We start from the raw sequence: 57,671 nt of genomic DNA on the forward strand, positions 1-57,671 counted from the left end.
CTCGGTCGGTGGGGGAGGAGGCGGCATGGCGCGGATCGGAGAGAGCGGCGACCTGCTCAAGTGCTCGTTCTGTGGCAAGAGCCAGAAGCAGGTGAAGAAGCTCATCGCGGGTCCGGGCGTGTACATCTGCGACGAGTGCATCGATCTGTGCAACGAGATCCTCGAGGAGGAGTTCTCCGAGAGCAGCGATGCCCGTACGTTGGACGAGTTGCCCAAGCCGGTGCAGATCCGCCAATTCCTCGATCAGTACGTGATCGGCCAGGACAGCGCCAAACGCGCCCTGGCCGTTGCCGTCTACAACCACTACAAGCGGGTCCAGGCCGCACAGGCCGGCCCGACCGCTCGTCGCGCCGAGGACGACGGCGTCGAGCTGGGCAAGTCGAACATCCTGCTGATCGGCCCGACCGGCAGCGGCAAGACCTACCTGGCGCAGACGCTGGCCAAGATGCTGAACGTTCCGTTCGCGATCGCCGACGCCACCGCGCTGACCGAGGCCGGCTACGTCGGCGAGGATGTCGAGAACATCCTGCTCAAGCTGATCCAGGCTGCCGACTTCGACGTCAAGAAGGCCGAGACCGGGATCATCTACATCGACGAGATCGACAAGATCGCCCGCAAGGGGGAGAACCCGTCGATCACCCGCGACGTCTCCGGCGAGGGCGTACAGCAGGCGCTGTTGAAGATCTTGGAGGGTACGACGGCCAGCGTGCCGCCGCAGGGCGGACGCAAGCATCCGCATCAGGACTTCATCCAGATCGACACCGCCAACGTGCTGTTCATCGTCGGCGGCGCGTTCGCCGGACTCGATCACATCATCGATGCCCGCGTCGGCAAGCGGCCGCTCGGGTTCAACAACGACGTCGAGTCCCGCAAGCCGGCCTCCGACGACCCGTTCGCCGACGTCCGTCCGGAGGATCTGGTCAAGTTCGGCCTGATCCCCGAATTCATCGGCCGGCTGCCGATGATCTCCAGCGTCAGCCCGCTCGATCGGGACGCGCTGATCCGGATCCTGGTCGAGCCGAAGAATGCGCTGACCCGGCAGTTCAAGAAGCTGTTCGAGATCGACGGTGTGGAGCTGGAGTTCACCGACGAGGCGATCGAGGCGATCGCGGATCTGGCGCTGCTGCGCGGCACCGGCGCGCGCGGCCTCCGGGCGATCCTCGAAGAGGTCCTGCTCAACGTGATGTACGACGTGCCGAGCCGCGACGACGTCGCCCAGGTGATCATCAACGCCGAGGTCGTCAACGACTCGGTGCTGCCGACCCTGGTCCCGCGGGACAAACTGCCCAAGCGCGAGCGGCGCGAAAAGAGCGCGTAGCCGTTCTTTCTTGCGCGGTCGGGTAAGTGCCGCTGCCGCGATTCTGGTTGGCGGCGAGACTTCCGGGGGGCGCCCCCCGGACCCCCGCCGTGGTCGCCTTGAGCGGATAGCTATCGCCGACTCCTCCGCTTCGCTGCGGAGTCGGTCTCGCGCTGGGGCGCTCGACTGGCGTTCAATTTGATCTTCAAGCTTTCGTGGCGCGGCAATCGTGCCCAAGCGGACGACGGGCAGGGATCGCGCAAGGGTCCTGAGCAAGGTGTGCGGACCGCAAACGCAACCAGCTCTCCAGGGACCTGACCCCAAGGGTCCTGAGCAAGGTGCGCGGACCAAGAACGTAACCATCGTTCCGGAGCCTGGCCAAAGGGTCCTCAGGAAGGTGCGTGGCCCGTCGACCTTTCGACGGTGAAGATCCGTCGTACGGCGGAGGTGGCGATGGGCGATCGCCCGATAGCTTGATCGAATGAGCGAGACGAACGATCCGGACGAGCCGCAGCCGGCTGAGGGCGGCACGGACGGCAATCCTTCGGGACCCAATTGGGCCCTCGGGTTGCCGATCGGGATCGCCATCGGCATTGCCCTCGGGTCGGCGATGCACAACGTCGCGTTCGGGATCGCCATCGGCGTCGCCATTGGCATCGCGTTCGCGTGTGCATTCGGAGCGCGGCAGCCCACGAAGCCCGAGTAGCCGAGGTTCGGTGCCGTTCGACCGATCGCCGAGCAGCCCGATCCCCCTCCTCGTTTCGCTTCCCGCGCACCCACGGCGCTCCCGCGGAAGTACGAACTTGCGCGGGAGCGCCGCCGGTGCGCGCGAAGCGGGCCGCGCTCGAGGGGCTGCAGGAGATTGCGAAAGTGCGCACTTGCCGGGTGGCGCCCGGGCGAGTCGGTGTTCGGAGCGCCGTCGATCGGGCGAATCATGATGGAGCGCTGGATCGGTTTCCAGCTTGCCTCCGCCGGCGCTTGGCCACTCCTTTGGTGCAACAGAAATCGGCGTATGAACCGGTTTCTCGATCAACGGCCACGACGCGAAGGCGCACGATGTCGAGTGGGTCTGGAGTTCCTCGCCGAGGGCGAGACAAAGGTCGTGAGGTTACCTCAAATAACGGTATCGCATCAACTTGGAAATTCTGGGCAAACCCTTGCCAAACTGCTCCGAGCCAGCAATCGTAGGTTCGGCACAGGGGGTGAACTTGGCAGTTTCGCGTTCCCTGGTAGAGAATGCGAGGACTGTTCGCACCTTCGAAGGAGCAGGTATCTCAGTGGGTCAGACAAGTGTTACCCGCCCAGTGCGGGAAGCGATTTCCACCGGGGACGTGGAAGACGCGGCGCTGCAGCGCGGCCGGTTCAGCCGGACGATGCGGCGGTTGTCGCGGGACAAGTTGTTGGTCGGCATCGGGTTGCCCGGTGCGATCGTGATCATCTTGTTCCACTACTTGCCGTTGTTGGGCAACGTGATCGCGTTTCAGGATTATCAGCCGTACCTGGGGATCACCGAGGCGCCGTTCGTCGGGTTGACGAATTTCTCGTTCTTGTGGGACGGGAATCCGGCGTTCCTGAACGCGTTGGTGAACACGTTGATCTTGACGGTGATCCAGACGGTGTTGGTGTTCCCGGTGCCGTTGTTCCTGGCGCTGTTGTTGAACAGTCTGGCCGGGGAGAAGTTGAAGCGGCTGTTGCAGTCGATCCTCTACCTGCCGCACTTCCTGAGCTGGGTGATCGTGGTGGCGTTGTTCCAGCAGATGCTGGGCAACGCGGGCATGTTGAACACGTTCTTGATCAACCACGGTCTGCCGCAGATCCACATCATCGGTGTGCCGGATCTGTTCAAGGGTTTGCTGACCACGCAGGCGATCTGGAAGGACGCCGGCTGGGGGACGATCATCTTCCTGGCTGCGTTGTCGCAGGTCGATCAGCAGTTGTACGAGGCTGCGGCGGTCGACGGTGCGGGTCCGTGGCGGCGGTTGTGGCACATCACGTTGCCGAGCCTGAAGGGCTTGTTCATCCTGTTGTTGATCTTGCGGTTGGGCAACAGCCTGTCGGTCGGTTTCGAGCAGATCATTCTGCAGCAGGGGCCGGTCGGGTTGGAGGCCAGTGAGGTGCTGGACACCTGGGTCTACAACAACGGCATCATCGGCGGGAACTGGGGAATGTCGGCGGCGGCCGGTCTGGTGAAGAGTGTGATCGGGATCTTGCTGGTGATCGGGGCGAACAAGTTGGCTCACGTGTTCGGTGAGCGGGGGGTGTACGAGAAGTGACGACGTTGGAAGCTGCCGAGCACGAGGCCGAGGCCAAGGGCACCCCGCAGTCGACGGTGAAGACGCGCAAGCGGCCGGTGTGGATGGAGCGGCCGAATCCGCTGGTCCAGGTGGTGAAGGCGATCGCGCTGTTCATCTCGGTGATCTTGGTGATCATCCCGTTCTGGTCGGTGTTGGCGACGTCGCTGGCCGATCAGAAGACGATCAACAAGTCGGCCGGTGGCATGGTGATGTGGACCAGTTCTCCGTCGCTGAACGCCTACAAGGCGATCTTGTCGGGTGGCGTGGTCACCCGCGCGATGATCATCTCGATCGGGATCACGGTGGTCGGCACCCTGTTGTCGCTGGCGACCACGGCCGGGTTGGCGTACTGGTTGTCGCGTAAGTCGTTCGGCTCCAAGCCGATGTTGTTGCTGTTGCTGGGTGCGGTGTTGTTCACGCCGGGTCTGATTCCCAGTTATCTGGTGGTCAAGGAGTTCAACCTGTTGGACTCGTGGTGGTCGTTGATCCTGCCGGTGATGGTGAACGCGTTCAACGTGATCGTGATGCGGGCGTTCTTCCAGGAGCTGCCGCAGGAGTTGTTCGAGTCCGCCGAGATCGACGGTGCGTCGAGCTTCACGATCTTGACCCGGATCGTGTTGCCGTTGTCGAAGGCGGTGCTGGCGGTGATCGGCCTGTTCTACGCGGTCGCCTACTGGAACGCGTTCTTCAACGCCCTGCTGTACATCCAGACCACCGACAAGTGGCCGATGGCGCTGGTGCTGCGGACGTTCGTGGTCAACCAGACCACCATCGGTGGCGACCAGGTCGGGATGTCGGAAGTGATGCCGCCGCAGTTACCGCTGCAGATGGCCATCCTGGTGGTCGCGATCGTACCGATCCTGATCGTCTACCCGTTCCTGCAACGCCACTTCGCCAAGGGCGTCATGATCGGCGCCGTCAAGGGCTGAGGTCGTCACCACCGAAGTCAGCCGGATCGAAGTCCCACCTGCGTCGGCGGTCGGGTTGCCGTACGCATCTCTTTCACACCGTCAATCAACCGACGGAACAGATTCAAGGAGGAATTTGTGTCCATCTTCACCAAGCCCAGGGTCAGCCGCCGGGCCCTGCTTGCCGGTGCCGGTGGCGCGGCCCTGTTGGCGGGCAGTACGACGCTGTCCGGCTGCAGCAAGGGCGGCACCGCCGACACCAACACGGCGTCGAAGAACGAGTCGGTAAAACTGCCGACCTACGTCGCCTACACCGGCCTGAAGCCGGATCTTCCGGGCACCGAGCAAGGTGTCGATCCCGCGTTCCGTCGGTTCCCGTCCGACAACCCGAAGTCTGTCCCGGACAAGCCGGGCACCGGCAAGGAGACGGTCACCGGGATGGCGAACATCTACTACGCCGTCCCGCCGGGCCCGCCGAAGAACACCTACTGGGCCGGACTGAACGAGCGCATGGGCATCGACCTGAAGTTGCAGATGGTCGGCAACGCGGACTACACGCAGAAGTTCGCCACCACCATCGCCGGCTCGGACCTGCCCGATGCGCTACAGATGCAGGTTGTGGCCAACTTCCCGTCGCTGCTGGACAAGCAGTTCACCCCGCTGGACGAATACCTGGCCGGCGACGCGGTGAAGGATTACCCCAACCTGGCCAACATCCCGACCTTCACCTGGAAGTCGGCGATCTACAACGGGAAGATCTACGGCATCCCGATTCCGCGCGGCAAGATCGGCAGCTACAACTTCATCCGCCAGGACCTCTTCGAGGCCAAGGGGCTCTCACCCGAACCCAAGGGCTACGACGAGCTGATTGCGACCACCAAGGCGCTCACCGATCCGAAGAAGCGGCGTTGGGCGTTCAGCCTGATCGGCCAGCCGTTCGGCATCTTCGGCCGGATGAACGGCGAACCGAACGGGTGGCGCGAGGAGGGCGGCAAGCTCACCAACCGGTACGAGACCGACGAGTACAAGCAGTCGCTCACCGACATGATCGCGATGTGGAAGAGCGGCGTGATCCATCCCGACGCGTTCGACACCTCGCAGCCGTTCAAGCAGCTCTTCAACGCGGGCACTTGTGCGATCAACGCTCACGACGGTTATCCGGGCTGGACCCAGTACATCCTGGACAACGAATCGACGCCGGGCTTCAAGCTCGGCCTGATGCCGGACTACAAACGCGACGGATCCGGTCTGGCTCATTGGGCGTACGGCGGGGGCGTCTACTCGATCACCTCGCTGAAGAAGCAGGACAGTCCCGACAAGATCAAGTTGATCCTCCGCATGCTGAACTATCTCGCGGCACCGTTCGGCACCGAGGAGTACCTCTACCGGCTGTACGGCCAAGAGGGTGTTGATCACAAGAAGACGGCCGCCGGAGATCCGGTGCTGACGGCGACAGGCACCGCCAACACCGTGATCCCGATCCGGTACCTGGCCGATGCCCCCTACACCGTGTACCAGCCCGGCCGGCCGCAGGATGCCGACACTCAGCACAAGTACCAGTCGCTGGAGATCCCGACCGGGATCGCCAACCCGACGGTCGGTCTGTTCTCCAACGCGTACGCGTCGAAGAACGCGACCATCGACAAGAACTTCAACGACGGCGTCAACCAGATCATCCAGGGCCACAAGCCGATCAGCGAGCTGGACAGCCTGCTGAGCGCCTGGCGCTCCGGCGGCGGTGACCAGATGCGTAAGGAGTACGAAGAACAGTTGCAGAAGAACGGCGGTGCCAAATGATCATGGTCGGTGCAAACCGACAGCACTGATCGGGCCTGTCCGTTCAACGTAGATCATCAGGCGACCGGTGAGCCATCGCTCACCGGTCGCCTGTGCGTTCCAGCAATGCCCTTGGGGTCAAGTAAGGAGTTGTTCCATGTCCGCTTTCACTCATCCTCGGCTCAACCGCCGAACGCTGCTCGCAGGAGCCGGCGGCGTCGCGCTGTTGGCCGGTACGTCAAGCCTGACCGCCTGTGGTGGCGGCAGCACCGCCGACAACAACACCGCCGCGAAAAACGAGTCGGCCAAGCTGCCCGCCTACGTCGAGTACACCGGGATCAAGCCCGACCTGCCGACCACCTCCGACGGTGTGATGGCGGGCTTTCGGCGGTGGCCCAAGGAAAACCCGAAGTCGGTCCCGGACAAGCCGGGCACCGGCAAGGAAACCGTGACCGGGATGGCCAACATCTACTACGCCGTCCCGCCGGGGCCGCCGAAGAACACCTACTGGGCCGGCCTCAACGAGCGCCTCGGTGTCGACCTGAAGTTGCAGATGGTCGGCAACGCCGACTACACGCAGAAGTTCGCGACCACCATCGCCGGCTCGGACCTGCCGGACACGTTACAAATGCAGGTTGTGGCGAACTTCCCGTCGCTGCTGGACAAGCAGTTCACCCCGCTGGACGAGTATCTGGCCGGTGACGCGGTCAAGGAGTACCCGAACCTGGCGAACCTGCCGACCGCGTCCTGGAAGCCGACCATCTACAACGGGAAGATCTACGGCATCCCGATTACCCGCGGCATCATCGGCAACTACAACTTCATCCGTCAGGATCTGTTCGAGGCCAAGGGCCTGCCGACCGACCCGAAGGGTTACGACGAGTTGGTCAAGGTCACCAAGGAGCTGACCGACCCGAAGAAGCGTCGCTGGGCCTTCAGCCTGATCAACCAGCCGCGGCGCCTGCTGGCGATGATGAACGCCGAGCCCAACGTCTGGCGCGAGGAGGGCGGCAAGCTCACCAACGCGTACGAGAGTGAGGAGTACAAGCAGACGATCACCGACCTGATCGCCATGTGGAAGAGCGGCGTGATCCACCCGGACGCGTTCGACACCTCGCAGCCGTTCAAGCAGCTCTTCAACGCCGGCACCTGCGCGATCAACGCGTGGGACGGCTATCCGGGATGGACCCAGTACATCTCCGACAACGAGTCGACTCCGGGATTCAAGCTCGGTCTGATGAAGACCTACAAGCGGGACGGGTCCGAGCTGGCCCGCTGGATGCTCGGCAGCGGCATCTACGGCAACGGCTTCACCGGCCTGAAGAAGCAGGACAGCCCCGACAAGATCAAGTTGATCTTGCGGGTGCTGAACTGGCTCGCCGCACCGTTCGGCACCGAGGAGTACCTCTACCGCCTCTACGGCGAGAACGGCGTCGACCACAAGATGAGCTCGACCGGCGACCCGGTGCTGACCCAGACCGGCACCACCAACACGGTGATCCCGATCCGCTACATGGCCGATTCACCGGGCGTGCTCTACCAGCCAGGACGGCCGCAGGATGCCGACACCCAGCACGAGTACCAGGCAGCCGTGCTGCCGAACGGACTGGAGAACCCGACCGTGGGCCTGTTCTCCAACGCGTACGCGTCGAAGAATGCGACCATCGACAAGAACTTCAACGATGGCGTGAACCAGATCATCCAGGGGCGTAAGCCGCTCAGCGAGCTGGACAGCCTGCTGAGCGCCTGGCGTTCGGGTGGTGGCGACAAGATGCGCAAGGAATACCAAGATCAACTGCAGAAGAACGGTGGTACCAAGTAACCATGCATGATCAACTTCCGCACCCGGACCCGGCTGCTCCCTACACCGGATGGGGGCGGAAGGACCTGGAGTCGCTGGCCGACCGCACACTGCTCGCGTTGCGTCCGTGGGCGACTCCGGGTCATGCACGATTCGACCTGCCCGGCCCGGCATCCGGGGCCGGGCCGGTCAGCGACGGGCTCGAGGCCTTCGCCCGGTCCTTCCTGGCAGCCGGTTTCCGGCTGTCCGGAGCGAGCGACGACCCGCAGGATCATGCCGGTTGGTACGCGGCCGGGCTGCGGGCCGGGACCGATCCGGCGTCAGCGGAGCGTTGGCCGCTGCTGGCCGACATTCCCCAGACCAGGGTGGAGGCCGCGGCGATTTCGATCGCCCTGCACGAGAGCCGATCCTGGATCTGGGACCGGCTCGATGCCGCGACCCAGCAGCACATCATCGACTGGCTCGTACCGAGCGCGGAGTTGCGCTACCCGGACAACAACTGGCGCTGGTTCTGCAACGTCACTCAGGCCTTTCTGCGGTCCGTCGGCGCGTCCCATGATCAACAACTGGTCGACCGCAACATCGCCACGATGGACGAGTGGTACCTCGGCAAGATCGACGGCCGCGGAGGATGGTACCGCGACGGCGCTGCGGGCAGCATTGACTGGTACAACGGCTGGGTCATGCAGCTGTTCTCCTTGTGGTATTGCCGAATGTCCGCCGGTGTCCCGGGCGTCGAGGAGCTTCAAGATCGTTTTCGGGCGCGGTTGTCGGACTACCTTTCCACCGCGGTGAATCTATGGGGCGGCGACGGCGCGTCGCTGTTCCAGGGACGATCGCTGACCTACCGGTACGCGACGCTCGGCGCGCCCTGGGCCGGCGCGATCTTCGACGCGTCGCCGTTGCCGCCCGGTCAGTTGCGGCGACTGGGTCTGGGCGGTGTTCGCTACTTCGTCGATCGCGGCGCGTTCGACGACAGCGGGCTGCTCGGCATCGGCTGGCTGGATCAGTTCGAGCCGATGCGGCAGAGCTACTCCGGTCCCGGCTCGCCCTACTGGTCGAGTCTCGGACTCGCAGGCCTGGTCATGCCGGCCGATGATCCTTTCTGGTCGGTACCGGAGGAACCCCTGCCGGTCGAGGTTTCCGACGTCCGGGGCGCGATTCCGCAGGCAGGCTGGCTGGTGTCGGGCACTCTTTCGGACGGCATCGTCCGGGTGATCAATCACGGTGTTGATCATGGGGACCACGAGGATCCGCTCTACGGTCGGCTGGCCTACTCGACCGTCACCGCGCCGCTCGCCGATGCTGCCGAGGTGGCGGACAATCAGGTCGTGTTGATCAACTCCGACGGATCTGTCACTGATCGGTCCGGGTTCGACCTGCTGTCCGCGGAGGACCAGGACGATCTGCTGATCGCCTCGAGCCGATGGGACCGAATCCGTTGCTGGTCGGCGATCCGCGGCTGCGTCGAAGTCCGCGCGGTGCGCCTGCAACGCGCCGATGAAGATCAAGCCGGGCGGATGCTGATCTCAGGTTTCGCGATTCCGCAGCAGCCGCGGCCAGGTGCTCGCAGCGGGCTGGTGAGCGAGGTGCGATCGCTGGTCGGCGACGGCTCGATTGTCGCGGTGAGGCATCCGACCGCGAATCCGTTCGGCTCGCAGTTGTTGATCAACCAGGTCGAGTACCCGAAGCCGGCGGCCGACACCTGGCACGTCGTCGGCATCTCGCTCTACGACGCCGACGAGCAGCCGGAGATCTCGTGGCCCTCGGTGACCGTCGAGTCGACCGAGGCCCTGAAGATCAACTGGCCGGACGGGACCGAGCAGCGGATCGGGAACTGATCAACTCCCGATCCGCCGAACGCCAAGCCGGGAAGGTCAAAGCCGGAAGGTCAGCGTCAGGCTGCCTTCGCTGACTGGTTCAGCGGGAGTGATCAACAGCCGCCAGATTCGCTCGCCCCAGAGCTCCCGCAGGTTCGGATCGTCCTGCGGCTTCTCCTCAACGGCGATCTCGGCTGCCCGGTCGATCGCGAGCTCGACGCGCCGACCGCCCGGGTCGAACGAAATCCGATCGCTGTCGAGGATCGGCGGCACGGCAAGGGTCAGCGGCAGCACGAGCGAGGTCACGCCCTCGCCCTGCCAGCGGTCGCTGACGACGATCCGGTGGTTGTCCCGGTCCAGGGTCGCGCTGCGGCGATAGGAGTGGATGCCGGCCTCCGGCGGCCACGCCGCGGCCAGCTCGGCGGTCATCGTGACCGAGTTGCCGTCATGATCAACTTCGGCGGAACTGGCGGCGAACTGCTCGCCTGCCGACTGCACCACGCCGTTGATGATCGGCAGACAGTGCCAGTCGCTGTTCATCTCCCACAGCTCGTACCGTTGCGGGCTGAAGGTCTTCTTGGAGTAGACGCCGACGCCGGGGTCGATCACCAGATGATGACCGTCGACGGCCACCGACACTCCGCCGACGTCGTTGTGGTTGTGGTGCTCGGCGTTGTTGCCGGCCTTCATGCAGAGCAGGAATCCGTCGGTGCTGCCTTCCTGCTCCCGGGCGACGAGGACCTGCAGGTCACCGAACCAGCGTTCCTTGATCAACGGCGCGGCGGTCGGCGGTGCGTCGACGAAGCCCGGTTCGAACAACTCCGACAGGCCACGCCACAGGTTCGTCTTCGCGCGTTCGTGGCGCCCGCCCGGCGCGTCGCGAAGCTGAACGGCAAGATCACGGGCCTGTTGATCATCGAGCAGGCGACCGGCCCGATGCAGCACCGAACCTTCCAGCAACCAGACGCCGTGACCGTCCGCGTGCTGGATCATCCGCCGTCCGCCGACGTGCATCGCCACCGGGTAGCGACTGGTCGCCGCCACCTTGGGCACGTCGAAACCGTTCAACTCGCCGTTGCTGGCCCCGTACAGCGCGTCCAGGCAGTCGATCAGCTTCGCCGGACCGACCGCCCAGTAGGACTGGCCCTCCGAACAGCCGCCGTCGAGCAGAAGCTGATCAACGTAGACGTCCAGGGACGCGATGATCTTGCTCACGATCACCGCCCGGCGGTCGGTGTCGGATTCGGTGTGCAGGGTCGCCACCAGCAGGTTGGAGCACACCCAGGGCGTCCAGTTGTTGGCGCCGGTGCGTTCCTTGGCCAGCCAGTGCCAGTCGTCCCGCTCCAGGAACGGCGTCAGCAGCCGGCGATCGATCTCGGCCACCACGCGTTCGTCGAAGGCGACCCCACCGGCGTCGGCGAGTCGTTCACCGAGCAGGTATCTGGTCCAGGCGAGCTGGGCGCCGGTCTCGGCGGCGAACAGGTCGATCACCGGCTCGTCGGTCGCCGGCAGCGGAAGTTGATCATGGCGCCGAGAGAAGGAGTGCGCGGCGACGCCCCAGAACGACTCCTCGCAGATCGACCAGACCGCGTCCATGATCGGATCGATGAAGCGCTGATCATCGGTCAGACACGCGCCGAGGACAAGATCACGCAGCAGCTTGCGGCGTTCGAAGTGCGGCAGTTCGAACCGGGACCGGTCGCCGTTGCGGTAGAAGTCGGCGAAGACCGATGCCCGCAGCTCGGGCCACGGAGCCTGCAGGGCTTCTTCGGCACGCGCCAGTGTCTGGTTGCGTACCCTGGCCGGCACCGCCTGCCAGCCGGCTCGATCGGTGATCTTGGGAAACGGCTCCCAGCCGGCGAGCCGGGCCCGTACCCGCGAGGGCGGGAAGATCCCGGTCAACTCGCCACGACCGTACGGAAGTGACGTGTCGTCGGGCAGAGCGTACGGAGGTGCTTCGGTCGCAGTGTCAGACATGATCATTTGCTGCCGTTGGCCTTCTTGTATTGATCTTGGTATTCGGTCCGCATCTCGTTGCCGACCGCGTTCTGCCAGGTCGAGATCGCGTTCTTCAGTTCCGAGTACGGCTTCCTGCCCTGGATGATGTCGTTGACCGTGTCGTTGAACGCCTTGTCCGCGGTGGCGTTCTTGGTCGCCTGAGCGTTGGAGAACAGCCCGAGGGCCGCGTTCTGCACGCCGTGGGGAACCTCCAGCGACTGGTAGTCGTGCTGGGTTTTGGCGTCCTGCGGTCGGCCGGGGGAGTAGCTGACCTTGGTCGAGTCACCGAGGTAGCGCATCGGCAGGGTGAGGTTGGTCTTGCCGGTGTCGGTCAGTGTCGGGTTGCCGTTCTTGTCGACGGTGTGATCAACACCTTCCTTGCCGTAAGAGAGGTAGTAGTACTCCTCGCTGCCGAACGGTGCTGCGAAGTAGTCGGCCATCCGCAGGCAGAGCTTGATCCGATCGGCGTCCATCTTCTTGATCGACGCCATCCCGAAACTGCCGGACCCGAGCGCCCACGGCGCCAGTCCGCCGCCGTCGCGTTTGTAGGCCGGCATCAAGCCGAGCTCGAAGTTCGGATCGCCCTCCAGCCCGTTCGTCCAATATCCGTTGAAGCCGGTGTAACCGTCGGAGGCGTTGATCGCGACCGTGCCCGCAGCGAACAGGTCCTTGAACGGTTGTTGGGGATTGAACGCGTCCGGGTGCAGGACGCCGGCCTTCCACATCTGGATCACGTCGCTGACGCTGCGCTGATAGGCGTCGGTCTCGTACCGGTGGGTGAACTTGCCGTTCGAGTCGACGGCCCAGCTGTTGGGCTCCTCGTTCATTCGCCCGATCAGTGCCTGGACGTGGCCGATCATGTCGTAGCCCCAGCGACGCTTCTTCGGGTTGGTGAGCGCCTTGCTCGCATCCATCAACTCGTCGAACGACTTGGGCGCGGTGGACACCCCGGCCTTCTTGAACAGGTCGGCGCGGATGAAGTTGTAGCTACCGACGAGTCCGCGCGGCAACGGCAGGCCGTAGATCTTGCCGTTGTAGATCACCGACTTCCAGATGTCGGTGGGGATGTTGGCCAGATTGGGATAGTCCTTGACCGCGTCGCCGCCCAGATACTCGTCCAGCGGACTGAAGCGTTTGTCCAACAGGGACGGGAAATTCGCCACCACCTGGGTCAGCATCATGTCCGGCAGGTCGTTGCCGGCGATGGTGGTGGAGAACTTCTGCACGTAGTCCGCGCTCGGTGTCATCTGCAGTTTGAGGTCGATGCCGAGCCGTTCGTTCAGGCCCTGCCAGTACGGGTTACGTCCGACGCCGGGCGGCAACGCCGCGTAGGTGATCACCATGCCGGTGACGGTGTCCTTGCCGGTGCCCGGTTTGTCGGCCACCGATTTGTTGTGGTCGCTCGGGAACAGCTTGTACGCCGGCTCGACGCCCTGCTCGGTGCCCGGGAAGTCCGGCTTGGCGATCGTGGCCGGCGTGTAGGTCGGCAGCTTGACCGTCTCGTTCGCCGTGGCGGTGTTCTTCTTGTCGGTGGAATCGCTGCAGCCGGTGAGGGCGCCGCCGAGTAGGGCGGTGGCTCCGACTCCGGCCAGGACGGTACGCCGGCTGAGTCGGGGTGTGGCATGGAACGCTGACACGAGTTCTCCTTTGAACTGAAACCGGAGGAGCCCGGGAACCGCGGAAAAGCCTTTCTCCGCGACCGAGCGAGCTCCGCGGGGAATGTTGTCACCATCCACCGCGGAACTGGAACGTTTTGCCACCGGTTTGCCAACGTTGTGTCGTGATGGTTATGAAGCCCGCGGAAAGTGCTCGCCGGCGCCGGGCTCGCCGATGACCAGCGGTGCGTGGCTGCCGCGTACGCGATAGCGTCTCTTGATCATCACTCGCATAGGAGCGCTGCATGTCCTCGTCCTGGAAATTCGTCCTGACCGATGCGCTGGAGACCGTGCTGCCGACGGTCGAACCGCGGCCGATCGATCGAGCACTGTCGCGGTCGGTTTTTCTGGGCGAAGACCACTCCTTCCAGCTGGCCGTCCAACCGCCGGCCAAAGCCCGGGCCAGCTCGGATCCGATCAAGATCAACATCGCCGGCTCCGCGGCCCCGTACACCAAGGTGTACGCGGTCGACCTGGTGCCGGCCACCCTGCCGGCCTTCCCCGATCACGACGAGAACTATCTGGTCGACAGCCCCGGCTTGTATCCCGATCCGCTGCGCCGGTTGCCGGACGGCCGGGTGGAGCCGCTGGTCGGACATTGGAAGAGCACGTGGTTCGACATCCGGGTGGACCCGTCGGCGCGGCTCGACGGGACGACCACCGAACTCGAACTGCAGATCACTGTTGATCATGGACGTACCGGTGAGCGGTTGTACGCCGATCGAGTCGCGGTGACGGTGGTCAACCAGGAGCTGCCGCCGCTGGACATCGTCAACACCCAGTGGCTGCACACCGACTGCCTGCTGGACTACTACGGCGGCACCGCGTACGACGAAGATCATTGGCGGGCGTTGGACGCCTTCGTCGCGAGTGCTGCGCGGATGGGGATCAACGGACTGCTGACCCCGATCTGGACGCCGCCGCTGGACACCGCGGTCGGCACCCGGCGGACGCCGGTGCAGTTGGTCGGCATCCGCCGAACCGGTGATCACTACGACTTCGACTTCTCCCGGCTCGAACGCTGGCTGAAGTTGTTCGCCGCGTACGGAATCCAGTACGTGGAGTTGGCGCACCTCTTCACCCAGTGGGGAGCCCGGGCGACCCCGGCCATCGACGCCGAGGTGGACGGCAAACTGCAGCAGATCTTCGGATGGGATGTGCCGGCCACGGATCCGGCCTATCGCTCTTTCCTGCAACAGTTCCTGCCGGCACTGCAACAGGTGCTGCGTGATCACTGGGATCCGTCGAAGGTGATCTTCCACATCTCCGACGAGCCGTCCCGTGATCATCTGGAGAGCTATCGGGCCGCCCGGGCCGTGGTCGAGGACCTGCTTCAGGGGTGGCTGGTGGCCGATGCCCTCAGCGACTACGACTTCTACACCCAAGGCGTGGTCCGGCAGCCGGTGGTCGCGACCAACCATGCCGAGCCGTTCCTTGCCGGCGGGGTGGACCCGTTGTGGCTCTACTACTGCGTCAGCCAGAACAAGATCGTCGCCAACCGCTTCATCGCGATGCCGCCGGCCCGGCACCGGGTGATCGGTCAGCAGCTCTTCGCCCTCGGTGCCCGCGGCTTCCTGCACTGGGGCTTCAACTTCTACAACGCCGTCCACTCACGCAGCCACCTCGATCCGTGGAAGGACACCTGCGCGGACGGGTCCTTCCCGGCCGGCGACCCGTTCATCGTCTATCCCGGCCCGGATCGTACGGTGGTCGAGTCGACCCGGCATCGCGTCGCGGCCCAGGCGATCAATGATCATCGTGCCCTGCAACTGGTCCGCGACCGGTTCGGCCCGGACGCGGCGATCAAGATCATCAACCCGGACGGCGACCTGTCGCTGACCAACTACCCGACCGATCCGGCGCACCTCCTGCGCGTACGCGAGGAGCTCAATTCCCTGCTCCGCAAGGCCTAATCACCCGCTCGTCCACACAGCCGCACCACTTACCGCCAGCCGCACCGGTTGCAACCGGTGCGGCTGGCGGTAAGTGGTGCGGCTGTGTGGACCGGACGGGGATCCGGGCTCGATCGCTCAGGACGCGCGCAGAGTCAGGGCGGGCTCGGGGCGGTGGACGCCGCGGGGCCGGTAGCCGAGCTCGCCGGACAGGCCGAGGACGTCGGAGAGCAGCCAGACGATGCTGAGCCACATCTCCGTGCCCTGCAGGCCGGGAACGGTGGCGGCGACCGAGGCCGCACCGGCGGACGGAGCCTGGAAGCCGAATCCCTGCCCGGGCGTCCAGTGGCCGATCGCGTCCACAAGCAGCGTACGGGCCAGAGCCACCACGTCGCTGCGCCGATGGTCGGTCTGCCGGCCGGCCAGCCAGAGCGGATGGATCACGTCCAGCACGTTGCAGGCGTTCTGCCGTTCGGGGGCGAAGTAGCGCTGGACCGATGCGTGTGCGAGCACGGTGTCGATCACCCGCTCCGCAAACGGCAGCGGCACTCCGAATTGTGCGTAGGTCCCGCGCGAGGCCCGGTAGAACCCGTTCACCACCTGGAGTTGATCAAGACCGTCCGACTCGCCCCACATCCCGGTCCGCGGATCGGTGTGCAGGCCGAGCCAGCCCCAGAGCGCTTCCTCGGTACCGGGCCGCGACGTGGCACCGGCCGGACGGTTCCACCGCAAAGCGGTCCCCAGCGCGTCCACCTGATGCCCGGAACTCCACGGTTTTTCCTTCCAGGGCAGGGAATCCAGGAAGTTGATCAACTCAGCCGGTTCGGCTTCGGCGACCGCGCTGATCGGATGGGCAAAGCTGCTGCCGAGCACGTCGAGGGCATATCCCACGCAGAGCACGTGATAGGCGCTGTCGCCCTCATGCAGCCCGGCCAGACCCGGACCGGGTGCCGCACCGGGAGTGCCGTCGGGCTCGATCTCCGGCAACAGACCGGACTTCGGATCCTGAAGACCGCGCAGCCAGCCGATCTGTTCGTCGACCGGCCGCTGCGTCGGGGCCGTACCGAGCAGCATGTCGGCGATCTCGATCGCGTCGCACTGCGGGCGCACCTTCAACGGCGTACCGGGCCGGTCGGTGAAGCGCTGTCGCTCCGGATCCCAAGCCCGGTTGAGGATCTCGGCCGCCTCCGACCGTGCCCGATCGGCGAAGCCGCGCACCTTGGCGGCAAGATCATCCGATCCCGTACGGGGTGCGGCGTCGGCCGGCGGCACTCGCCAACGCAGTAGCCGGGCCGGGGTTCCGCCGACCACCGCTCCCGCGGGAACGTCCTTGGTGACCGTGGCGCCGGCCGCGATCACCGCCTTGTCGCCGATGGTCACACCGTCCACGATCGCCACCTGGGAACCGATCCAGACGTCCGAACCGATGCTGATGCCGCGGGCGACCGTCGGTTGCCGGAACACCTCGACGTCCGGATCGGTCATGGTGTGGTTGAAGCCGAGGATCGACGTGTGGGCACCGATCCGCACCGCGTCGCCGATGGTGATCTTGCCTCGTACCACCGTGAACGCGTTGACCGTACAGTCCCGGCCCATGATCACGTCGTGGCTCAGGTAGGCGTGGCCGGCGATGTAGCTGCGATCACCGAGCTGGAGTGTGTCGCATTGGACGGCGGCCAGTTCGCTGACGAAACATTGCTCGCCGAAGGACCAGTCCGGATGCTGCTCGAGCGCACGCCGCTGCAACTCGCGTTGGTGTTGCTGCGCCTGTTCGTCGGCACGGTGCCAGAATCCCCACGGCGAGTAGTCGAAGTGGGCTTGATCGAAGACGGGTTGGTCGGCGTCGACAGTCACGACGACCACCCTACGGTGCCCGCTCGACGTCGATCTTCCCGGTCTCATCCGGGCGACGGGGGAACGAGAACGGGCCGTAGGACGTGCGCCGAGCGGGCGATCAGCGCGAGCCGCCGACGTGGCCCCACACCATCTGCGCGCCCGCGTCAGCGGCCATCACCAGCTGCACGGTCGTACCGGCGGCGACGGCGATCACCACCGCCGCGATGACGACGGTCAGCCAGCGACGCCGGGGCAGGAAACGTAGATAGCCCCATTGCGCCGCGGTGACCGCGAACAACGCGATCGACATCGGCAACAGTCGCCGAGCCAGTGTGGCGTGCCGGTCGATGGCCGCGCCGAGTCCGAGCTCCGCCGCCAGTTGGTCACCGGCCATGATCGTCACCGGCACCGCTGCCAGCACCCCGAGTGCTGCCAACGGGGTCAACAGTCCGAACTTGCGTTGTGCGGCCGGCCAGATCGAGCCGAGCACCGCCATCAGGGCGGTCAGCGGCAGCAGCGCCACCACCACGTGGATCAGCAGCGGATGCAGCGGTAGTCCGTTGATCGTGATCATGGTTCCTCACTGAGGTTCGGCCGATCCCCGATCAGCGCCGACAGAGTTCGTCAGAACAACGAGAGGGCCCAGCCGCCCGTTCACGTCCCCTGCAAATTTCCGGCACGAGCTGGACTTTCGGGGCGTCGAACGGCTCTCGGTCGTCGAACTTCCGGCTCGTGCTGGATTTTGCGGGTGACGGCGCGCTCGGGTCGGTGCAGCCAGGTCGGACGCTGCGCGGTCGGGGCTCGATCGGGCAGGCTGGAACCGGTCGGCACGACCGGCGTACCCCGTGAACCGTCCGGGCGGGCAGACCGTAGTCCTGGGTGAGGGACAAGTGAGGAGAGGCGGTAGCACGACATGGATCGCCCAGCCAGCTCATGGCCGGACTAGCCGAACCGGCCTGGCAGCTGATCCACGATCGCCATGCGGGCGAGCTGTGGCGCTTCGTGCTGTCGCTGACCCAGGACCGGCAGGTCGCCGAGGACATCGTGCAGGAGGTGCTGCTGCGGGCATGGCGCACCGGCGAGTTGGCGGATCGGGACGAGGCGGGCACCCGGGCCTGGCTGTTCACGGTGGCTCGGCGGCTGGTGATCGATCGCTGGCGCAGCGCGCCGGTGCGGCGGGAGACGGTCGGCGACGGTTCCGAGCCGCGGAACGGCGACCACCCGGTTGCCACCGGCGGCGAGACACAGGACCGTACCGATCAACTGCTGGACCGCTGGCTGATCGCGGACGCGCTGGCCGGGCTGTCCAGTGATCATCGGGCAGTGGTGATCGCTGCCTACTACGAGGGCCGCAGCACGACCGACATCGCGCAGCGGCTGCAGATCGCCGAGGGTACGGTGAAGTCGCGGCTGCACTACGGCCTGCGGCATCTGCGGATGATCTTGCAGGAGAGGGGAGTGACGAGGCCGTGACCGAACCGGATCGCTTTGCTGATTGGGACGCCGCCTACGTGCTCGGTGCCCTGACCGTGCCGCAGCGGCATGCCTTCGAAGATCATCTGGCCGACTGCGCCGACTGTCGTACGGCGGTCAGTGAGCTGGCCGCGATGCCCGGTTTGCTGTCTCAGTTGCCGGCCGCCGAAGCCGTAGCCCTGAACGAGGAACGGCTGCTCGACGATCATGATCAACAAGCCGGCGATCGGGGGCTGCCGGAGTCGATCCGGCGGATGAGCCCGCCTCGCGGGCGGTCGCTGCCCGGTCGGCTGCTGCTGGTCGCCGTGGTGGTGATCGCCTTGATCATCGGTGGTGTCGGCGGCTACCTGATCCGGGACACCATCGCCGGGCCGCCGGCCCCGGCACCGTCGGTGACGCTGCCGAACGACGTCCGGCTGGCGTTCGCGCCGGTCCGGCCCAGCACCATGATCGCGGTCGCCGACCTGACCGGCACCGGCAGCGGTACCAAGATCAACATCGAATGCCAGTACGCCAACACCGCCGGCTACGGCAGCACCGGCCGATACGCGCTCTATGTCGTCGATCAGAACGGTGACCGCACCCGCGGCACGAGCTGGCCCGCGGCGCCCGGCGAGCGGGTGCGTACCTCGATGACCAGCACGTTGTCGCTGTCCGAGATCAACTCGCTGGAGATCGACGACGTCGGCACCGGACAGACGATCATGCGCGCGATCGTCTAGCGGTCACAACCACACAGCCGCACGCGAAATCGGCCCGCGCAGCCGATGTATCCGGTGCGGGGGTCGATCTTGCGCGCGGCTGTTGGTCGGCGGCACGTCTCGCGCGCGGTTGTCGGACGGCGGAAGAATGTGCGAGTGACTTCAGCGGCCGACCCCTATTTCATCCGACCCGGACGACGCGAGGACGTCGAGGAGATCCGTACGTTGCGAAACGACGCGATCCAGAAGAGCACCGCGATCTGGACCACCGTCTTGCAGCCGCCGGACGAAGCGATTGCCTGGTGGGACGAGTTGATCGGCCGCAGAGCGGTGTACGTGGCCGAGTGCGACGGTCAGGTGGCCGGTTTCGCGTCCTGGTCGCCGTGGCGGGCGAAGGAGGGATATCGCTTCACCGGCGAGGATTCGGTGTACGTGGCCGGTGAGCATCACGGCCGGGGTTTGGGCCGCCGGCTGCTGGCGACCTTGATCGACGGCGCCCGCGAATCCGGCCTGCATGTGATGCTCGCCGACATCGAGTCCTCCAACACGGCCTCCATCGCCTTGCACGCCCGGCTGGGTTTCGAGACCGTCGGGACGCTCCGAGAGATCGGCACCAAGTTCAATCGCTGGCTCGACCTGACGATCATGCGATTGGCGCTGTAGCGGCAGGCCCGACAGGAGCTGGACCCCATAGCCGCGCGCCAAATCGACCCGCGCACCCGAAATAGCCCGTGCGCGGGTCGATCTTGCGCGCGGCTGTTGGTGGCCGGCCGGTTTCGCGCGCGGCTGGTGATGGGCGGGCATACGAAAGGCCGCCGGGCGAAGGTCGGCTGATCACCGACAAGCCCGGCGGCCTTCACGATTCAGAGAGCGGGGCTGGGTTCAGTTAGCCCTGCTCGCTTCAGGAGGCCCCGCTTCAGGAGAGCTTGGCCTCCCCGGCCAGCGCACGAGCCTTGAGCTGCTCGTACTCCTGCTGGGTGATGGTGCCGGCGTCGAGAAGACCCTTGGCCTTGGCGATCTCGTCCGAGGCACTGCTGCCTGCGACGTCGCGGATGTAGGACTCGGCCTGCTGCCGGTTCTCCTCGGCCTGCTTCACGCTCCGCTGCGACATTCCGCGACCACGGAAGATCAGGTAGGCCAGCGCGGTGGCGAACGGCAGGAAGAACAGGCAGACCAACCAGATCGCCTTCATCCAACCCTTGAGCCCGCGATCACGGAACAGGTCGGTGATGATCGAGAACAACGCGATCAGGTAGGCGCAGAAGGCGAACACCCAGAACATCGTCCAGATGATGTGCCAGAAGCTGTTGAAGTAATTCATGATCGTTCCTTGGGGTGAGACCCGCGTTCGGGGTATCTGTTGCTGCGATCCTGGCGGGCCGCAGCCCATAGTCTTCACCTAGCCACACCGTTAACACCAGTACCGTCCGTCCCTTGAGCGTGTCGCGCCGACGGACGGCGAACCAAGATCAGCTGGGCAGCTCCGCCAACTCCACCTCGACCACGAGCTCGGTGTCGGACTCGGCCCACAGCACCTCACCGGTGATCCGGCCGACCGCGCGCAGATCGGACTCGACCTGTTTGAGCCGCTCCAGCACCTCACCCTGACCGGCGAACTCGATCCGGCTGACCTCGGCCTTCATCGACACCTTCCGCTGCGACTTCGCGCCACGGACCGCGATCAAGGCCGTCGCCACCGCGTCCAGCAACAACGCATCGCCGCGGTCGTTGGGAATCTCCTCCGGGGTGGGCCAGGCAGCGGTGTGGATCGAACCGGACTTCCACCAGGACCAGACTTCCTCGGTCGCGTACGGGATGAACGGCGCCAGCAGCCGCAGGATCGCGTCCAGGCTGATCGCCAGCGCGGTGTGTGCGGACCGAGCAGCATCCTCACCGGCGGCACCGTAGGCGCGCTCCTTGACCAACTCCAGGTAGTCGTCGCAGAAGGACCAGAAGAAGCGCTCAGTGATCTCCAGCGCGCTGGTGTAGTCGTATGCCTCGAACGCCTCGGTCGCCTCGATGATCACCCGCTGCAGGCCGGCCAGCAGAGCTTGATCAACTGGCTCGGTGATCGGCGTGCCCGCGGCGGGAATCCCGTACGACAGAACGAACTTGCTGGCGTTCAGCACCTTCAGCGCCAGCCTGCGGCCGACCTTCATCTCGCGCTCGTCGAACGGCGAGTCCAGACCTGGACGGGCCTTGGCCGCACGCCAGCGGACCGCGTCCGAGCCGTACCGTTCGAGCACCTCGGTCGGCACCACCACATTGCCCTTGGACTTGCTCATCTTCTTCCGGTCCGGATCCATCACGAAGCCGCTGATCATGGATCGCTTCCAGGGCAGGGATCCGTTCTCGAAGTGAGCTCGCACCACCCGGTCGTAGAGCCAGGTGCGGATGATGTCGTGCGCCTGGGTGTTCAGGTCCATCGGGAAGGTGATCTTGAACAGGTCCGGATCACGTTCCCAGCCGCAGACGATCTGTGGTGACAGGGACGAGATCGCCCAGGTGTCCATCACATCGGGGTCGGCGATGAAGCCTTGCGGCTCGCCGCGCTGTGCTGCGGTGTAGCCCGGCGGCAGATCGGTGCTCGGGTCGACCGGCAGGATGTCCTCGTCCGGGACGATCGGGTCCGAGTAGTCAGGCTGGGCATCGGCGTCCAGCCGGTACCAGACCGGGAAGGGCACACCGAAGAAGCGCTGGCGAGAGATCAGCCAGTCACCGTTCAGCCCGTTGACCCAGTTGTCGTAACGGTGCTTCATGTGCTCGGGCACCCAACCGAGCTCTTCACCGCGGGCCAGGAACTGCTGCTTCAGCGCGGCATCACGGCCGCCGTTGGCGATGTACCACTGCCGAGTGGAGATGATCTCCAGCGGCTTGTCGCCCTTCTCGAAGAAATTCGCCTTCCGTTGAGTCGGGGTCGGATCGCCGATCAGATCACCGGCATCGCGCAGCAGCCCGACCATCGCCTCGCGGGCGCTGAACGTGGTCTTGCCGGCCAACTGCTCGTACCCCTGGGCGGCAGCGCCGTCGCCGATCCAGTCCGGGCGATCACGCAGGATGCGCCCGTCCCGACCGATGATCACCCGCGCCGGCAGCTGCAGCTCGCGCCACCAGGTCACGTCGGTGAGATCGCCGAACGTGCAGCACATCACCAGACCGGAACCTTTGTCCTGCTCGGCTGCCGGGTGGCTCAACACCGGCAGCTCGACACCGAAGATAGGGCTGGTCACCGTGCTACCGACGAGATCGGCATAGCGCTCGTCGTCCGGGTGGGCGATCAGCGCGACGCAGGCACCGATCAACTCCGGGCGGGTGGTCTCGATGATCACCGGTTCGCCGTCAGCGCGATGGAACTGCACCTTGTGGTAGGCGCCGGGGTAGTCCCGCGCCTCGATCTCGGCCTGCGCCACCGCGGTCTGGAAGGTGACGTCCCACACCGTCGGTGCCTCGGCCAGGTACGCCTCGCCGCGGGCGACGTTACGCAGGAACGCCTTCTGGGCAACGGAAATCGAGTCGTCGCCGATGGTGGTGTAGAGCGTCGACCAGTCGACGCTGAGCCCGACCCGGCGCCACAGATCCTCGAAGACCGCCTCGTCCACCTTGGTCAGCTGATGGCAGAGGTCGATGAAATTGCGTCGGCTGATCGGCACCTGCCGCTTCGGGTCCGGCTTGGCCGGTGGGGTGAAGTCGGGGTCGTACGGCACGCTCGGGTCGCAGCGGACACCGTAGAAGTTCTGCACCCGGCGCTCGGTGGGTAGGCCGTTGTCGTCCCAGCCGATCGGGTAGTAGACGTGCTTGCCCCGCATCCGCTGATAGCGGGCGATCAGGTCCGTGTGGGTGTAGGAGAACACGTGCCCCACATGCAAGGAACCGGACACCGTCGGCGGCGGGGTGTCGATGCTGAACACCTGATCCCGCGCCCGCTGCGGATCACCCTCCGGCCGGACGAACGCGTACGTGCCCTGCTGCTGCCAGATCTCCATCCACTTCGACTCCAGCCCCTCCAGTGCGGGCTTCTCCGGCACATCCGGTACGTTCGGCGCGCCCGATTCGGCTGCGTCGGGACGTGGGCCGGATGCAAGAGTCGTCATAACGGTGAATCCTACGAAGGACGCGGGTGCGAATGCACATCCGATACCCGCGGCGATCACAAGAATGCTGCACCAGTGCGGCCTTACCCCGCGCTACAGCCGAGGAGCGGCCGACTGGCGCAGGATTCTTGTAAACAGGAGCCGGTCAAGGCGAGATGTGGTCGAGGTTCCGGGCCCGGGTGTGCGGCGTGAACTGGGCCAGGACGGCGGCGATCACCAGGAAGCTGGAGATCAACATCAGCGCGCCCAGGGTGGACAGGTGCGGCAGGATCGGCGCGATCGCCAGCACCCCGATGCCGCCGCCGATGTGCCCGACCCCGTCCACCAACGCGAAACCGGTGGTCCGGGCCCGGGTCGGGAAACACTCGGCCGACAGCGCGTAGGTCGGCGAGACCCAGAGGTTGAACCCTGCGAAGACCAAGATCGAACCGATCAACGCCACGGTGATCTGGGTGCCGGCGACGGCGATCAGGAACGCCCCGATCAGCGTCACCGCGGCCGCGATCGGCAGCCAGTAGCGACGTTCCAGCTTCTCCACGATGAACGTCATCACGATCGTCCCGCCGACGAAGCCGAAGCTGCCGACCGCGGCGATCACGCCGGCCTCCGGCGGCGGATACTTCAATGCCGACAACACACTGGTGAAGCCGGACGCGTACGAGTAGACGGTGATGTAGCCGATGAACCAGAGCGCGAACAGCAGCAGGATCCGGCGCCGATAGAGCGGATTGGTGAAGAGCGTGCTGTAGGGCACCCGCGGTGGCGGGGTCACCGCCGACGCGGGAATGTCGTAATCCGGATCGGCCAGCGGGCCGCGATGGCGGGCGCGTTCCTCCATGTCGGCGACGATGTGATCGGCCTCCGGCGCCCGGTCGCGGGCGATCAGCCACCGCGGCGATTCGGGCAACTGGATCCGCAGCAGCACCGCGATCAGCGCGAGCAGCGCGCCGATCCCGTACATCCAGCGCCAGCCGTTGCCGAAGGCCGGCCCGGCAACCGCGAACGGCAGGCCCAGCGGCCACTTCTCGGCTTCGGTGGTCAAGATCAACCCGAGCCAGATCCCGATCATGGCGCCGACCGCAGAGTTGATGAAGATCATCGTGGTGAAGCGTGCTCGGGCCGGCCGCGGCGAGACCTCGTTGATGTAGGTGTTCACGATCGCCAGGTCCGCGCCGATGCCGATGCCGGTGATCACCCGGGCGATGACGAAGTTCGCATAGTCCGGCGCGAACGCGTTGTAGAGCGAGCCGAGGCCGGTGATCAACATGGTGATCAACAACATGTTGCGGCGGCCGATCCGGTCCGCGACCGGGCTGAGCACGAGGGTGCCGACCACATAGCCCGCCAGGTTGAGGACCACCGGCAGCGGCAGCGAGCCGAGCGCGGTCTCGGGCGTGCAGCCCGGCTTCAGGTCGACGCAGGTCTGGATGAAGGACACGTTGATGTCGAAGATGTCGTAGAAGGTGAAGAGGAAGCCGAGGCCGATGATGATGATGAAGCCGTAGGACAGCGACCACACCTGCAGTCGTTCGAGCCGGGCGATGATGCCGGGGCCGCTGCGCTCGCGTGAATCAGTGGACGGTTGGGCTGCCATGCCCGTCGCCTTCTTCCGTACCAGTCGGAACTGTTGGGCCACTGTTCATATTGCTCTGGATCGAGGGGCTATGCAGCCCCTTCGGAAAACCGGGACGCCGCGAAGTCCGGAGCCCGTCGGCTCGGGCCGTAGACTCGCGTCTGCGATGTCTGACTCTGATTCCGCGGACTCTTCCGCCGCCACGCACGCCGAAATCGTCGCCGCTCTGCAGGGCCGCTGGCCCGAGCACCGGGTCGCTCCCAGCCTCGGCCGGGTGGCGGCGCTGACGGAGTTGCTCGGCGACCCGCAACGGGCCTACCCGGTGATCCAGCTGACCGGCACCAACGGCAAGGGCAGCACGGCGGCGATGATCGACGCGCTGCTGCGCTCGGTGGGCCTGCGGACCGGCCGCTTCACCAGCCCGCACCTGATGGACGTGACCGAACGGATCCGGATCGACGGCGAGCCGGTCAGCGCCGAACGGTTCGACGAGCTGTGGCGCGAGGTCGAACCGTACGTCGCGATGGTCGATCAGCAGCGGATCGACGGCGTCGCGATGACGTTCTTCGAGGTGATCACCGCGATGGCCTACGCCGCCTTCGCCGATGCGCCGGTCGACGTGGCCGTCGTCGAGGTCGGGCTCGGCGGGACCTGGGATGCGACGAACGTGGCCGACGCGTCGGTCGCGGTGATCACGCCGATCGATCTCGATCACACCCACCTGCTCGGCGACACGGTGGAGAAGATCGCCGCCGAGAAGGCCGGCATCATCAAGGCCGACGCGCAGGCGATCCTGGCCGGGCAACAGCCCGAGGTGGCGCGGTTGCTGCTGCAGCGCGCCGCCGAGGTCGGCGCGACGGTGCAACGGGAAGGAATCGAATTCGGCGTCCTGGACCGGGTGATGGGGGTCGGCGGTCAGCAGCTGCGGCTGGGCACCGCCGACGGGCCGATCGACGAGATCTTCCTGCCGCTGTACGGGATCCATCAGGCCGAGAACGCGGCCCTGGCACTGGCCGCCGCGCAGGCGTTCACCGGGCTGAACCGGATCGATCCCGACGTGGTTCGGGAGGGATTCGCCGCGGTCGAGGCACCCGGCCGGCTGGAGATCGTACGGCGTTCGCCGCCGGTGATCCTCGATGCCGCACACAATCCGCACGGCGCCCGGGCGACCGCCGCGGCGATCAACGAGTCCTTCGACTTCTCGCCGCTGGTCGGGGTGATCGCGATCATGAAGGACAAGGACGCGGAGGGGCTGCTGCGGGAGTACGCCGATCTGTTCACCTCGGTCGTCGCCACCCAGGTCGCCTCCACCGACCGCGGACTGCCCGCCGACGAACTCGGCGAGCTGGCGGCCGGAATCTTCGGCGCCGATCGGGTGCAGGTGGCGCCGCGGATGGACGACGCGATCGAGGCCGCGATCGGGCTGGCCGAGACCGAGGGTGCCACCGCACCAGGGGTGTTGATCACCGGTTCGGTGGTCGCCGTCGGTGAAGCACGCACGCTGCTGGTTGGCCACGACAGCGGGCAGCCGCGGCCGGCCGCTGCGCGGGTCAGCGGTGAAGGGGTGCTGGACGCCGCCGGGGCTCCGCTGATCGAGGACGAGGGCGACACCGAGGACGAGAAGGACTATTCCTACGGCCCCGAATACGGTGAGCAGTTCGACGAGGACGCCACCGAGGCCGAGTTGCTGGACGGGACCGGGAACGAGCGCACCGAGGCACCGGAGACGGGGGACTTCGGCGCGTACGGCCCGCTGGCAGACGATGACCAACCCGGTGCAACGTCGCGGTCTGGCGATCACGGCGAATCCGATCGCGATGGGGATGATCAGCGATGAGTCTGGCAGCCGGCAACCCGATGGGCCGGGCGATGATGATCACGCTCTTCCTGGAGCTGATCGCGTTCGCGCTGGCGATACCGGTGATGACCCAGCTGGCCGGTGTTCAGCCGTTGACGGCCGCGGTGACGGCCGGCGGGTCGGCCTTTCTTTGTCTGCTGGCGGGAGGTCTGTTCCGTACGCCGGTCGGCTATCCGCTGGGTTGGCTGGCCCAGATCGCCGGGCTGGCGCTCGGCTTCATCGTCGGGGTGATGTTCGTGGTGGCTGCGATCTTCGTGGCCGTCTACGTGCTCGCCTTTGTGCTCGGCAAGAAGATCGACAACACCGCGACCGCGTCCTGACCCTGGCTGAACCCTGACCGATCCGCCTCCTCACGCCTGGGCGCCAGGTCGCGCCAGCTGATCCACAGCGAGCGCTCAGCTCTATTGGCCAGGCGGTCAATAAGCTCCCGCGCATGGACAACACTTCTCGATTGACGGCCGTCACCGCGGTGGTCGTCGGCTACCTGGTGGTGGCCGCCGGCACTGTGGTGACGCTGGTGATCATGTCGGTCTCGGGGTCTGCGGAAGCGACCACCGAGGCGTGGGTGCATGCCGTGATCGTTGCGGTCTTCGCCATCCTGCTGGCCTTGCGGCTGCGTGCCGCCAGAGCCGGCAGCCGCCGAGCCCTGATCGCCGTCGGCATCATCGCCGGCGTGCTGCTGGTGGCGAACGCCATCGAGTCGGCGCTCGGCCTCTTCCCGACCTGGATGCGGATCGAGATGATCGGCATCGCCGTGTTCATGGTCGCGATCGTGCTGCTGGTCGTGCAGGCGGTACGGCAGACCCGGAGCCGGACGACCGGTGAGGAGAGCGAGCGCGCCACCTCCTAGAGTGACCGGGTGGCGGCCACCTCAGCGAACTCTTCCGGCCGACGCCGGCGGCTCGGCGAGGACGCACGGCGAGCCCAGATCATCCGGGGCTGCATCACCGTGCTGGCCGAAGACGGTTACCGGCAGGCGTCGTTGGCCCGGATCGCCCAGGCTGCCGGGGTCTCCAAGGGGCTGATCTCGCACTACTTCAGCGACCGCGACGCGTTGATGGAGCAGTCCGCGATGGCCGCGTTGAACACCGTACGGGAGCAGATGTCGGGCCGAATCGACCTGACCGCCGACGTGCCCGACATCATCCGCGCCGCCCTGCGCCAGGTCGTACAGCTGCAACGGACGAACGCGATCGAGGTGCGGGCGATCAACGAGGTGGTCCGCAATCTCCGGCAGCCCGACGGTACGCCGCGGCTCGACCTGCGCGCCTACGAAGACCTCTATCGGGGTCAGGAGCGGATGTTTCGGCGCGGTCAGCAGGACGGCACCGTACGCGATTTCGACACCCGGGTGATGGCGGTGACCTATCAGGGCGCCATCGACACCATGCTCGGCTATCTGGAATCGCATCCGGAGACCGACCCGGAGAAATTCGCCGACGGTGTTGCCGAGTTGCTGATCGCCGCGATTCGCCGCTGAACGCTCACCGGGCCGATCTGAGCACGTCGAATTCGCAGCCGGGAGCGTCCGGATCGAAACCGTGCTCGAGCAACCAGCGTGCTGCCGACAGACTGCGTACCGACCACCAACCGCGGATGAGGTCGAGATCGACTTCGGCGCCGTAGCCGGCAAGCACGTCGGGCAGATGTGTGGGATGGCCCATCGTCAAGGTGGCCAGGTCGTAGAGCGCGTCGCCGTGGGCAGCTTCCGACCAGTCGATGATCCCGGTGATCTCGTTCCCGTCGACGAACACGTGGCTGGGCTGCAGATCGCCGTGCACGAACACCGGCGTCCAGGGTCTCAGCGCGGCCTCGGCGATCCGGCGATTGCGGCTGACCAGGTCCTCGGGCAGGACGCCGCTGTCGATCAGCCAGGCGCACTCCTGATCGAGATCGGACCTGATCTTTTCGACGGTTTCGCCAGGCCACGACGGCAACGGTGCCTCGTGCACAGCGCGGACGGCCGCGCCCGCGGCGGCCCAGGCAGCGGGGGAGGCGGTCGACGGTTCGCCGAGTTTGGCGACCGGGCGCCCCGGGACTCTGCCGATCGCGAGCACGGAAGGCTTGCGCCACAGCACTTCCGGCGTCGGTACCGGCGCCAACTCCATCGCCTCGACCTCGACGTCGAGGTGCGTCTGGTCGGAGTCGATCTTGAGGAACACCTCGCCGACCCGCACTGTCACCCGCTCGCTGTGCGCGACGACGACCTCGACCTCATCCACGCGCATCATTCTCCCCGGCCGCTCCCGCTCGTCGCCGGCAATTCAGCGCCCGTGGGATCGATGATCATTTCGCCGCGATGGCCTGCTGCCACACGTCGAACAACTCGTCGGCGACCTCGGGGCGGGCGACCATGATGCCGCCACCGTCCGGGAAGGGCTGGTGCTCGCCCGACTGATCGCGTACGACCAGGCCTGCCTGCTGGCACAGCAGCGTTGCGGCCAGATGATCTTCCGGATGGAACTCACCGATCACCGCACCGACGGTCCGGCCGACCGCCACCTGGGCCAGCGTCAGGGTCGACGATCCCATCACCCGCGTCGTGCAATGCCGCTCGGCCAGGGAATCCAGCAGGGAATGCATGCCGGCCCACGGACGGTAGCTGGCCCATTCGGTGCCGATCACGCCGCCGGTGAGCGACGATCGGGGCCGATCGTCGAGTTCCAGCGGGCGATCGTTGATCAGCACGCCGCGGTCGGCCGCGGTCAGCCAGATCTCGTGCCGCCACGGGTCGGCGACCACACCGACCAGCGGCTGACGACCGATCGCCATCGCCAGAGAGAACGAGGTCCAGGGCAGTCCGGCGGTCAGATTGGTGGTGCCGTCGACCGGATCGCAATACCAGGTGGGTCCGTCGCCGGCGCTGCCGCCGTACTCCTCGCCGACGACCACGTGCTCGTCCAGTGCCGCGGCGATCAGATCACGGACCGACCGTTCGACCGCGGTGTCGACCTCGGTCACCACATCGGCGTCGTGCTTCTTCGTGCGTACCTCGCCCAACGGCAGCTCGTGGACGATCTTGATGGCCCGCTCGGCGGCCTCCCTGGCGACCTCGACGCATCGGGTCAGCTCGGCCGGTGACATCGGTAGAGACGGATCAGGCATCGGTGGTTCGCAACTCCTGCAGTCGGTGGATCCGGTTGGTGATCATCGCGTTCACCCCGCGACCCAGCAATTCTTGCATCAGCGAGTCGTCGTCGACCGTCCAGCAGCAACTCGCCAGGCCATGATCGGCAATCCAGCCGAACACCTCGTCGGTCAGCATCGGCCAGTGCGGATTGAACGCCTCCGGGGCGAGTTCCTTGATCACGTCGTCGGCCGGGAGCCGACCGCCGCCGTCGCTTTCGTCCCAGGAGAAAATGATCCGGGCTTGATCATCGGCCTGGCGGATCAGCCGCAACGCGTCCGGCCGACCGCACCAGACAGCTTGATCAGCAGTGATCACACCGGCTCGAACGGCGTCGGTCACGACGCGCAGACTCGGCCCGGCCCAGTGCGGTGAGTCCATGTCGATCAGCAGCGCAGAGTCCGTACGGCCGATGAGTTGCAGGGTTTCGGCGAGGGTGGGGATCTGTTGATCATGATCACCGATGCCGGCGAGTTGATCTTGGTCCAGCTCGGTGATCGGGCGCGGATCGTTCCAAAGCCGTTCCAGGGTGAGATCGTGCAGCAGCACCACCTCTTCGTCGCGGCTGACCTTGACGTCGATCTCGACCAGGTCCGCGCCGGCGTCCAGCGCGGCGCGGATGCCGGGCAGTGTGTTCTCTCGGTGGCTGACCGGATCGCCACGGTGCGCGATGGAGTGGAACGGGCCGTCCGGCGTCAGTCGGGAGGTCCCGGAGTTGATCTTGGTCGATGATCGGGCTGCTGGTCCTTCGACAGGCTCAGGACGCTGGGGGTGAGTCGTCAAACCAGGGATCCTTCGGTGTCGTAGATCAGCGCGCTGTCGATCCGTACGCCGACCTGGTCGCCGTCGTGATGGGCGCCGGTGGGCCCGGCGAAGGAACGCAGCGTCAGGTCGTCGCCGAGGTCGATCACCAACTCGGTGAAATGTCCGCGGGGGATGGATCGGGAGATCACGCCCGGGGCTCCGTCGGCCGGGTCGCTGATGATCACGTTCTCCGGACGCACACCGACCGTGCGGTCGCCGTCGGTCACCGTGCCGGCGTCCTTGATCGGGATCCGGGAGCTGCCGACGACCGCGACCAGCGCACCGCCGCTGCCGGACAGCCGAGCCTCGAACGTGTTCATCGCGCCGACGAAACCACCGACGAACCGAGTCGCCGGTCGTTGATACAGGTCGACCGGCGCCGAGTACTGCTCGATCCGCCCGGAGTTCATCACCGCGACCCGATCGGAGATGCTGAGCGCCTCGTCCTGATCATGGGTGACGATCACCGTGGTGATGCCCAGTCGTTGCTGGATCTCCCGAATGTCCTCGCGGACCCGGACCCGGAGCTTGGCGTCCAGATTGCTCAACGGCTCGTCCAGCAGCAACGCCTTCGGGCGCTGCACGAGCGCTCGGGCCAGTGCCACCCGCTGTTGCTCACCGCCGGAGATCCTGGCCGGCCGGCTCTTCTCGTGATGCATCAGATTCACCAGCGTGAGCATCTCGTGGACTCGTTCGGTGATCTCACGTCGCGGCGTCTTGCGCAGCTTCAGCGGGTAGGCGACGTTGTCGAAGACCGACATGTGCGGCCAGAGCGCGTAGTTCTGGAAGACCATGGCCGTCGGGCGTTTCTCCGGCGGCACCCGGGTGACGTCGACGCCGTCGATCATGATCGATCCGCTGTCCGGGGTGAGGAAGCCGCTGATCATCCGCAGGGTCGTCGTCTTGCCGCAGCCGGACGGGCCGAGCAGGCAGACCAGCTCACCGCGTTCGACCTCGAGATCAAGATCATCGACGATGTCGCGACCGCCCAGCACCTTGCCGACGCCACGCAGCGTCAGACCAAGATCACGAGCGTCGGCCCGGGTCGGGGATTCGGAAGTTGCCGAAGAGGTCATCTCAGTTGGAATCCTTCCGCCAGTTGGCCGCCCATCACGTGCTTGCGTACCAACAGCAACAACACCACCGACGGGATCGACAGCAAGATCGAGAACACCGCAGCCACCTGCCGCGGATAGTTCAGCACCAACGAATACATCTCCGTCGGCATCGTGTAGTAGACCGGGGCGCCGACCAGATAGGTGCCCTGCGCCTCGTCGAAGGAGGCCAGAAAACTCATGATCAACGCGACCAGGATGCCGGGCATCGCCAACGGCAGGGTGACGGTGAAGAACACTCGGAACTTGCCGGCGCCGGCGTCCCGGGCTGCTTCCTCCAGACTTCGTGGCACGGCCGCGAATGCCGCCGCCGGTATCCAGGTCATGAAGACGACGGTGCCGAGCAGATGCACGATCACCACGCCGCTGAACGTGCTCATCAGGTTGAACGCGTAGAACAGCGCCGCCAACGCCACGTACAAACCGGTCTTGGGGAAGGCGTTGGTGGCGAACAGCCCGATCAGGAAGATCCGCCGACCCGGAAACTCGAAGCGGGCAAAGGCGTACGCCGCCGGCAGGCAGACCAGGCTGGCGACGATCAAGGTGGTGATCGCGAACGCGAGACTCAACCGGATCGAACTGAACAGCTTCGGATCGTCCAGCACCCGCTGCCACCAGTTCAGCGTCCAGCCGTCGGGCAGCAGATTGGGGTAGCTCCAGCTGGTGGCGAACGCCCGGATGCCCAACCAGATCAGCGGTCCGAGGATGAAGGTGAACAACGCGACGATGAAGATCACCGTCGCGACCCGGCGGATCACGGTGCCGATGATCGACGGACTGCCGGCCGCCCGGGAGGTCGTCAAGGTCCGTTCGGCGCTGACTGTCGGCGCTGCCATCAGACCCTCCCGGCGTCGCGAGCGGAACGGAAGTTCGCCCAGACGTAGAAGGCGCCGAAGACGGCCGCGATACCGAAGACGACCACCGCCATCACAACCGATTGTTGTGGCCGGTTGTACGACTGGAAGTACGACACCATGTCCACCCCCAACATGGTCGGCGCGTTCGGCCCGGTGAAGTAGGGCACCGTGAACGAGCCCAGGGTGCCGATCGCGGTGAACGTCAGCGCGATCACCGTCGGCACCAGCGTCAGCGGCGCGATCACCGTACGGACGATGGTGAGCAGACCGGCACCGGAGTCGCGGGCCGCCTCGATCAGCGAGTCCGGCACGCCCTGCACGCCGGAGGTGATCATCAACGTGGCAAACGGAAGATGCGTCCAGATCAGGCCGAACGCGATGCAGACCAGGGTGTAGCCCCAGATCGGCCCCTCGAACCCGAGCTGGGCACAGACCGAACGCACCAGCCCGTCGGAGGCGTAGAACGTCAGCATCGCCCAGGACGCGATCACCACCGGGATGAACATCGGCACCACCGCCAGCGAGGACAGCAGTTTCGCCACCCAGGCACGGAATCGCGCACCCTCCGGCGCGGTCCGCAGGTACAGCGCGATCACCCACGCCAACGCGACCACGATCACCGTACAGAGCAAGGTGATCACCACGGTGACACCAAGATCACGACGGAATCGTTCGTCGGTGAAGACATCCTGGTACGCGCCCAGTGTCACCTGATACCAGTTGTCGACGGTGTGCTGACCGCGGGCGATGGTCGCGATGGTCTTGTTCAACCCGCCGATGTGGCCGAAGCTATACGACATCGCGACCAAGATCGGAAACCCGACGAAGATCGCCACCACGATGATCGGCGGGCTCGCCAGCAACAGTCCGCCCAGCCGACGACGACCACCGGACGCATTCGACTTCTTCCGGGCCGGGCTGTCCGAGGTCGGGCCGTCGGCGACGCCGGAGGAGGAGGGAGCCTTCGCGATCGTCATCAGTGCCCGGGCACCTTCTGCTGCCACTCGCTCTTCATGTCCGCGTCCATGTCGGAGTTGAACCCCGGCCGCAGATTGCCCGGATCGGCATCGGCGAACTCGGACTTCACATCCTCGGGCAACTTGTCCATCGGGATCGCCGGGTAGCCGGCGATGGCCTTCGCGATCGCCGCCTGCTGAGCCGGCTCGAGCAGCCAGTTGGCCAGTTTGAAGCCGACATCCTGATGTTTCGATGCCTTGAGCACACCGCAGTAGGTGCCGCCGCCGGTGAAGCTGGGGTCGGTGATCTGGACCGCCTTGGCGTCCTTCGGTACAACCCCGGAGTCACGGCCGCTGATGAACTGGTCGGACCAGGCCGGGCACATCCAGATCTGCTTCTGCAGCAGCAGTTCCAGGGTGCCGTTGTTGCCGTTGGGGTAGACGCCCTTCTGGTACATCGACTTGTTCAGGTCGGCCAGCACCTGGAATCCCTTGTCCCAATGGCTTTCCAGGTCCTTGTGGTAGCCGGTGTTCATCTTCTCCAGCACGTCCGGCGACAGGTACTTGCCGAGCACGGTCTGCACGAACGAGTCACCCGAACCGCCGGTGTCGGGGGAGTTGTAGGCGAACTTGCCCGGGTTCTTCTTGATCCAGTCCAGCAACTCGTCCAGCGATCGCGGCGGACTGGGCACCTTGTCCGGAAGATAGGCCAGCAGCACCGACGATCCGCGGTAGGCGATCGAGTTCTTCTCCGCGGCCTTCTGCAGGTCCGGCAGAATCTGGGACAGGTTGGACACCTTGCCGGACGGGTCGGCGAGCAGATCGGCGGCGCCGGCCTGCTTGCCCATCGACTCGACGAAGTCGACGCCGGGATCCTTGCCCTGCTGGGTGGCCGCGGCGATCTTGTTCAGCACCTGATCGGAGTTCTGACCGTGCAGGTCGAACTGGAAGTTGATCTTGGCGTCCTTGTTGGCCTGCTCGAAGCCGGGAATCAAGGTCTTGGTCCACAGATCCTGGATGTTGGTGTCGGCGCCGCAGTAGACGATCAGCGTCTTGGCCGCGGTGCCGCCGTTGCCGCCGGAATCGTTGTTGCCGGTGGTCGCGCCGGGGCCGTTTCCCTGACAGGCGGTGAGTCCGGCGGCGGTGACGGCGGTAGCGCCGAGGGCTATGAACTTGCGACGATCCATGGACAGCCTCCATCGAGAACGGTCGGAACATGCAGGGTGCGGAACGCTCGGCGGAGGCTGCGAGCAAGAGGGTCTGCGGCATCACCGGGTCGGGCGTCCGTGTGGTCGCCATCGACCTCGTGTCCGAGGCCCGGATCCACCGAGCCGAACGGACCAGACCGTAAGCCCCCGTCTCTCGACCGACCTCACGCGCAGCTGACATTAGCGTGAACGTCTGCTGACGGCGAGTGACTTGGCCGGGCGCCGGGCCGGTGCTCGTACCGGCGGAGGCCTCGGCTCGGAATCGGCAGCAGGTCCCCGTTACGCTTCGGCCCATGAGTTCAAGCGATCCGACCCAGCGCACTTTCGTCCTGCTCAAGCCCGATGCCGTACGCCGCGGGCTGGTCGGGGCGGTGCTGAGCCGGTTGGAGGCGAAGGGGTTGTCGATCGTCGCGATCCAGGACCGGCAGGTCGACGGCGAGCTCGCCGACCAGCACTACGCCGAGCATGTCGAGCGCGACTTCTATCCGCCGCTGCGGACCTTCATCACCTCCGGACCGTCGATCGCGGTGATCGTCGAGGGCGACCAGGCGATCGACGTCGTACGCACTCTGGTCGGCGCCACCGACGGCCGTAAGGCAGCGGCGGGCACCATCCGCGGCGACTACTCGCTGTCCAACCGGGAGAACCTCGTACACGCCTCCGACTCCGAGGAGTCCGCCGCCCGCGAGATCAAACTCTGGTTCGGCTGACTTCAAGACGTCCGCCCAGTTGTTCTGACAGGTCCCAGCAGCCGCGCCCGGGCGATTGGGTGCGGCGGGGGCCCGTGTCCCGAGGTTGAAGTGGCAAATATGTCGGACGGGATGGCCTCAACCCCGCGAATCGAGGGCGCGCGAAAGCTTCTCCCGCACCCGGTACCGCCCGGGCCGAGCACAGCCGCACCCAAGATCGACTCGCGCACGCGGTATTCGGGGTGCGGCGGTCGGTTTTGGGTGCGGCTGTGGCCACGCCGGGCGGTTTCGGGTGCGGCTGCGCCCCGGTGATCACCTCGGGCCGGAGGTCACATGGTGGCCAGATACTCCGCCGGTTGCTGATCACCGACGATGGCGCCGTCGGAGACGACCAGCACCCGTTCCACCCAGTGCAGCGACTGCGGGCGGTGGGTGACCACCAGGGTGGTACGCCCCTGGGCGGCGACCCGCATCGCCTGGTTGACCTTGCGTTCGCTGGCCAGGTCCAGGTTCGAGGTGGCCTCGTCCAGGATCAGGATCGACGGGTCGACGATCAGGGCCCGGGCCAGGCAGAGCAGCTGACGCTGCCCGGCCGACAGTGACCGGCCGCGTTCGGTGATCAGCTGCCGGTAGCCGTCGGGCATCCGGGAGATGAATTCGTGCGCGCCGACCGCCCGGGCCGCGGCCTCCACCTCGGCATCGGTCGCATCCGGCCGGCCGTAGGCGATGTTGTCGCGTACGGTCCGGGTGAACAGATGCGGCTCCTGCGGCACGTAGCCCAGCCGGTTCCGGTAGGCGGCCAGGTCGTACTGCTCCAGGCCGATGCCGTCGACCAGGATCTGCCCGTCGGTCGGATCGTAGAACCGCGACACCAGCTTCACCGTGGTCGACTTGCCGGCTCCGGTGCGACCGACGAACGCGACCCGCTGACCGGCCGGGATGTGCAGATCGACTCGCTTCAACGCGTCGCTGGTGGTGCCGGCGTAGCGCAGCCGTACCCCGCGCAACTCGATGTCGCCCGCCAGGGCGTCCGGCCGGACGGGGGCGTCGGCCGCCGGTGTCGACGTCCGCAGCGCCAGCAGTTCGCGGATCCGGACCAGTCCGGCCCGGGCTCGCTGGTAGACGTCGAACACCGTCGCCAACTGCTGGATCGGCGCGAACACCTGAGCCAGGTAGAGCATGAACGCCAGCAGGGTGCCGACCGCCAGCGTGCCGGCGCCGACGAACCGGGCGCCGAGCGCGAGCACCGCGACCGTTGCCGAGGTGGACAGGATCTCGATCACGCCGACGTACACCGAGGTGGCGAAGACGCTGCGCCGGGACCAGTACATAAAGTCCCGGCCGAGGGCGGCGAACCGATCGAGGTTGTAGGCCTCGCGCCGGTAGGCGTGGGTGACCCGGATCCCGGCCAGCGACTCCTGCAGATTGGAGTTCAGCATCGAGGTGCGCTCGCGTGCTTCGTCGTAGGCGACCGAGGCCCGCTTGCGATACCACCAGGTGGCGACCGCGGCCGGCGGCACCACGCAGAGCACCGTCAGCGCCAGCCGCGGATCCAGCGCCAGCACCACGATCGACATCCCGGAAAAGGTCAGGATCGCCATCAGCAAGTTGATCAAGCCCACCTGCAACAGCTCGGCGATGGCGTCGATGTCGGAGGTCATCCGGGTCATGATCCGGCCCGCCTGGGTCCGGTCGTAGAAGTCGATGCCGAGCCGTTGCAACTGCCCGTACACCCGGGCCCGCAGCGCCACCAGCAACCGCTCGGTCGTCCGCTGGGTGACCAACTGCGATCCCCGTTGGACGAAGTAGAGTCCGCCGGCCAGCGTCGCCGCGGCGACACAGACCATCATCAGGACCGGCAGGCTGCCGCCGAGCATACCGGCGTTGACGCCCTCGCGGATCAGCAACGGATTGATCAAGCCCAGCACGGTTTCCAGCGCCACCAGCGCCAGTCCGGCGATCAGCCCGTAGCGGTACGGAGTCAGGAACTTGACCAACTTGAACGGCTCCGACCGCCGGCCCTCCTGCTCAAGATCAACTTCCGGGTCGTCGTCGAAGTCCGGCAGCGTGGCGATCTGCGCTGCCACCTCCGGCGGGGTCTCCAGGTCGGCCGGCGGATGACCGCTGACGTCCTGACGCGACTGCCAGGAGGACGCGGTTGCGGCGAAGTCGCCACGCCGGGCCGCCGGCAGCAACCCGGCGGCCTCGTCGTCGGCCGCCTCCAGCTCACCGAACAGATCGCGATAGAGCGCGCTCCGGTCGAACAGTTCGGCGTGGCTGCCATGATCAACAACGCGGCCGTCGTCGACCAGCACCACCCGATCGGCCATCCGAACGGTGGATTCCCGGTAGGCGACCATGATCGCGGTCCGGCTGGCCAGGAACGGTCCGAGGTTGGCGTGGATCTCGTGCTCGACCTTGGTGTCCACCGAACTGGTGGCGTCGTCCAGCAGCAGGATGTCGGGATCGACCAGCAGCGCCCGGGCCAACGCGACCCGTTGCCGCTGACCGCCGGACAGGGTCATGCCCTGCTCGCCGATCACCGTGTCGTAGCCGTCGTCGAGTTTGCTGATGAAGTCGTCGGCCATCGCGGTCCGTGCAGCGGCGCGGATCTCGTCGGCGGTCGCGTCGGGGCGGCCGTAGGCGATGTTGTTGGCGATCGTGTCGGAGAACAGGAAGCTGTTCTCGAACACCATCCCGACCCGGGTCCGCAGCTGCCGCAGTGACTGCTCTCGTACGTCGATGCCGTCGACCAGCACGTCTCCCTCGGTGGGATCGAAGAACCGGCCGATCAGCTGCATGGCGGTCGACTTGCCGCATCCGGACGGGCCGACCAGCGCGATCGACTCGCCGGCCTCCACGGTCAGGTCGAGTCCGCGCAGCACCTGGTGCCCGTCGCCGTCGGCGTAACCGAATCCGACCTGACGGAATTCGATCCGCCCCTTCTGATCGGGCACCGGCTTCGGGTCCGCGGGCTCGGTCAGGTCCGGGCGCAGATCGAGGATGTCGCCGATCCGGTCCACCGCCGCCTGGCACTGCGGCAGGTTGCTCAAGATCATCCCGATCACCCGCGCCTTGCCGGCGAGTCCGGTCAGGTAGCTGGAGAAGGCGAGGAAGATGCCGACGCTCAGGTGGCCGCTGATCACCATCAGACCGCCCAGGGCGATGATGATCACCTGGCCGAGCTGCGGGCCGGCCATCAGCGAGGCGAAGAACGGTGCCCGCAGCCGGACGGCGCGGACCCGGGCGCGGAACATGTTCAGCAGGGCCTGATGCAGCCGCAGCGTCTGTGCCTGTTCCTGACCGAAGGCCCGGACCACCCGGACACCGAGGACGGCCTCCTCGATCTCGGTCATCAGCTCGGCTTCCTTCTGCTGGGAGTCCCAGCCCGCCGCATGCACCCGAGAACGCATCCGGTGGGTGAACAGGAAGACCGCGACGATGATGATCACCACGATGATCGCCAGCATCGGCGACAACCGGAACATCACCACCAGCGACACCGTGACGCCGACCGTGGTGGCGGCGATCTCGGCGATGAAGCTGATCAACATCTGCACCCAGCGCAGGTCGGTGCTGGCCCGGGAGACCAGTTGGCCGCTCTGTAGTTGGGAGTGGCCGGAGAAGTCCAGCCGCTGCAGGGTGTCGTAGATGTCGTTGCGGATGTCGTGCTGGATCGCCAGCGCCGCCTTGCCGGAGCGGTAGCGCCACAACATCGACAGCACGCCGATGGTCAGACCTAGCGCGGCCAGCAATCCCAACCAGGGAAGCAATCCGCGCTGATGGCTGATGATCGCATCGTCCAGCACGATCTGCTGGATCAACGGCAGGGTGGAGCCGAGCGCGGCGTAGGTCGCGGCGAGTACGGCGGTGGTGATCAGCAACCGGCGGTGCCGCTTGAGCAGTGGCAGCAGCCGGCGTCGCCAGGACGGCGTACGAGTCGGCTCAATGCCGCCTCCGGTGGATCGGCCGGCCTCGGATCGGTCGACGGTGGATTGGTCGCGGGTTCGGCCGGGCAGCGCGGACGGACGAGTCCCCAGCGCGGTCGGGGGCATGGAAGTCTCCGGAGTTGATCAAGGAACGGACTGCCTCAGCGAGTCAGGGCAGCAGGCATCGAAGCCGCAGTAGAGACACGGCGGCGTGTGCAGGGATGGGGAAGGAGTAACTCGGTGATCGAGCGCATTCGGCGGATCGGAAGACGCCGAGTGCGCAGTAGATGTGGCCGTAAGGACCACAGCCGTTTTAGGGCAGGAGCACCTGGAACACCAGCTAAGAAGAGTGGGGGTTGTCGGAAGACGAACGAAGAGTCTTGCATCAGTTGATCACGGACTCAACTCGAGAAGCCCGGTATTGCGAAACGAAATAGGAGATATAGATCTCTGCCGGCCCGATGCAAAGATGTCGGCATGACGGTGGACGTGAATCGCTCCGGCGGCAGCGGGTCGGCTGCGATGGGACGAAGCCATCGTGTCGTCGGGCTGTTGAACGCCAGCGAGGGGGTCGGGGTCGGACCCGACCTGCCCACCCGCAGCCTGATCTTCGACTGCGTGATCGCGGCGATGTTCTTCGGCGTCGGCTCGGCCTTTCTGCCGCTCTTCTACCCGCAGTATCGGCCGATCGACGTCGCCTTCGTCGGCCTGGTCAACCTGCCGCTGATGCTGCGCCGGCGGCTACCCCGTACGTCGTTCCTGCTCTGCCAGATCTTCGGCCTGATCCAGATCTGGTTGCCCAGCCCGATCGGTCTGCATGACGGCGGCATGTTGTTCTCGCTCTACAGCCTGGTCGGCTTCACCAACCGGCGCACCGGGCTGTACGGCCTGGGCGTGCTGGTGATCTGCGGCCTGTCCGGTGCGGTCAACGACTGGTGGAATTTCGTCGACCAGCAGTTGATGGGAAAGCACGCCGGGCTGCTCACCCGGATCGGCACCACCATCGGCATGCTCGGCCTGGTGTTCGTCGCGTGGGCGTCGGGGGAGAGGCTGCGCTCGTCCCGGCTCGGTCAGGTCGCGCTGGCCGATCGAGCCGCCCAACTGGAACGGGAGCAGGAGCAGCAGGCCCTGATCGCGGCCGCCGCCGAACGGGCCCGGATCGCCCGGGAGATGCACGACGTGATCGCCCATGCGCTGTCGGTGATGATCGCCCAGGCCGACGGCGCGGTGTACGTGATCGACAATGATCCGGCCACCGCCAAACAAGCCCTGGAAAGGATCTCCGGCACCGGACGCGACTCGCTGACCCAGATGCGCGGCCTGCTCGGCCTGCTCCGGGAGGACCACGATGATCATGGTCGCAGTTCCGGGCCACAGCCCGGTCTGGACGACCTGCCGCAGTTGATCAACGACGCCGGCCAGACCGGCCTGAAGCTATCGCTGCACCAGAGCGGAACCCCGGCCGACATCGGCGACATGGTCGGGTTGACCATCTACCGGCTGATCCAGGAGTGCCTGACCAACGCCCGCAAGCACGGTGGCGACAACGTCGAGGTGATCATCGGCTACCGCGCCGACGGGGTCGATCTACGCGTGGTCAACGACACCCCGCCGGCCGGCAAACGGCTGCAGACCGGCGTCGAACCGGGCCACGGCATGCAAGGCATGCGTGAACGGGTCGCGGCCGTGGGCGGTACAGTGACCGTGCTGCCGACCGAGGACGCGTTCGAGGTGCATGCGTGGCTTCCGCATCACCCCGCCACGGTGTCAGAGGCCTGACATCGATGACGGCCGGTTCCCATGTCCTTCGGGCGCGGCATTCGACACGGCACAAAGGACAGGCATGACGATCAAGGTCTACCTGGTGGACGACCAGGAACTGGTGCGCGCCGGTTTCGCGATGGTGATCGGTTCTCAGCCGGACATGCAGATCGTCGGGCAGGCCAGCAACGGAGCCGAGGCGGTCGAGCAACTGACCGTCACCGACGCCGATGTGGTGATCATGGACATCCGGATGCCACGGATGGACGGGGTCGCCGCAACCAAGATCATCACCGAACGCTCCGCCGAGCTGCCCAAGGTGATCGTGCTGACCACCTTCGACCTGGACGAGCACGCCTTCGCCGCGTTGCGCGCCGGCGCGGCCGGCTTCCTGCTCAAGGACACGCCGCCCGATCGGCTGCTGGAGGCCATCCGTACGGTGCACGCCGGCGACTCGGTGGTCGCGCCGAGCACCACCCGGCGGCTGATCGAGCGATTCGTCGACGAGGTGCCGGAGCAGCACGAGCCGGATACGTCCCAGCTCACCGACCTGACCGAACGGGAACGGGAGGTGTTGCTGGAGATCGCCGGCGGCTTGAGCAACTCCGAGATCGCGGCCAAGTTCTACGTCAGCGAAGCCACCGTGAAGACCCATGTCGGGCGGATCCTGGCCAAGACCGGGTTGCGGGATCGGGTTGCGCTGGTGGTGCTGGCCTACCGAGTCGGGCTGGTGCACCCGACCCAGACCTGATCAACGCCCTTTTCACCACGTTCCGACGACGAGAGGCAACCCATTGCTGCTGCTGATCGCCGTACATTTCGGCGTCGCTGTGTTCACGCCGCTGCTCGCGCGGTGGCTCCGGCAACGCGCCTTCTTCGTGCTTGCGCTGCCGCCGTTGATCACGTTCTGCTGGCTGCTCGGTCAGTCGCCGGTGATCATGGCCGGGCGGACGGTGTTCGAGCAGGTCACCTGGATCAAGACGCTGGACATCGAGGTGACGATCTCGATCGGCACCCTGGAATGGATCCTGGGCCTGATCGTCAGCGGCATCGGCACCCTCGTGTTGCTCTACTGCCGTTGGTATTTCGACCATTCGACCAAGTCGGCGGAGCCGAACGGGATCCCCGTCCGGACGGCCGCCATCCTGCTCGCCTTCGCCGGCGCGATGCTCGGCCTGGTCTGCAGCGACGACCTGATCATGACGTACGTGTTCTGGGAGTTGACGACGATCTTCTCCTACCTGCTGATCGGCCACAATCCGGCCAGCGACGCCAACCGGCGGGCAGCGATGACGGCTCTGATCGTCACCACCTTCGGCGGGCTGGCGATGCTGGTCGGCCTGTTGATGCTGGGTCACAGCGCCGGCACCTATCAACTGCGCGAATTGCTGGCCCATCCGCCGACCGGGACCGCGGTGACCATCGCGGTCGCGTTGATCTTGGTCGGTGCGGTGTCGAAGTCGGCGCTGGTGCCGTTCCACTTCTGGCTGCCCGGGGCGATGGCCGCGCCGACTCCGGTCAGTGCCTACCTGCACGCCGCGGCGATGGTCAAAGCCGGTGCCTACCTGGTCGCGCTGCTCGCCCCGGCGTTCGCCGGCACCGCTCTGTGGCGGCCGATTCTGCTGACGCTGGGCCCGCTGACCATGCTGCTCGGCGGCTGGCGGGCGCTGCGTCAGCACGACATCAAACTGCTGCTGGCCTACGGCACGGTCAGCCAGCTCGGCTTCATGATCACCATCATCGGCATCGGCACCCAGTCGGCGGCGCTGGCCGGCTGTGCAGTGCTGGTCGGCCACGCACTCTTCAAGTCCGCGCTGTTCATGATCGTCGGCATTGTCGATCATCAGGCCGGCACCCGGGATCTGCGCCGGCTGTCCGGGATCGGCCGGCAGATGCCAGTGCTGGCGATCGTCGCGATCCTGGCGGCCGCGTCGATGGCCGGGATCCCGCCGACCTTCGGCTTCGTGGCCAAGGAAGCCGGTCTCGGAGCGCTGCTGGGCCTGGCCGACGGCGGGGACGGCACCGGCCTGCCGAGCTCGGTGGGAGTGATCGTGTTGATCGCGATCGTGGCCGGCTCGGTGCTCACGGTGGCCTACAGTGCCCGCTTCATCTGGGGCGCGTTCGCGACCAAGAAGATCGTCGAGCCGGGCGACGCGTCCGGTGTCGCCACCGCCGCACCGGCGACCGCTTTCCGGGTGCCGTCGCTCGGCTTCTGGCTGATGCCGGCGATTCCGGCGGTGCTCGGGCTCGGGTTCGGTTTCCTGGCCGAGCCGATCAGTCACCTGATCGACGGTTATGCCCGTACGCTGCCGGTCGGCGAGCCCGGTGAGCTCGTGCTTTGGCACGGATTCACGCCGCAACTCGGGTTGTCGGTGCTGGCGATCGCGTTCGGTCTGGCGATCTTCGCCGACCGGCGCCGGTTCGCCGCACTGCAGGCGAGCCTGCCGCACCTGGGTGACGCCGAGACCGCGTACGCCAAGATCATGCGCGGGGTGGACCGGACCGCGGTAGAGGTCACCGCCCTGGCCCAGCGCGGTTCGCTGCCGGTCTATCTCGGCACCATCGCGCTGGTGGTGGTGCTGTTTCCCGGCTCGGCGCTGGTGCTCCTCGGCACCTGGCCGCAGCAGTGGGACTGGTACGACTATCCCGCCCAGCCGGTGGTCGGCGCGTTGATCATCACCGCTGCGGTGCTGTCGGGCAAGGCGCGCGGCCGGATGAAGGCGATCCTGCTGGTCGGCGTCACCGGGTACGGCGTTGCCTTCCTCTTCCTGCTCCAGGGCGCACCCGATCTGGCGCTGACCCAGGTGCTGGTGGAGACGGTCACGTTGATCGTGCTCACCCTCGTGCTGCGCAAGCTCGGCCCGTACTTCTCCGACCGGCCGCTGAAATCGTCGCGGTGGTGGCGATTGCTGCTCGCGCTCGGCGTCGGCGCAGTGGCTTCATTGGCCGGCTGGGTGGCGATCTCCGGCCGGACCGCCGAGCCGGTGTCGCGGGCGTACGCCAAGTACGCCTACGAATTCGGCTACGGCAAGAACATCGTCAACGTGACCCTGGTGGACACCCGGGCCTGGGACACCCTGGGCGAGATCTCGGTGCTGATGGTGGCCGCCACCGGGGTGGCGAGTCTGATCTTCCTGTCCACCCGCAATCCCGGCGCGCAGCGGCCGCAGCGCGCCGGCGGTCCGTCGGCCGAGCAGGTCGGACGGGCCGGAGGCCCGGCAGCCGCCCAGCGGTTGACCTGGCTGCGCGGCGACCAATCCCTGTCGCCGTTCAGCCGTTCGATCATCTTCGAGGTGATGACCCGGCTGCTGTTCCCGGTGATGATCTTGTGCTCGCTGTATCTGCTGCTCACCGGTCACAACGCGCCCGGCGGCGGTTTCGCGGCCGGGTTGATCACCGGGCTGGCGCTGGCGATCCGTTACCTGGCGGGGGGAGCGGGCGAGTTGGCCGAGGCGGCACCGATCGACGCCGGCAAGCTGCTCGGCGGCGGTTTGGTGATCAGTGTGCTCAGCGCGGTCGCGCCGATGCCGTTCGGCGGCCGGATCCTGGAGAGCTACGCCGTCGATCTGCATCTGTGGCTGCTCGGCGACATCCACCTGGTCACCTCGGTGTTCTTCGACATCGGCGTCTACCTGGTGGTGGTCGGGGTGATGCTGGACCTGATCAGGAGCCTGGGCGCCGGCATCGATCGGCAGGCTCGCGAACACCGGGCGCCGGGACAGCGTCCGGCAGCATGGGTGACCGAGACCCCTGACGCCGGACGTACCCGCAACACCGGACGTCGGGGGTCACGATGAACGGCAACCTGACCTTGATCATCGTCGCCGGCGCGTTGATCGCAGCCGGTGTGTATCTGCTGACCGAACGGGCGATGACCCGGATCCTGCTCGGGGTGCTGCTCAGCTCCAACGGTGTCGCGGTGCTCTTCCTGGTCGCGTCCGGCAAGGCCGGCCGGGCTCCGATCCTCGGCGCCGGAGGGATCGCCGGCACCGGGATGAGTGATCCGCTGCCGCAGGCGATGGTGCTGACCGCGATCGTGATCACCCTGGGCATGGTCGCCTTCCTGCTCACCATGGCGTATCGGAGCTTCCAGCTGAACGGGCACGACGAGGTCCAGGACGATGTCGAGGACGCCCGGATCCGCCGGCTGGCCGAAGAGGACGAAGCCTCGGACAGCTACGACGAATCCGATCACGAGATCGCCGACGAGGAAGGCAAGATCATCGAGCCGGAAGGAGCGGACGAATGAGTAACATCCTGGCCCTGCCGGTGCTGCTGCCGCTCTTCGGCGCCGCGTTGACCCTGGTGCTGGGCCGGCTGCCCCGGGCGCAGCGGGCGGCGTCCATCTCGGTGCTCGGTGTCGCCGTGGTGATCGCCGCGAGCCTGGTCTACCTGACGTCGACCCGTGGCCCGATCGTCTTGTGGGTAGGGGACTGGCCGCGTCCGCTGGGGATCGCGCTGGTCGCCGATCGGCTGTCGGCGTTGATGTTGCTGGTGTCGGCGGTGATGACGCTGTCGGTGCTGGTGTTCTCGGTCAGCTCGGACCGGACGGAGCTGCAGAGCCGGACGCCGGTGTCGATCTTCCACCCGACCTTCCTGGTGCTGAGTGCCGGGGTCACCAACGCGTTCCTGGCCGGTGACCTGTTCAACCTCTTCGTCGGCTTCGAGATGCTGCTGTTCGCCTCGTACGTGTTGATCACGCTCGGCGGCACCGGCGAGCGGGTCCGGGCCGGAACCACCTATCTGGTGGTCAATCTGCTCAGCTCGACGCTGTTCCTGATCGCGCTGGCGGTGATCTACGCTGCGACCGGCACGGTCAATCTGGCCCACTTGTCGATCCGGCTCGGCGAGCTGCCGGGTGAGCTGCAGGCGGTGTTGCAGTTCCTGTTGTTGATCGTGTTCTCGATCAAGGCGGCCGTTTTTCCTTTGTCGGCTTGGCTTCCGGACTCGTACCCGACCGCGCCGGCGCCGGTCACCGCTGTCTTCGCCGGCTTGCTCACCAAGGTCGGCGTGTACGCGATCATCCGCACCCAGACCTTGCTCTTCCCGGACCGGCATCTCAGTGACCTGCTGATGATCGCCGCGTTGCTGACCATGATCATCGGCATCCTCGGCGCGGTCGCACAGACCGAGATCAAACGAATGTTGTCGTTCACTCTGGTCAGCCACATCGGCTACATGATCTTCGGCATCGCGCTGGCCAGCCAGGCCGGTCTGGCCGGGGCGATCTTCTACACCGTGCATCACATCACCATCCAGACCACGCTGTTCCTGGTCGCCGGGCTGATCGAGGAACGCGGCGGCAGTACGTCGCTGAATGATCTTGGCGGGCTGGCCGGTGTCGCGCCGGTGCTCGGCGTGCTGTTCTTCGTCCCGGCGATGAACCTGGCCGGGATCCCGCCGTTGAGCGGCTTCATCGGCAAGGTCGGGCTGCTGCGCGGCGGCATCGAGAACGGCGGCTGGCTGGCCTATCTGCTGGTCGCCGGTGGCGTGCTGACCAGCCTGCTCACCCTGTACGCGATGGCGAAGATCTGGAACCGTGCCTTCTGGCGTTCGGTTCCGGCGAGCGTGCGGCGGCGCGATCCGGTGCCGTCCTCGTCCGAACTCGACAGTTCGGACGGTTCGGTGCTGATCGCGACCGCGACCTCGTCCAGGACGAACGTGATCACCGCCGGAGTGCTGGTGGCACTGGGCTTGGGGCTGACCGTGGTCGCCGGCCCGCTGTATCAGTACGCCGACCGGGCCGCCGCCGACCTGCTCGATACCGCGCACTACATCCGCGCCGTGCTGCCCCAGGGCGTCCGATGATCACGCCGCGGAAGTCTGCCGAACGGAAGACCCGGGCGCGCTTCCATCCGCCGATGATCATCATGTGTGCGCTGATCTGGGTGCTGCTGTGGGGCGAGTTGTCGATCTTCAACGTGGTCGCCGGCGCGTTGCTCGGCGTGCTGATCGGGCTGGTCTTCCCGCTGCCGTCGATCGCCGGGGCAGGTCGGTTCCGGCCGATCGGGCTTGCCCGGCTGCTGGCGAGTCTGATCTTCGACCTGGTGCGTTCCAGCGTCGCGGTGGTGATCTTGATCCTCCGGTTCGGAGATCAGCCCCGGAACGCGATCGTTGGCGTGCAACTGCGCAGCCGGTCCGACCTCTACCTGACCCAGACCGCGGAGATGGTGTCGCTGGTCCCGGGGACCTTGGTGGTCGAGGCGCGCCGATCCACCAGCACGCTCTACCTGCACGTGTTGAACGTCCGCGGTGAGGATGATCTTGAACTGGCCCGCCGGATCGTGCGCACCAACGAGGCGAGAGTGATCCGCGCCTTCGGGACGCGGGCCGAGATCGAGGCGCTGAAGACCGGTGCGCCGATGCCCGGCGTGCCCGATCAGACGGCGAACGGCCCGGGAGGTGAGCAACGATGAGTGTGCTGACACTGCACCAGGTGATCAGTGCGATCGGCATCCTCGCGCTCGGCACCGCTGCTCTGCTGGCGATCATCAGAATCGCCCGCGGGCCGAGCATTCTCGACCGGGTGGTCGCCACCGACGTGCTGATCGCGATCGTGATCGCCGGGTTGGTGATCGAGGAGGTGATCAACCGGCACACCACCACGCTGCCGGTGATCTTGGTGCTGTCACTGGTCGGCTTCGCCGGTGCGGTCAGTGTGGCCCGGCTGGTCGCCGCCCGGGAGGCGCCGCGACTGGTGTCCGTCGGGGACGACGCCGATGCCCGGTCCGATGATCATGATCGTTTCGTCGGCCATCACGATGACGGCTCGGCCGATGATCATGACGACGCGGGCGAGCGACCATGAGCCCGCAGGCGGGAGTGCTGGACCTGATCGGCGCGGCCCTTGTGCTGATCGGCGTCCTGCTCTGCCTGATCGCGGCGATCGGGCTGATCCGGCTGCCGGACGTGCTCAGCCGGATGCATGCGGCGACGAAGCCGCAGACCTTGGGGCTGATCGTGCTGCTGACCGGGCTGGGGCTGTCGCTGCGGGACGTCCGGGTGATCGGCGTACTCGTCCTGGTGGCCGCGTTGCAGTTGCTGACCGCGCCGATCTCGGCGCACCTGGTGGCCCGGACCGCGTACCGCACCCGGCAATTCCGTACCGACCTCACCGCACCCGACGAACTGGACACAGACCTGGCCGGTGCCGGCTTCCGGCTGGTCACCGGCCCGTCCGACGAGGACGAGGACTCCGACCCGGCCTTCGAGGAAGTCAGGCCGGACGATCCCCGGAGCCGCGAAGAGTAAAACGGGTGGCCGGGCCTCGACCGTCCTGACAGGTTTGACCCCATGCCAGCCGACGAAGGTCCGTCAGGACGAATCTGGTCCTAGTTGCCCGAGGGCGCCCGGCACGCCCTGACCGAACAGCTGTCGCCGACCGATCTGCAGAGTCTGCTGCTGGAGGTGACTCGGCATCGGGCCGGTGCGGTCGCGCCGGCCCGGCTGATGCAGCGGTGGAAGTCCGACCGGTTCGTCCACCCTGCTGCGATCGATCCGCGGCGGGCGTCGGGGCCGGAAGCGCGGCTGTGGCAACTGCTGCCGGACACGTTCGAGGGGCTCGAACTGTCGCCGGTCACCCCACTCGGCACCTGTAAGGCGCTCGGCGCGGCCGATCAGAACCGGGTGTTGAGCACGATCCGCAACAGCGAGGTCGTCAGCGATCTGACCAACGTGCTCGCGCTCGAGGCGGCCACCCGACGCCGGGCCGACCCGGACCGTCCCGTACACCTGGCAGCCTGCCATCGGCTGCTGCGCAACCAGCAGTTTCCCAGCGGCTGGAGCAGTCACTTCAAGTTGTTCGCGCTGGTCTCCAGCGCCCGCGACCGGGGATCGGGGCGGACCGAGGCCGAGCTGCTGATCGCTCATCTGGCTTACTGGCAACGAGTGTTGCGGAACGTGCTGCCCCGGCGGTCGGCGCAGATCGGCTATTCGATCTTCGACCATCCGGTGCTGGATCAACGGTTCACCGACACGGTGCTCCCCGCCTTGCACGTGCCCGGTGAGGATCAACTCGACTGGGTCCCCGACCCGGAGCGGACCCGAGCGCGCGGCTACTACACGTCCGGCGCACTGCTGATCCACGCCGACGGAGCAGAGCTGGGCGACGGCGGTTTCACCGACTGGACCGCGCGGCTGCTGGCCGACCGCAAGGAGCGCTGCTTGATCTCCTGCCTGTCCATCGAGGGCCTGCTCGGGCTCGATCCGGCGATCGGCTGAGCGGACTGCCGGTTCCGACGAGACCCGGATTCGGGCCGGCAATCGTTACGCTGACCCTGTTATGACTGTTGAGCTGACCATCACACCGGAATCGGGCTCCGCCCGGGGCGGCCCCGCTCCCGAATCCGTCTTCCCGCGGCTGGAGCCGCTGCTGGCGAAGGTCGGCAAGCCGATCCAGTACGTCGGCGGCGAGCTGAACAGTGTGGTCAAGGACTGGTCGTCGACCAGCGTCCGCTGGTGCCTGATGTATCCGGACGCGTACGAGGTCGGGCTGCCGAACCAGGGCGTGCAGATCCTCTACGAGGTGCTGAACGAGCAGGACTGGATCCTCGCCGAACGGACGTACGCGGTGTGGCCGGACCTGGAGGCGCTGATGCGCGAGCAGCAGCTGCCGCAGTTCAGTGTGGACAGTCACCGGCCGGTCGGCGCCTTCGACGTGCTCGGCGTCAGCTTCGCCACCGAACTCGGCTACACCAACCTGCTGAACGCGATCGACCTGGCGCAGCTGCCGTTGCACACCGTCGATCGTCGCGAGGACGATCCGATCGTGCTGGCCGGCGGGCACGCCGCCTTCAACCCGGAGCCGATCGCCGACTTCATCGACGCCGCCGTGCTCGGCGACGGCGAGGAGATCGCGCTGAAGATCAGCGACGTGATCCGGGAGTGGAAGGACGAGGACCGGCCGGGCGGCCGGGACGGGCTGCTGTTCCGGTTGGCCGCCACCGGCGGCGTCTACGTGCCGACGTTCTACGACGTCAGTTATCTGCCGGACGGCCGGATCCAGCGGATCGCGCCGAACCGCAGCGGGGTCCCGTTCCGGATCGCCAAGCACACGGTGATGGACCTGGATGCCTGGCCGTATCCGAAGAAGCCGCTGGTGCCGCTGGCCGAGACCGTGCACGAGCGTTTCTCGGTCGAGATTTTCCGCGGCTGCACCCGCGGCTGCCGGTTCTGCCAGGCCGGGATGATCACCAGGCCGGTTCGCGAACGCAACATCGAGACTGTCGGCGCCATGGTGCAGAACGGAATCGAGCAGACCGGGCTGGAGGAGGTCGGGCTGCTCAGTCTGTCCAGTGCCGATCATTCCGAGATCGGCGACATCACCAAACAACTCGCGGATCGCTACGACGGCAGCAATGTCTCGCTGTCGCTGCCGAGCACCCGGGTGGACGCGTTCAACATTGATCTGGCAGGAGAGTTGTCCCGCAACGGGCGCCGATCCGGGCTGACCTTCGCCCCCGAGGGCGGGTCGGAGCGGATGCGCAAGGTGATCAACAAGATGGTCTCCGAGGACGACTTGATCAACACCGTTGCGGCCGCGTACGGGAACGGTTGGCGGCAGGTGAAGCTCTACTTCATGTGCGGCCTGCCCACCGAGACCGACGAGGACGTGCTGGCGATCGCCGATCTGGCCAAGCGGGTGATCGACACCGGCCGCAAGGTCAGCGGACGCTCCGACATCCGTTGCACGGTGAGCATCGGCGGCTTCGTACCCAAGCCGCACACCCCGTTCCAATGGGCCGGCCAGGCGGATCCGGACACCATCGACTCGCGGCTGGCCAAGCTACGTGAGGAAGTCCGGTCGGATCGTCGCTACGGCAAGGCGATCGGCTTCCGGTATCACGACGGCAAGCCCGGCAGCATCGAAGGACTGCTCAGCCGTGGTGATCGCCGGGTGGGCAAGATCATCGAGGCGGTCTGGCGCGACGGCGGCCGCTTCGACGGCTGGAACGAGCATTTCTCCTTTGCTCGTTGGGTTTCCGCCGCTGAGCAGGGGCTGGCCGGCACCGGTGTTGATCTTGATTGGTACACCGTCCGGGAGCGCGACTACGCCGAGGTGCTGCCCTGGGATCATCTCGATTCCGGGCTGGATCGGGACTGGCTCTGGGAAGACTGGCAGGACGCCCTGGACGAGGTCGAACTCGACGACTGCCGCTGGACCCCGTGCTTCGACTGCGGTGTCTGCCCGCAGATGGACACCAGCATCCAGATCGGGCCCACCGGCAAGAAGCTGCTGCCCATCGCCGAGGTCAAGCACAAGGTCACCGCCTAAGCCATCCGGCGGCGACGTTGGTAAGAACGCAGGAGCAGATCTGGGTTGCCCAACACAAGCCCAGGTGTGACACCGTGGCTAGGAGTTACACTTTCTCCATGCCGACAACCAAGCCCCGCTACCCGGTGACCGAGACGCCAGAGGTCGCCGCTGCGCTGGCCGCTGCTGCTCGACGGTGGCCCGAGGACCAGGGGCGCCCCGCACGACTGCTGCGGCGACTCATCGAAGAAGGTCATCGCAGCATCGAGCCGGAGGCGGCAGAGCTGGAGTCCTCTCGGCGAGCGGCACTGCGCCGGGTCAGCGGTGCGTACACCGGCCTGTATGACCAGGACTATCTGCAGAAGTTGCGCGCGGAATGGCCCGAGTGATCGCGCTCGATGCGGGTGTCCTGATCGCACTGTTCGATGCGAATGACGCCCACCACGCGGCGGCGGAGGAGTTGTTCGCCGACAACGCCGACGAACCGATGACGATCGGGCCGATCAACCAGGCAGAAGTGTTGGTCCGAGCTGCCCGCGAAAACCGTGATGAACAAATGCTGTCGGACCTACGAAGTTTGGACATCTCGACGACTCAGCTTCCCGATGACGCCGCGCCGCGGTTGGCTCGTTTGCGGGCTCGTACGGGCGCGAAGATGCCGGATTGCTGCGTGCTGCTGACCGCCGAGCAGGTCTCCGGTCGAGTGGCGACCTTCGATGATCGACTCCGTCAGGTGGCCCTCTCGCTCGGGTTGCGCGTGGTCGACCTGCCGTCCGGCCGACCAGCCGAGTAGGCCGCCCGATCTGAGCCCGTGGGGCGGTCGCAGGCGTGCCGAGTCAACGGCGTGCCCAGCCGGCGAGCACGTCGTCGACCTGGTGCCGGATCCGATCACGAGCAGCGGGGGGGCATCCCGAGCATCAGCAGTTCGTCGTAGTCCGTGTCCTGATGCCGTACGGACGCCACCACCGCCATCCGGACGGCGTCCGGATCGAGCGTCCGGCCGGCACTGCTGCGACCGACCCGGCCGCTGCCGCGGACAGTTCACCGGTGCGGGGGTGATGAGATTTGTCTACGCGATCGCCTGAATCGGCCCGAATCGGCCGAAATCCCGCAACGCGTATGCAGATCTCATCGCCGTTCGGGTTCATCGGGACGGCGGAGCCGGACGTGCTGCTGCAGCAGGTAGCCGGCGCTGGCGCCGCCGACCGCGGCCGCGAGCCCGCCGACGCAGGCGCCGAGGAACAACACCGGGGAGACCAGGCCGAGCACGATCAGCATCCCGCCGGCGATCAGCAGCGATCCGATCAGCCCGAGTGCGGCCAGCACGCTCATCGCGGGCCAGGAACGCGGCGGTTGCAACCCTCCGGGCGTCGGCTGCCGGACCGTCGGGGCGGCCGACGGACCGGAAGCCGGCAGGTCGGCGGTCAGCCGGAGCAGGTCATCCCGGGTCACCGCCTGCACGGCGAGGTTCAGCCGGTATTCCAGATCCTCCGATCCCAGCCGGCCCGCGGCGAAGTGGTCGGCGAGTGCATCGCAGGTAGCCGACCGTTCGACGTCGCCGATGCGCTCGCCGCCGTACCACGTCAGTTCGCCGAATCCGGGCCGATGCGCTGGGCCGGGCCGGCCTGGGGAGTGGCTCTGCATGGAGATGATCATGGTCGATCCGCCGGGATCGCCGGCAGCCCCGGCGCCGATCTGTCGACCCAGGACCGAGCCGGGCAGCCCAAGTCAAGACCGTGGTCGTACGCCGGGAATGGGCGCGACAAAGCTGTCGGCTGCCCGTACCGTTGCGCACATGTCCGCACCCACCCAGCAGTGCACCGAGGCTCAGCCGTACACCGAGATCACCAGCGCCGAGCAGTTGACCGAACTGATCGGCAGCCCGTTGCCGGCCACGGTCAACAAGGAACGCGATCGGCTCGATGATCTCGACGTGCAGTGGCTGAAGGTCTCGCCGTTCTGCGTGGTGGCGACCAGCGACGCCGACGGCAACGTCGACGCCTCGCCGAAGGGCGATCCGGCCGGCCGGCTGGCGTACGTGATCGACGACCGCACCATTGCCATCGCCGAACGGCCCGGCAACAAGCGCGCCGACGGCTACCACAACATCTTGTCCAACCCCCATGTCGGCCTGCTGTTCCTGATCCCCGGTCGCGGCGACACGCTGCGGATCAACGGCCGCGCCCGGCTGGTCAGCGACGCCCCGTTCTTCGACCAGCTGATCGTCAAGGGGCACCGGCCGCTGCTCGCGCTGGTGGTCGAGATCGACACCATCTTCCACCACTGCGCCAAGGCGTTCCTGCGCTCGCAGCTGTGGAAGCCGGAGACCTGGCAGCCGGACGCGATGCCGTCCCGTGCCGAGATCGCCAAACGGCTGGACAAGAAGGACGAGGACTTCGAGACGCTCAAGTCCTACTACGACGAGGACAACTACAGCCAGAAGCTCTACCGCGGCTGAGCCAGGCGGCGCCCGAGGTCGGGACCTCGGGTCCTTGCGCTGCTGTGGGGGCGAAGGTCGAAGCTTGTCGGCATGTGGACCGAACCGACGCTGGCCGAACGCACCGCGCAGCCGTACGCGGCGATCCGGGTGCGCGTGCCCATGCCGGAGATCGCCCAGGTGGTGCCGCCGCTGAACGGCGAGGTGTTCGGCTGGCTCGCCGAACACGGCGGCAAACCGACCGGGCCACCGTTCTGGAAGTACAACGTGATCGACATGGAGCGTGAGCTGGAGATCGAGGCCGGCGTCACCGTCGAGTCCGCGATCAACGCTGACGATCGGGTACGGGGCGGCGTGCTGCCGGCCGGGACGTACGCCACCCTGACGAACACCGGCCACCCGGACAGCCTGATGGAGGCGACCGCGGCGCTGCTGGCCTACGGCAACGAACGCGGCTGGTCCTGGGATCGGACCGACGACCCCGATGGCGATCGGTGGGGCTGTCGGCTGGAGTTCTACCTGACCGATCCGGACGAGGAACCGGATCTGACGAAGTGGCAGACCGAGCTCGTCTTCCGGCTGCGCGACGGGTCGCCCGGGTAGTCCCGGGCGGCGTCGGCGATAGGGTTCGGGCGTGGCACGACGGCAACCCGAACAGCAGGCTCCGCCGGTACAACGACTCCGGATTCGGTACGCCAAACGCGGCCGGCTCCGGTTCACCAGCCATCGCGACTTCGGCCGCGCCTTCGAACGAGCGCTGCGCCGGGCCGGCATCCCGATGGCGTACTCGTCCGGGTTCTCGCCGCACCCACGGATCTCGTACGCGACCGCCTCGCCGACCGGCGCCGCCAGTGAGGCCGAGTACCTGGAGATCGCGCTGGCCGAGGTGTGCGTTCCGGAGAAGGTACGAGACGAACTCGATGCCGCGCTGCCGACCGGTCTGGACGTGCTCGCTGTGGTCGAATCGGACGGTACGTCGCTGGCAGACCGGCTGACCGGATCGCTGTGGCGGATCGAACTGCCCGGTGTCGACCAGCAGTTGATCGAGGAGGCGGCGGCCGCGTTCCTGGCCGCCGAATCGGCCAGCACCGAACGGATGACCAAGAACGGGATGCGCAGCTTCGACGCGCGGGCCGCGGTGGTCCGGCTGGACGTGCTCGCCGGCGCGGTGAGCGTGGTGACCGAGCATCTGACTCCGCTGGTCCGCCCCGACGACGTGCTGACGGCGATGACCCGGCTGCGGCCGGCGTTCGCACCGGATCTGCCACAGATCACCCGGCTGCTGCAAGGTGAGATCGACCACACCACCGGCGAGGTCACCGCGCCGTTCTGAGGCGGCCGGGCCGCTTGCCGATCGCGGCTCGAGAGGACTTTGCGGCGCCCCGGCCGGTACTGGTCCGGCCGGGGCGCGGAGGTGTGGGATACTCACTGCAGGCACGGACACGTGCAGGTCGGCCCCTCGGTGGGCCCGGGTCACCGGGTCATCCAGGTCGATCGGTGTCCGAGGTCGATCTGCAGAACACGTCCCGAGCGGGGTGACAGCTCGCGACCGGGACACGACAGCCAGGACCGCGACGAGCAGCAGGCGCATTTCCAGCGTCGCTCGACCGCGGCAGGTTGACCCGGAGCGTTCTGCACCGGACAGGCTTTGCGGCACATCGCCGCGTACGACATTCGGCGCGTTTGTCACGCGCCGAGGAGGACTGGATGCTCGATTCAGAGCCCGAGAACAACACCGCCGGCACCACAGCGACCGGCGCAATCCCGAATCACGACGCGCCGCCCGCGCGTCCGCGACGGCGGGCGGCCAGCCGCCCGGCCGGACCCCCGACCACCACGGTCCCGACCACGGCAGCTCCGAGCGTCGATGCCCAGCCGGAGAGTCCGGCCGAGCCGACGACCGAGGCTTCTGCCGCGACCGAGCCGGCCAAGAAGACAGCGAAGAAGGCTGCCGCCAAGAAGACCCCCGCGAAGAAGGCGGCCAGCAAGACGGCTGCGGCGAAGAAGACCGCGACCAAGAAGACCGCGGCGAAGAAGACGACCGCCAGGAAGACCACCGCGAAGAAGACCGCAGCATCGGGCGAGGCCGACGAAAGTCTGATCCCCGCCGAGACACCGGTCACCGAGGCACTCACCGCCGATGCTCCGACACCGGCCGAGGCACCCGTCGCGGTGCCGCTGTTCTCCGACGCTCCGTCGGCCGAGACCGACCAGTCGGCCGAAGCGCCCCGGGCCGAGCCGGCGAAGAAGACGTCGCGTACCCGAAAGACGACGACCAGTAAGCGGACCACCAGGGCGGTCGCCGCCGAGGATTCCGAGGCGGCCGTGGCAGAACCCGCCGCTGCCGAAGAGGCGCCCCGGCCGGTCGACGCGACATCCGGTGCGGAGACGACCGACACGGCGTCGACCGTCGCCGAGTCGTCTGTGACCGCTCCGACCGACACCGAAACCGAGCCGATCGAGGCCGAGTCGACTGAGTCCGAGACGACTGAGTCCGAGACGGGCGAGTCCGAGTCGGGCGAGTCCGAGCCGGGCGAGTCCGAGCCGGTGGAGACCGACGCGCTGCAGGCGGCGATCGAGTCGGCGCTGAACGCGGCACGCGGCCGGCGGGCCGGGTCCGACGAGAGCACCGACTCGCACAGCGATGACGGTGACGCCGAGGACGGGGAAGACGAGTCCGGGGACAACGACGGCGGCGAGGACCGGCAGGGCGACGGGAACCGTCGCCGCCGTCGCCGGCGTGGTGGACGGCGTCGCCGGCGCGGACGCGATCACGACTCCGACGACTCCGCCGACACGGACGGCGCCGAGGCCGAGGACGACGGCGACACCGCCGATACACCGGCGCAGGCGAAGCCCTCCGGGGACGCCGCCGACGCCCACGCCGATGCCACCGCAGGCACCGCAACCGATGCCACCGCCGAGTCGACCGCGGCCGGGTCCGATCACGAGGACAAATCCGAGGACGAGAACGATCAGGAAGAGGACGGCGGGCACGACGGCAGCCGCCGCCGGCGTCGCCGTCGGCGCCGTCGCCGGGCGAGGACACCGGCGGTTCGGCCGACGATCCGAGCGACGTCGTGGTCCGGGTCCGCGAACCCCGCAAGGCATCCGACGAGGTCACCGGCATCGACGGTTCGACTCGGATGGAGGCCAAGCGGCAGCGCCGCCGGGAGGGCCGCGAGGCCGGTCGCCGCCGCGCGCCGATCATCAGCGAGGCCGAATTCCTGGCCCGCCGGGAGTCGGTCAGCCGGAAGATGATCATCCGCCAGCGCGACGATCTGGCTCAGATCGCCGTCCTCGAGGACGGCATCCTGGTCGAGCATTACGTCGACCGGGAGAGCGCCAACTCGCTGATCGGCAACGTCTACCTCGGCCGGGTACAGAATGTGCTGCCGTCGATGGAGGCCGCCTTCATCGACATCGGCCGCGGCCGCAATGCGGTGCTCTACGCCGGCGAGGTCGACTGGGACTCGTACGGGGTCGAGGGCTCCGACCGCAAGGTCGAGAAGGTGCTGAAGTCCGGCCAGACGGTGCTGGTCCAGGTCACCAAGGATCCGGTC

47 protein-coding genes and 2 pseudogenes (1 of these 49 only partly in view) are annotated in these 57,671 nt (G+C 66.7%); 32 read left to right on the forward strand and 17 right to left on the reverse strand.

Annotated elements, in window-relative coordinates:
- Nucleotides 1-25: 25 nt before the first annotated feature.
- The 7 genes from clpX (at nt 26) to FOE78_RS08340 (ending at nt 9,917) form a co-directional block, all read left to right on the forward strand.
- Nucleotides 26-1,318 (forward strand): ATP-dependent Clp protease ATP-binding subunit ClpX, encoded by a 1,293-nt coding sequence (clpX, locus tag FOE78_RS08310; protein WP_143985865.1) that lies wholly within the window; start codon nt 26-28, stop codon nt 1,316-1,318.
- 460 nt (nt 1,319-1,778) lie between these two features.
- A complete protein-coding gene (locus tag FOE78_RS08315) occupies nt 1,779-2,003 on the forward strand; it encodes a hypothetical protein (protein ID WP_143985866.1) in 225 nt (74 codons plus the stop codon).
- Between the two features lie 598 nt (nt 2,004-2,601).
- Nucleotides 2,602-3,570 carry an ABC transporter permease gene (locus tag FOE78_RS08320; protein WP_228266106.1) on the forward strand — a complete coding sequence of 323 codons (969 nt, stop codon included), beginning with the start codon at nt 2,602-2,604 and terminating at the stop codon, nt 3,568-3,570.
- Nucleotides 3,567-4,520: a carbohydrate ABC transporter permease gene (locus FOE78_RS08325; protein ID WP_228266107.1), complete on the forward strand. Its 954-nt coding sequence runs from the start codon at nt 3,567-3,569 to the stop codon at nt 4,518-4,520. The genes FOE78_RS08320 and FOE78_RS08325 overlap by 4 nt, the downstream gene beginning before the upstream one ends.
- A gap of 117 nt (nt 4,521-4,637) precedes the next feature.
- Nucleotides 4,638-6,296 carry a type 2 periplasmic-binding domain-containing protein gene (locus FOE78_RS08330; protein ID WP_143985867.1) on the forward strand — a complete coding sequence of 553 codons (1,659 nt, stop codon included), beginning with the start codon at nt 4,638-4,640 and terminating at the stop codon, nt 6,294-6,296.
- A 136-nt stretch (nt 6,297-6,432) separates the two neighbouring features.
- Complete coding sequence (locus FOE78_RS08335) at nt 6,433-8,097, forward strand: extracellular solute-binding protein (protein ID WP_143985868.1); 1,665 nt, start codon at nt 6,433-6,435, stop codon at nt 8,095-8,097.
- A gap of 2 nt (nt 8,098-8,099) precedes the next feature.
- Nucleotides 8,100-9,917 (forward strand): DUF2264 domain-containing protein, encoded by a 1,818-nt coding sequence (locus FOE78_RS08340; RefSeq protein ID WP_143985869.1) that lies wholly within the window; start codon nt 8,100-8,102, stop codon nt 9,915-9,917.
- Between the two features lie 36 nt (nt 9,918-9,953).
- Here FOE78_RS08340 and FOE78_RS08345 read toward each other — a convergent pair whose 3' ends face one another.
- On the reverse strand, nt 9,954-11,873 hold the full coding sequence (locus FOE78_RS08345) for a heparinase II/III family protein (protein WP_168207427.1): 1,920 nt from the start codon (nt 11,871-11,873) through the stop codon (nt 9,954-9,956).
- 2 nt (nt 11,874-11,875) lie between these two features.
- Nucleotides 11,876-13,531: an extracellular solute-binding protein gene (locus FOE78_RS08350; RefSeq protein WP_143985871.1), complete on the reverse strand. Its 1,656-nt coding sequence runs from the start codon at nt 13,529-13,531 to the stop codon at nt 11,876-11,878.
- Between the two features lie 263 nt (nt 13,532-13,794).
- On the opposite strand from FOE78_RS08350, the gene FOE78_RS08355 reads away from it, so the two are divergent.
- Nucleotides 13,795-15,462 carry a DUF4091 domain-containing protein gene (locus FOE78_RS08355; protein WP_143985872.1) on the forward strand — a complete coding sequence of 556 codons (1,668 nt, stop codon included), beginning with the start codon at nt 13,795-13,797 and terminating at the stop codon, nt 15,460-15,462.
- 117 nt (nt 15,463-15,579) lie between these two features.
- Here FOE78_RS08355 and FOE78_RS24560 read toward each other — a convergent pair whose 3' ends face one another.
- Both FOE78_RS24560 and FOE78_RS08365 read right to left on the reverse strand, forming a co-directional pair.
- Nucleotides 15,580-17,295 (reverse strand): acyltransferase, encoded by a 1,716-nt coding sequence (locus FOE78_RS24560; RefSeq protein WP_323125718.1) that lies wholly within the window; start codon nt 17,293-17,295, stop codon nt 15,580-15,582.
- Nucleotides 17,296-17,395: 100 nt separating this feature from the next.
- Nucleotides 17,396-17,851, reverse strand: coding sequence for a DUF2231 domain-containing protein (locus tag FOE78_RS08365; RefSeq protein ID WP_143985874.1), 456 nt, complete (start codon nt 17,849-17,851; stop codon nt 17,396-17,398).
- 359 nt (nt 17,852-18,210) lie between these two features.
- On the opposite strand from FOE78_RS08365, the gene FOE78_RS08370 reads away from it, so the two are divergent.
- The 3 genes from FOE78_RS08370 to FOE78_RS08380 all read left to right on the forward strand — a co-directional run bounded on the left by FOE78_RS08370 (nt 18,211) and on the right by FOE78_RS08380 (nt 20,114).
- Nucleotides 18,211-18,750 carry a sigma-70 family RNA polymerase sigma factor gene (locus FOE78_RS08370; RefSeq protein ID WP_143985875.1) on the forward strand — a complete coding sequence of 180 codons (540 nt, stop codon included), beginning with the start codon at nt 18,211-18,213 and terminating at the stop codon, nt 18,748-18,750.
- On the forward strand, nt 18,747-19,472 hold the full coding sequence (locus FOE78_RS08375; RefSeq protein ID WP_143985876.1) for an anti-sigma factor: 726 nt from the start codon (nt 18,747-18,749) through the stop codon (nt 19,470-19,472). The genes FOE78_RS08370 and FOE78_RS08375 overlap by 4 nt, the downstream gene beginning before the upstream one ends.
- Before the next feature lie 135 nt (nt 19,473-19,607).
- Nucleotides 19,608-20,114: a GNAT family N-acetyltransferase gene (locus tag FOE78_RS08380; RefSeq protein WP_210414884.1), complete on the forward strand. Its 507-nt coding sequence runs from the start codon at nt 19,608-19,610 to the stop codon at nt 20,112-20,114.
- Between the two features lie 253 nt (nt 20,115-20,367).
- On the opposite strand, the gene FOE78_RS08385 is transcribed toward FOE78_RS08380, so the two are convergent.
- From FOE78_RS08385 to FOE78_RS08395, 3 genes are all read right to left on the reverse strand, one after another.
- Nucleotides 20,368-20,772, reverse strand: coding sequence for an SHOCT domain-containing protein (locus tag FOE78_RS08385; RefSeq protein ID WP_143985878.1), 405 nt, complete (start codon nt 20,770-20,772; stop codon nt 20,368-20,370).
- A gap of 148 nt (nt 20,773-20,920) precedes the next feature.
- Nucleotides 20,921-23,434, reverse strand: coding sequence for a valine--tRNA ligase (gene valS / locus FOE78_RS08390; RefSeq protein ID WP_266095028.1), 2,514 nt, complete (start codon nt 23,432-23,434; stop codon nt 20,921-20,923).
- 253 nt (nt 23,435-23,687) lie between these two features.
- Nucleotides 23,688-25,136: an MFS transporter gene (locus tag FOE78_RS08395; RefSeq protein WP_143985880.1), complete on the reverse strand. Its 1,449-nt coding sequence runs from the start codon at nt 25,134-25,136 to the stop codon at nt 23,688-23,690.
- A 145-nt stretch (nt 25,137-25,281) separates the two neighbouring features.
- Here FOE78_RS08395 and FOE78_RS08400 point away from each other — a divergent pair, with 145 nt between their 5' ends.
- The 4 genes from FOE78_RS08400 (at nt 25,282) to FOE78_RS08415 (ending at nt 28,453) form a co-directional block, all read left to right on the forward strand.
- Nucleotides 25,282-26,952, forward strand: a complete 1,671-nt coding sequence (locus tag FOE78_RS08400; protein ID WP_143985881.1) for a bifunctional folylpolyglutamate synthase/dihydrofolate synthase — start codon at nt 25,282-25,284, stop codon at nt 26,950-26,952.
- The gene (locus FOE78_RS08405) at nt 26,949-27,293 is read left to right on the forward strand and encodes a DUF4233 domain-containing protein (protein WP_143985882.1); all 345 of its coding nucleotides are present in this window, start codon (nt 26,949-26,951) and stop codon (nt 27,291-27,293) included. The genes FOE78_RS08400 and FOE78_RS08405 overlap by 4 nt, the downstream gene beginning before the upstream one ends.
- Before the next feature lie 113 nt (nt 27,294-27,406).
- Complete coding sequence (locus FOE78_RS08410) at nt 27,407-27,823, forward strand: hypothetical protein (RefSeq protein ID WP_143985883.1); 417 nt, start codon at nt 27,407-27,409, stop codon at nt 27,821-27,823.
- Nucleotides 27,824-27,832: 9 nt separating this feature from the next.
- Entirely contained in the window at nt 27,833-28,453 is a 621-nt protein-coding gene (locus tag FOE78_RS08415) for a TetR/AcrR family transcriptional regulator (RefSeq protein ID WP_143985884.1), read from the forward strand.
- A 4-nt stretch (nt 28,454-28,457) separates the two neighbouring features.
- On the opposite strand, the gene FOE78_RS08420 is transcribed toward FOE78_RS08415, so the two are convergent.
- From FOE78_RS08420 to FOE78_RS08450, 7 genes are all read right to left on the reverse strand, one after another.
- Nucleotides 28,458-29,195 carry a phosphotransferase family protein gene (locus tag FOE78_RS08420; protein WP_143985885.1) on the reverse strand — a complete coding sequence of 246 codons (738 nt, stop codon included), beginning with the start codon at nt 29,193-29,195 and terminating at the stop codon, nt 28,458-28,460.
- A gap of 64 nt (nt 29,196-29,259) precedes the next feature.
- Complete coding sequence (locus FOE78_RS08425) at nt 29,260-30,078, reverse strand: inositol monophosphatase family protein (RefSeq protein ID WP_143985886.1); 819 nt, start codon at nt 30,076-30,078, stop codon at nt 29,260-29,262.
- A complete protein-coding gene (locus FOE78_RS08430; protein WP_168207428.1) occupies nt 30,071-30,883 on the reverse strand; it encodes a glycerophosphodiester phosphodiesterase in 813 nt (270 codons plus the stop codon). Before FOE78_RS08430 ends, FOE78_RS08425 begins: the two co-directional genes overlap by 8 nt.
- Nucleotides 30,880-31,980 carry an ABC transporter ATP-binding protein gene (locus FOE78_RS08435; RefSeq protein WP_143985888.1) on the reverse strand — a complete coding sequence of 367 codons (1,101 nt, stop codon included), beginning with the start codon at nt 31,978-31,980 and terminating at the stop codon, nt 30,880-30,882. The genes FOE78_RS08430 and FOE78_RS08435 overlap by 4 nt, the downstream gene beginning before the upstream one ends.
- Nucleotides 31,977-32,855 (reverse strand): ABC transporter permease, encoded by an 879-nt coding sequence (locus FOE78_RS08440; protein WP_143985889.1) that lies wholly within the window; start codon nt 32,853-32,855, stop codon nt 31,977-31,979. The genes FOE78_RS08435 and FOE78_RS08440 overlap by 4 nt, the downstream gene beginning before the upstream one ends.
- A complete protein-coding gene (locus tag FOE78_RS08445; protein ID WP_210414886.1) occupies nt 32,855-33,880 on the reverse strand; it encodes an ABC transporter permease in 1,026 nt (341 codons plus the stop codon). The genes FOE78_RS08440 and FOE78_RS08445 overlap by 1 nt, the downstream gene beginning before the upstream one ends.
- Nucleotides 33,853-35,019, reverse strand: a complete 1,167-nt coding sequence (locus FOE78_RS08450) for an extracellular solute-binding protein (protein ID WP_143985890.1) — start codon at nt 35,017-35,019, stop codon at nt 33,853-33,855. Before FOE78_RS08450 ends, FOE78_RS08445 begins: the two co-directional genes overlap by 28 nt.
- A gap of 314 nt (nt 35,020-35,333) precedes the next feature.
- On the opposite strand from FOE78_RS08450, the gene ndk reads away from it, so the two are divergent.
- Nucleotides 35,334-35,750 (forward strand): nucleoside-diphosphate kinase, encoded by a 417-nt coding sequence (ndk, locus tag FOE78_RS08455; RefSeq protein WP_143985891.1) that lies wholly within the window; start codon nt 35,334-35,336, stop codon nt 35,748-35,750.
- Nucleotides 35,751-36,058: 308 nt separating this feature from the next.
- On the opposite strand, the gene FOE78_RS08460 is transcribed toward ndk, so the two are convergent.
- Entirely contained in the window at nt 36,059-39,784 is a 3,726-nt protein-coding gene (locus FOE78_RS08460) for an ABC transporter ATP-binding protein (protein WP_143985892.1), read from the reverse strand.
- A gap of 351 nt (nt 39,785-40,135) precedes the next feature.
- Between FOE78_RS08460 and FOE78_RS08465 the strand changes: the two genes are divergently transcribed.
- From FOE78_RS08465 to FOE78_RS08520, 12 genes are all read left to right on the forward strand, one after another.
- Nucleotides 40,136-41,437 carry a sensor histidine kinase gene (locus FOE78_RS08465; protein ID WP_143985893.1) on the forward strand — a complete coding sequence of 434 codons (1,302 nt, stop codon included), beginning with the start codon at nt 40,136-40,138 and terminating at the stop codon, nt 41,435-41,437.
- Nucleotides 41,438-41,501: 64 nt separating this feature from the next.
- Nucleotides 41,502-42,170 carry a response regulator transcription factor gene (locus FOE78_RS08470; RefSeq protein WP_143985894.1) on the forward strand — a complete coding sequence of 223 codons (669 nt, stop codon included), beginning with the start codon at nt 41,502-41,504 and terminating at the stop codon, nt 42,168-42,170.
- Between the two features lie 43 nt (nt 42,171-42,213).
- A complete protein-coding gene (locus tag FOE78_RS08475) occupies nt 42,214-45,216 on the forward strand; it encodes a Na+/H+ antiporter subunit A (RefSeq protein WP_143985895.1) in 3,003 nt (1,000 codons plus the stop codon).
- Complete coding sequence (locus FOE78_RS08480) at nt 45,213-45,668, forward strand: Na(+)/H(+) antiporter subunit C (RefSeq protein ID WP_143985896.1); 456 nt, start codon at nt 45,213-45,215, stop codon at nt 45,666-45,668. The genes FOE78_RS08475 and FOE78_RS08480 overlap by 4 nt, the downstream gene beginning before the upstream one ends.
- A complete protein-coding gene (locus tag FOE78_RS08485; protein WP_143985897.1) occupies nt 45,665-47,227 on the forward strand; it encodes a Na+/H+ antiporter subunit D in 1,563 nt (520 codons plus the stop codon). The genes FOE78_RS08480 and FOE78_RS08485 overlap by 4 nt, the downstream gene beginning before the upstream one ends.
- A complete protein-coding gene (locus FOE78_RS08490; protein WP_143985898.1) occupies nt 47,224-47,835 on the forward strand; it encodes a Na+/H+ antiporter subunit E in 612 nt (203 codons plus the stop codon). The genes FOE78_RS08485 and FOE78_RS08490 overlap by 4 nt, the downstream gene beginning before the upstream one ends.
- Complete coding sequence (locus FOE78_RS08495; RefSeq protein ID WP_143985899.1) at nt 47,832-48,227, forward strand: monovalent cation/H+ antiporter complex subunit F; 396 nt, start codon at nt 47,832-47,834, stop codon at nt 48,225-48,227. The genes FOE78_RS08490 and FOE78_RS08495 overlap by 4 nt, the downstream gene beginning before the upstream one ends.
- On the forward strand, nt 48,224-48,670 hold the full coding sequence (gene mnhG, locus FOE78_RS08500; protein ID WP_143985900.1) for a monovalent cation/H(+) antiporter subunit G: 447 nt from the start codon (nt 48,224-48,226) through the stop codon (nt 48,668-48,670). Before FOE78_RS08495 ends, mnhG begins: the two co-directional genes overlap by 4 nt.
- Nucleotides 48,671-48,754: 84 nt before the next feature.
- Complete coding sequence (locus FOE78_RS08505) at nt 48,755-49,639, forward strand: hypothetical protein (RefSeq protein ID WP_228266108.1); 885 nt, start codon at nt 48,755-48,757, stop codon at nt 49,637-49,639.
- A 61-nt stretch (nt 49,640-49,700) separates the two neighbouring features.
- Nucleotides 49,701-51,692, forward strand: a complete 1,992-nt coding sequence (locus tag FOE78_RS08510; RefSeq protein WP_143985901.1) for a TIGR03960 family B12-binding radical SAM protein — start codon at nt 49,701-49,703, stop codon at nt 51,690-51,692.
- Nucleotides 51,693-51,790: 98 nt separating this feature from the next.
- A complete protein-coding gene (locus FOE78_RS08515; RefSeq protein ID WP_143985902.1) occupies nt 51,791-52,060 on the forward strand; it encodes a hypothetical protein in 270 nt (89 codons plus the stop codon).
- A complete protein-coding gene (locus tag FOE78_RS08520) occupies nt 52,048-52,464 on the forward strand; it encodes a type II toxin-antitoxin system VapC family toxin (RefSeq protein ID WP_143985903.1) in 417 nt (138 codons plus the stop codon). The genes FOE78_RS08515 and FOE78_RS08520 overlap by 13 nt, the downstream gene beginning before the upstream one ends.
- 95 nt (nt 52,465-52,559) lie before the next feature.
- On the opposite strand, the pseudogene FOE78_RS24760 reads toward FOE78_RS08520, so the two are convergent.
- Together FOE78_RS24760 and FOE78_RS08530 are read right to left on the reverse strand one after the other, a co-directional pair.
- Nucleotides 52,560-52,646, reverse strand: a pseudogene (locus FOE78_RS24760) (DUF2293 domain-containing protein); the annotation flags it as partial.
- Between the two features lie 153 nt (nt 52,647-52,799).
- Entirely contained in the window at nt 52,800-53,327 is a 528-nt protein-coding gene (locus FOE78_RS08530; protein WP_143985904.1) for a DUF1707 SHOCT-like domain-containing protein, read from the reverse strand.
- 139 nt (nt 53,328-53,466) lie between these two features.
- Between FOE78_RS08530 and FOE78_RS08535 the strand changes: the two genes are divergently transcribed.
- The 4 genes and pseudogenes from FOE78_RS08535 to FOE78_RS08550 form a co-directional block, all read left to right on the forward strand.
- Complete coding sequence (locus FOE78_RS08535; RefSeq protein ID WP_143985905.1) at nt 53,467-54,129, forward strand: pyridoxamine 5'-phosphate oxidase family protein; 663 nt, start codon at nt 53,467-53,469, stop codon at nt 54,127-54,129.
- 72 nt (nt 54,130-54,201) lie between these two features.
- On the forward strand, nt 54,202-54,711 hold the full coding sequence (locus FOE78_RS08540; RefSeq protein ID WP_143985906.1) for a GyrI-like domain-containing protein: 510 nt from the start codon (nt 54,202-54,204) through the stop codon (nt 54,709-54,711).
- A 31-nt stretch (nt 54,712-54,742) separates the two neighbouring features.
- A complete protein-coding gene (locus FOE78_RS08545; RefSeq protein ID WP_143985907.1) occupies nt 54,743-55,441 on the forward strand; it encodes a TIGR03936 family radical SAM-associated protein in 699 nt (232 codons plus the stop codon).
- Between the two features lie 428 nt (nt 55,442-55,869).
- Nucleotides 55,870-57,671, forward strand: a pseudogene (locus FOE78_RS08550) (Rne/Rng family ribonuclease); it runs 1,143 nt beyond the window's last position.

Source organism: Microlunatus elymi, assembly GCF_007362775.1.
Taxonomy (GTDB): domain Bacteria; phylum Actinomycetota; class Actinomycetes; order Propionibacteriales; family Propionibacteriaceae; genus Microlunatus; species Microlunatus elymi.

Excerpts from the sequence above, each read along its gene's own strand:
- clpX (WP_143985865.1), top strand. The coding sequence starts at position 26 with ATGGCGCGGATCGGAGAGAGCGGCGACCTGCTCAAGTGCTCGTTCTGT.
- FOE78_RS08315 (WP_143985866.1), top strand. The coding sequence starts at position 1,779 with ATGAGCGAGACGAACGATCCGGACGAGCCGCAGCCGGCTGAGGGCGGC.
- FOE78_RS08335 (WP_143985868.1), top strand. The coding sequence starts at position 6,433 with ATGTCCGCTTTCACTCATCCTCGGCTCAACCGCCGAACGCTGCTCGCA.
- FOE78_RS08340 (WP_143985869.1), top strand. The coding sequence starts at position 8,100 with ATGCATGATCAACTTCCGCACCCGGACCCGGCTGCTCCCTACACCGGA.
- FOE78_RS08345 (WP_168207427.1), bottom strand. The coding sequence starts at position 11,873 with ATGTCTGACACTGCGACCGAAGCACCTCCGTACGCTCTGCCCGACGAC.
- FOE78_RS08355 (WP_143985872.1), top strand. The coding sequence starts at position 13,795 with ATGTCCTCGTCCTGGAAATTCGTCCTGACCGATGCGCTGGAGACCGTG.
- FOE78_RS08365 (WP_143985874.1), bottom strand. The coding sequence starts at position 17,851 with ATGATCACGATCAACGGACTACCGCTGCATCCGCTGCTGATCCACGTG.
- FOE78_RS08370 (WP_143985875.1), top strand. The coding sequence starts at position 18,211 with ATGGCCGGACTAGCCGAACCGGCCTGGCAGCTGATCCACGATCGCCAT.
- FOE78_RS08385 (WP_143985878.1), bottom strand. The coding sequence starts at position 20,772 with ATGAATTACTTCAACAGCTTCTGGCACATCATCTGGACGATGTTCTGG.
- valS (WP_266095028.1), bottom strand. The coding sequence starts at position 23,434 with ATGGAGATCTGGCAGCAGCAGGGCACGTACGCGTTCGTCCGGCCGGAG.
- FOE78_RS08395 (WP_143985880.1), bottom strand. The coding sequence starts at position 25,136 with ATGGCAGCCCAACCGTCCACTGATTCACGCGAGCGCAGCGGCCCCGGC.
- FOE78_RS08400 (WP_143985881.1), top strand. The coding sequence starts at position 25,282 with ATGTCTGACTCTGATTCCGCGGACTCTTCCGCCGCCACGCACGCCGAA.
- FOE78_RS08405 (WP_143985882.1), top strand. The coding sequence starts at position 26,949 with ATGAGTCTGGCAGCCGGCAACCCGATGGGCCGGGCGATGATGATCACG.
- FOE78_RS08410 (WP_143985883.1), top strand. The coding sequence starts at position 27,407 with ATGGACAACACTTCTCGATTGACGGCCGTCACCGCGGTGGTCGTCGGC.
- FOE78_RS08425 (WP_143985886.1), bottom strand. The coding sequence starts at position 30,078 with ATGCCTGATCCGTCTCTACCGATGTCACCGGCCGAGCTGACCCGATGC.
- FOE78_RS08435 (WP_143985888.1), bottom strand. The coding sequence starts at position 31,980 with ATGACCTCTTCGGCAACTTCCGAATCCCCGACCCGGGCCGACGCTCGT.
- FOE78_RS08440 (WP_143985889.1), bottom strand. The coding sequence starts at position 32,855 with ATGGCAGCGCCGACAGTCAGCGCCGAACGGACCTTGACGACCTCCCGG.
- FOE78_RS08450 (WP_143985890.1), bottom strand. The coding sequence starts at position 35,019 with ATGGATCGTCGCAAGTTCATAGCCCTCGGCGCTACCGCCGTCACCGCC.
- ndk (WP_143985891.1), top strand. The coding sequence starts at position 35,334 with ATGAGTTCAAGCGATCCGACCCAGCGCACTTTCGTCCTGCTCAAGCCC.
- FOE78_RS08460 (WP_143985892.1), bottom strand. The coding sequence starts at position 39,784 with ATGCCCCCGACCGCGCTGGGGACTCGTCCGTCCGCGCTGCCCGGCCGA.
- FOE78_RS08465 (WP_143985893.1), top strand. The coding sequence starts at position 40,136 with ATGACGGTGGACGTGAATCGCTCCGGCGGCAGCGGGTCGGCTGCGATG.
- FOE78_RS08470 (WP_143985894.1), top strand. The coding sequence starts at position 41,502 with ATGACGATCAAGGTCTACCTGGTGGACGACCAGGAACTGGTGCGCGCC.
- FOE78_RS08480 (WP_143985896.1), top strand. The coding sequence starts at position 45,213 with ATGAACGGCAACCTGACCTTGATCATCGTCGCCGGCGCGTTGATCGCA.
- FOE78_RS08485 (WP_143985897.1), top strand. The coding sequence starts at position 45,665 with ATGAGTAACATCCTGGCCCTGCCGGTGCTGCTGCCGCTCTTCGGCGCC.
- FOE78_RS08490 (WP_143985898.1), top strand. The coding sequence starts at position 47,224 with ATGATCACGCCGCGGAAGTCTGCCGAACGGAAGACCCGGGCGCGCTTC.
- FOE78_RS08495 (WP_143985899.1), top strand. The coding sequence starts at position 47,832 with ATGAGTGTGCTGACACTGCACCAGGTGATCAGTGCGATCGGCATCCTC.
- mnhG (WP_143985900.1), top strand. The coding sequence starts at position 48,224 with ATGAGCCCGCAGGCGGGAGTGCTGGACCTGATCGGCGCGGCCCTTGTG.
- FOE78_RS08510 (WP_143985901.1), top strand. The coding sequence starts at position 49,701 with ATGACTGTTGAGCTGACCATCACACCGGAATCGGGCTCCGCCCGGGGC.
- FOE78_RS08515 (WP_143985902.1), top strand. The coding sequence starts at position 51,791 with ATGCCGACAACCAAGCCCCGCTACCCGGTGACCGAGACGCCAGAGGTC.
- FOE78_RS08520 (WP_143985903.1), top strand. The coding sequence starts at position 52,048 with ATGGCCCGAGTGATCGCGCTCGATGCGGGTGTCCTGATCGCACTGTTC.
- FOE78_RS08530 (WP_143985904.1), bottom strand. The coding sequence starts at position 53,327 with ATGATCATCTCCATGCAGAGCCACTCCCCAGGCCGGCCCGGCCCAGCG.
- FOE78_RS08535 (WP_143985905.1), top strand. The coding sequence starts at position 53,467 with ATGTCCGCACCCACCCAGCAGTGCACCGAGGCTCAGCCGTACACCGAG.
- FOE78_RS08540 (WP_143985906.1), top strand. The coding sequence starts at position 54,202 with ATGTGGACCGAACCGACGCTGGCCGAACGCACCGCGCAGCCGTACGCG.